The 56,767-nt window shown below is 57.9% G+C and carries 53 protein-coding genes and 1 riboswitch (2 of these 54 cut by a window edge); of the genes, 23 read left to right on the top strand and 30 right to left on the bottom strand.

Translation table 11 applies throughout. The features are described 5' to 3' along the window. On the bottom strand, positions 1–354 hold the 5' portion of the coding sequence (locus ACR0AM_RS10315; protein ID WP_480622830.1) for a DUF1045 domain-containing protein. The gene continues 330 nt to the left of window position 1, outside the view; only the first 354 of its 684 coding nucleotides appear in the window; the start codon lies at positions 352–354; its stop codon lies beyond the left edge, outside the window. Positions 355–406: 52 nt separating this feature from the next. Here ACR0AM_RS10315 and ACR0AM_RS10310 point away from each other — a divergent pair, with 52 nt between their 5' ends. Next, positions 407–1,549: an alpha-D-ribose 1-methylphosphonate 5-triphosphate diphosphatase gene (locus ACR0AM_RS10310; RefSeq protein WP_480622829.1), complete on the top strand. Its 1,143-nt coding sequence runs from the start codon at positions 407–409 to the stop codon at positions 1,547–1,549. Here ACR0AM_RS10310 and ACR0AM_RS10305 read toward each other — a convergent pair whose 3' ends face one another. From ACR0AM_RS10305 to ACR0AM_RS10275, 7 genes are read right to left on the bottom strand one after another with little or no spacing between them, the layout of a single operon-like run. Next, entirely contained in the window at positions 1,550–2,026 is a 477-nt protein-coding gene (locus ACR0AM_RS10305) for a class I SAM-dependent methyltransferase (protein ID WP_480473829.1), read from the bottom strand. A 10-nt stretch (positions 2,027–2,036) separates the two neighbouring features. After that, positions 2,037–2,792 carry a polysaccharide deacetylase family protein gene (locus ACR0AM_RS10300; RefSeq protein WP_480622828.1) on the bottom strand — a complete coding sequence of 252 codons (756 nt, stop codon included), beginning with the start codon at positions 2,790–2,792 and terminating at the stop codon, positions 2,037–2,039. Then, positions 2,789–3,931: a glycosyltransferase family protein gene (locus tag ACR0AM_RS10295; protein ID WP_480622827.1), complete on the bottom strand. Its 1,143-nt coding sequence runs from the start codon at positions 3,929–3,931 to the stop codon at positions 2,789–2,791. Before ACR0AM_RS10295 ends, ACR0AM_RS10300 begins: the two co-directional genes overlap by 4 nt. Beyond that, on the bottom strand, positions 3,928–4,512 hold the full coding sequence (locus ACR0AM_RS10290) for a histidine phosphatase family protein (protein WP_480622826.1): 585 nt from the start codon (positions 4,510–4,512) through the stop codon (positions 3,928–3,930). Before ACR0AM_RS10290 ends, ACR0AM_RS10295 begins: the two co-directional genes overlap by 4 nt. Then, positions 4,509–5,585: a glycosyltransferase family 4 protein gene (locus ACR0AM_RS10285; RefSeq protein ID WP_480622825.1), complete on the bottom strand. Its 1,077-nt coding sequence runs from the start codon at positions 5,583–5,585 to the stop codon at positions 4,509–4,511. Before ACR0AM_RS10285 ends, ACR0AM_RS10290 begins: the two co-directional genes overlap by 4 nt. Continuing rightward, positions 5,585–6,832 (bottom strand): glycosyltransferase family 4 protein, encoded by a 1,248-nt coding sequence (locus ACR0AM_RS10280; RefSeq protein WP_480622824.1) that lies wholly within the window; start codon positions 6,830–6,832, stop codon positions 5,585–5,587. The genes ACR0AM_RS10285 and ACR0AM_RS10280 overlap by 1 nt, the downstream gene beginning before the upstream one ends. Beyond that, entirely contained in the window at positions 6,829–8,043 is a 1,215-nt protein-coding gene (locus tag ACR0AM_RS10275; RefSeq protein WP_480473823.1) for a glycosyltransferase family protein, read from the bottom strand. The genes ACR0AM_RS10280 and ACR0AM_RS10275 overlap by 4 nt, the downstream gene beginning before the upstream one ends. 391 nt (positions 8,044–8,434) lie before the next feature. On the opposite strand from ACR0AM_RS10275, the gene ACR0AM_RS10270 reads away from it, so the two are divergent. Beyond that, positions 8,435–10,816 (top strand): mechanosensitive ion channel domain-containing protein, encoded by a 2,382-nt coding sequence (locus tag ACR0AM_RS10270; RefSeq protein ID WP_480622823.1) that lies wholly within the window; start codon positions 8,435–8,437, stop codon positions 10,814–10,816. A gap of 57 nt (positions 10,817–10,873) precedes the next feature. On the opposite strand, the gene ACR0AM_RS10265 is transcribed toward ACR0AM_RS10270, so the two are convergent. Genes ACR0AM_RS10265 through ACR0AM_RS10245 form a run of 5 tightly spaced genes read right to left on the bottom strand, consistent with a single transcriptional unit; the run spans position 10,874 to position 18,098 of the window. Beyond that, positions 10,874–12,229 (bottom strand): CoA transferase, encoded by a 1,356-nt coding sequence (locus tag ACR0AM_RS10265; RefSeq protein WP_480622822.1) that lies wholly within the window; start codon positions 12,227–12,229, stop codon positions 10,874–10,876. After that, positions 12,226–13,380, bottom strand: a complete 1,155-nt coding sequence (locus ACR0AM_RS10260) for an ABC transporter permease (protein ID WP_480622821.1) — start codon at positions 13,378–13,380, stop codon at positions 12,226–12,228. Before ACR0AM_RS10260 ends, ACR0AM_RS10265 begins: the two co-directional genes overlap by 4 nt. Beyond that, positions 13,377–14,405, bottom strand: coding sequence for an ABC transporter permease (locus ACR0AM_RS10255; RefSeq protein WP_209505333.1), 1,029 nt, complete (start codon positions 14,403–14,405; stop codon positions 13,377–13,379). The genes ACR0AM_RS10260 and ACR0AM_RS10255 overlap by 4 nt, the downstream gene beginning before the upstream one ends. Before the next feature lie 14 nt (positions 14,406–14,419). After that, positions 14,420–16,333: an ABC transporter substrate-binding protein gene (locus ACR0AM_RS10250; protein WP_480622820.1), complete on the bottom strand. Its 1,914-nt coding sequence runs from the start codon at positions 16,331–16,333 to the stop codon at positions 14,420–14,422. Beyond that, a complete protein-coding gene (locus tag ACR0AM_RS10245; protein ID WP_480622819.1) occupies positions 16,326–18,098 on the bottom strand; it encodes an ABC transporter ATP-binding protein in 1,773 nt (590 codons plus the stop codon). Before ACR0AM_RS10245 ends, ACR0AM_RS10250 begins: the two co-directional genes overlap by 8 nt. A gap of 233 nt (positions 18,099–18,331) precedes the next feature. Between ACR0AM_RS10245 and ACR0AM_RS10240 the strand changes: the two genes are divergently transcribed. The 6 genes from ACR0AM_RS10240 to ACR0AM_RS10215 all read left to right on the top strand — a co-directional run bounded on the left by ACR0AM_RS10240 (position 18,332) and on the right by ACR0AM_RS10215 (position 25,508). Then, positions 18,332–18,829 carry a class I SAM-dependent methyltransferase gene (locus ACR0AM_RS10240; protein ID WP_480622818.1) on the top strand — a complete coding sequence of 166 codons (498 nt, stop codon included), beginning with the start codon at positions 18,332–18,334 and terminating at the stop codon, positions 18,827–18,829. A 19-nt stretch (positions 18,830–18,848) separates the two neighbouring features. Next, positions 18,849–19,478: a glutathione S-transferase family protein gene (locus ACR0AM_RS10235; RefSeq protein WP_480605103.1), complete on the top strand. Its 630-nt coding sequence runs from the start codon at positions 18,849–18,851 to the stop codon at positions 19,476–19,478. A gap of 110 nt (positions 19,479–19,588) precedes the next feature. Further along, positions 19,589–21,991, top strand: coding sequence for a GcvT family protein (locus tag ACR0AM_RS10230; protein ID WP_480622817.1), 2,403 nt, complete (start codon positions 19,589–19,591; stop codon positions 21,989–21,991). Positions 21,992–21,993: 2 nt separating this feature from the next. Next, positions 21,994–23,532: a trimethylamine methyltransferase family protein gene (locus ACR0AM_RS10225; RefSeq protein WP_480622816.1), complete on the top strand. Its 1,539-nt coding sequence runs from the start codon at positions 21,994–21,996 to the stop codon at positions 23,530–23,532. Then, positions 23,533–24,207, top strand: a complete 675-nt coding sequence (locus ACR0AM_RS10220; RefSeq protein ID WP_480473812.1) for a TetR/AcrR family transcriptional regulator — start codon at positions 23,533–23,535, stop codon at positions 24,205–24,207. After that, positions 24,204–25,508, top strand: a complete 1,305-nt coding sequence (locus ACR0AM_RS10215; RefSeq protein WP_480622815.1) for an NAD(P)/FAD-dependent oxidoreductase — start codon at positions 24,204–24,206, stop codon at positions 25,506–25,508. Before ACR0AM_RS10220 ends, ACR0AM_RS10215 begins: the two co-directional genes overlap by 4 nt. Positions 25,509–25,629: 121 nt before the next feature. On the opposite strand, the gene ACR0AM_RS10210 is transcribed toward ACR0AM_RS10215, so the two are convergent. Next, complete coding sequence (locus ACR0AM_RS10210; protein ID WP_480622848.1) at positions 25,630–25,992, bottom strand: DUF3307 domain-containing protein; 363 nt, start codon at positions 25,990–25,992, stop codon at positions 25,630–25,632. 244 nt (positions 25,993–26,236) lie between these two features. Here ACR0AM_RS10210 and ACR0AM_RS10205 point away from each other — a divergent pair, with 244 nt between their 5' ends. Further along, positions 26,237–29,233 (top strand): cyclic nucleotide-binding domain-containing protein, encoded by a 2,997-nt coding sequence (locus tag ACR0AM_RS10205; protein WP_480622847.1) that lies wholly within the window; start codon positions 26,237–26,239, stop codon positions 29,231–29,233. Between the two features lie 6 nt (positions 29,234–29,239). On the opposite strand, the gene ACR0AM_RS10200 is transcribed toward ACR0AM_RS10205, so the two are convergent. The 9 genes from ACR0AM_RS10200 to ACR0AM_RS10160 all read right to left on the bottom strand — a co-directional run bounded on the left by ACR0AM_RS10200 (position 29,240) and on the right by ACR0AM_RS10160 (position 37,421). Further along, entirely contained in the window at positions 29,240–29,527 is a 288-nt protein-coding gene (locus tag ACR0AM_RS10200) for an ArsR/SmtB family transcription factor (protein WP_480473809.1), read from the bottom strand. A gap of 111 nt (positions 29,528–29,638) precedes the next feature. Further along, a complete protein-coding gene (locus tag ACR0AM_RS10195; RefSeq protein WP_480622814.1) occupies positions 29,639–30,871 on the bottom strand; it encodes a mandelate racemase/muconate lactonizing enzyme family protein in 1,233 nt (410 codons plus the stop codon). Positions 30,872–30,892: 21 nt separating this feature from the next. Continuing rightward, positions 30,893–31,987: a Zn-dependent alcohol dehydrogenase gene (locus ACR0AM_RS10190; protein ID WP_480622813.1), complete on the bottom strand. Its 1,095-nt coding sequence runs from the start codon at positions 31,985–31,987 to the stop codon at positions 30,893–30,895. Positions 31,988–32,069: 82 nt separating this feature from the next. After that, entirely contained in the window at positions 32,070–33,269 is a 1,200-nt protein-coding gene (locus ACR0AM_RS10185; protein WP_480518707.1) for a TCR/Tet family MFS transporter, read from the bottom strand. A gap of 86 nt (positions 33,270–33,355) precedes the next feature. Further along, positions 33,356–34,072: an alpha/beta fold hydrolase gene (locus ACR0AM_RS10180; RefSeq protein ID WP_480473805.1), complete on the bottom strand. Its 717-nt coding sequence runs from the start codon at positions 34,070–34,072 to the stop codon at positions 33,356–33,358. Between the two features lie 12 nt (positions 34,073–34,084). Next, positions 34,085–34,873 (bottom strand): 3-oxoadipate enol-lactonase, encoded by a 789-nt coding sequence (gene pcaD, locus ACR0AM_RS10175; protein WP_480622812.1) that lies wholly within the window; start codon positions 34,871–34,873, stop codon positions 34,085–34,087. 60 nt (positions 34,874–34,933) lie between these two features. After that, positions 34,934–35,908, bottom strand: coding sequence for a threonine ammonia-lyase (locus ACR0AM_RS10170; protein WP_480622811.1), 975 nt, complete (start codon positions 35,906–35,908; stop codon positions 34,934–34,936). After that, positions 35,905–36,735, bottom strand: coding sequence for an alpha/beta fold hydrolase (locus ACR0AM_RS10165; protein ID WP_480622810.1), 831 nt, complete (start codon positions 36,733–36,735; stop codon positions 35,905–35,907). Before ACR0AM_RS10165 ends, ACR0AM_RS10170 begins: the two co-directional genes overlap by 4 nt. Next, positions 36,735–37,421, bottom strand: a complete 687-nt coding sequence (locus tag ACR0AM_RS10160; protein WP_480518718.1) for a haloacid dehalogenase type II — start codon at positions 37,419–37,421, stop codon at positions 36,735–36,737. The genes ACR0AM_RS10165 and ACR0AM_RS10160 overlap by 1 nt, the downstream gene beginning before the upstream one ends. A 125-nt stretch (positions 37,422–37,546) precedes the next feature. On the opposite strand from ACR0AM_RS10160, the gene ACR0AM_RS10155 reads away from it, so the two are divergent. After that, positions 37,547–37,975 (top strand): FKBP-type peptidyl-prolyl cis-trans isomerase, encoded by a 429-nt coding sequence (locus ACR0AM_RS10155; protein ID WP_209505363.1) that lies wholly within the window; start codon positions 37,547–37,549, stop codon positions 37,973–37,975. A 33-nt stretch (positions 37,976–38,008) separates the two neighbouring features. On the opposite strand, the gene ACR0AM_RS10150 is transcribed toward ACR0AM_RS10155, so the two are convergent. Genes ACR0AM_RS10150 through fabA form a run of 4 tightly spaced genes read right to left on the bottom strand, consistent with a single transcriptional unit; the run spans position 38,009 to position 40,814 of the window. Beyond that, entirely contained in the window at positions 38,009–38,188 is a 180-nt protein-coding gene (locus tag ACR0AM_RS10150) for a hypothetical protein (RefSeq protein ID WP_480473800.1), read from the bottom strand. A gap of 58 nt (positions 38,189–38,246) precedes the next feature. Further along, positions 38,247–39,038, bottom strand: coding sequence for an enoyl-ACP reductase FabI (locus ACR0AM_RS10145; RefSeq protein WP_480473799.1), 792 nt, complete (start codon positions 39,036–39,038; stop codon positions 38,247–38,249). A 5-nt stretch (positions 39,039–39,043) separates the two neighbouring features. After that, a complete protein-coding gene (gene fabB / locus ACR0AM_RS10140; RefSeq protein WP_480473798.1) occupies positions 39,044–40,273 on the bottom strand; it encodes a beta-ketoacyl-ACP synthase I in 1,230 nt (409 codons plus the stop codon). Positions 40,274–40,304: 31 nt separating this feature from the next. Continuing rightward, positions 40,305–40,814 (bottom strand): bifunctional 3-hydroxydecanoyl-ACP dehydratase/trans-2-decenoyl-ACP isomerase, encoded by a 510-nt coding sequence (gene fabA / locus ACR0AM_RS10135; RefSeq protein WP_209598228.1) that lies wholly within the window; start codon positions 40,812–40,814, stop codon positions 40,305–40,307. A 188-nt stretch (positions 40,815–41,002) separates the two neighbouring features. Between fabA and irrA the strand changes: the two genes are divergently transcribed. Next, complete coding sequence (irrA, locus tag ACR0AM_RS10130; RefSeq protein ID WP_267366106.1) at positions 41,003–41,419, top strand: iron response transcriptional regulator IrrA; 417 nt, start codon at positions 41,003–41,005, stop codon at positions 41,417–41,419. Here irrA and ACR0AM_RS10125 read toward each other — a convergent pair. Beyond that, positions 41,397–42,320, bottom strand: a complete 924-nt coding sequence (locus tag ACR0AM_RS10125; protein WP_480622809.1) for a LysR family transcriptional regulator — start codon at positions 42,318–42,320, stop codon at positions 41,397–41,399. The genes irrA and ACR0AM_RS10125 overlap by 23 nt on opposite strands. A gap of 83 nt (positions 42,321–42,403) precedes the next feature. On the opposite strand from ACR0AM_RS10125, the gene ACR0AM_RS10120 reads away from it, so the two are divergent. Then, positions 42,404–43,201, top strand: coding sequence for a phytanoyl-CoA dioxygenase family protein (locus tag ACR0AM_RS10120; RefSeq protein WP_480484027.1), 798 nt, complete (start codon positions 42,404–42,406; stop codon positions 43,199–43,201). Between the two features lie 6 nt (positions 43,202–43,207). Here ACR0AM_RS10120 and ACR0AM_RS10115 read toward each other — a convergent pair whose 3' ends face one another. Next, on the bottom strand, positions 43,208–44,071 hold the full coding sequence (locus ACR0AM_RS10115; protein ID WP_480473795.1) for a hypothetical protein: 864 nt from the start codon (positions 44,069–44,071) through the stop codon (positions 43,208–43,210). Between the two features lie 122 nt (positions 44,072–44,193). Here ACR0AM_RS10115 and miaB point away from each other — a divergent pair, with 122 nt between their 5' ends. From miaB to cmk, 10 genes are all read left to right on the top strand, one after another. Then, positions 44,194–45,513: a tRNA (N6-isopentenyl adenosine(37)-C2)-methylthiotransferase MiaB gene (gene miaB / locus ACR0AM_RS10110; protein ID WP_480518731.1), complete on the top strand. Its 1,320-nt coding sequence runs from the start codon at positions 44,194–44,196 to the stop codon at positions 45,511–45,513. Positions 45,514–45,628: 115 nt separating this feature from the next. After that, complete coding sequence (locus tag ACR0AM_RS10105) at positions 45,629–46,450, top strand: outer membrane protein (RefSeq protein ID WP_480622808.1); 822 nt, start codon at positions 45,629–45,631, stop codon at positions 46,448–46,450. Positions 46,451–46,586: 136 nt separating this feature from the next. Beyond that, a complete protein-coding gene (locus tag ACR0AM_RS10100) occupies positions 46,587–47,609 on the top strand; it encodes a PhoH family protein (RefSeq protein WP_480494855.1) in 1,023 nt (340 codons plus the stop codon). A 36-nt stretch (positions 47,610–47,645) separates the two neighbouring features. Next, positions 47,646–48,140, top strand: a complete 495-nt coding sequence (gene ybeY / locus ACR0AM_RS10095) for an rRNA maturation RNase YbeY (RefSeq protein WP_480473791.1) — start codon at positions 47,646–47,648, stop codon at positions 48,138–48,140. Positions 48,141–48,175: 35 nt separating this feature from the next. Next, entirely contained in the window at positions 48,176–49,063 is an 888-nt protein-coding gene (locus ACR0AM_RS10090) for a hemolysin family protein (RefSeq protein ID WP_480476819.1), read from the top strand. Continuing rightward, on the top strand, positions 49,060–50,574 hold the full coding sequence (lnt, locus tag ACR0AM_RS10085; RefSeq protein ID WP_480622807.1) for an apolipoprotein N-acyltransferase: 1,515 nt from the start codon (positions 49,060–49,062) through the stop codon (positions 50,572–50,574). The genes ACR0AM_RS10090 and lnt overlap by 4 nt, the downstream gene beginning before the upstream one ends. A 30-nt stretch (positions 50,575–50,604) precedes the next feature. Next, positions 50,605–50,653: riboswitch (SAM-SAH riboswitch) on the top strand. A gap of 5 nt (positions 50,654–50,658) precedes the next feature. Continuing rightward, complete coding sequence (gene metK / locus ACR0AM_RS10080) at positions 50,659–51,840, top strand: methionine adenosyltransferase (RefSeq protein WP_480622806.1); 1,182 nt, start codon at positions 50,659–50,661, stop codon at positions 51,838–51,840. 95 nt (positions 51,841–51,935) lie between these two features. Next, positions 51,936–52,646, top strand: coding sequence for a tRNA (guanosine(46)-N7)-methyltransferase TrmB (gene trmB, locus ACR0AM_RS10075; protein WP_480622805.1), 711 nt, complete (start codon positions 51,936–51,938; stop codon positions 52,644–52,646). A 68-nt stretch (positions 52,647–52,714) separates the two neighbouring features. Next, complete coding sequence (gene aroA, locus ACR0AM_RS10070) at positions 52,715–54,061, top strand: 3-phosphoshikimate 1-carboxyvinyltransferase (RefSeq protein ID WP_480622804.1); 1,347 nt, start codon at positions 52,715–52,717, stop codon at positions 54,059–54,061. Beyond that, positions 54,058–54,675, top strand: coding sequence for a (d)CMP kinase (gene cmk, locus ACR0AM_RS10065; RefSeq protein ID WP_480622803.1), 618 nt, complete (start codon positions 54,058–54,060; stop codon positions 54,673–54,675). Before aroA ends, cmk begins: the two co-directional genes overlap by 4 nt. 24 nt (positions 54,676–54,699) lie before the next feature. Here cmk and ACR0AM_RS10060 read toward each other — a convergent pair whose 3' ends face one another. Continuing rightward, positions 54,700–55,176, bottom strand: coding sequence for a YHS domain-containing (seleno)protein (locus ACR0AM_RS10060; protein WP_480622802.1), 477 nt, complete (start codon positions 55,174–55,176; stop codon positions 54,700–54,702). 629 nt (positions 55,177–55,805) lie between these two features. On the opposite strand from ACR0AM_RS10060, the gene rpsA reads away from it, so the two are divergent. Beyond that, positions 55,806–56,767, top strand: the 5' portion of a protein-coding gene (rpsA, locus tag ACR0AM_RS10055; RefSeq protein ID WP_480473784.1) for a 30S ribosomal protein S1. The gene runs 715 nt beyond the window's last position; 962 of the gene's 1,677 nt are visible here — the first part of the coding sequence; it begins with the start codon at positions 55,806–55,808; its stop codon lies beyond the right edge, outside the window.

Genomic DNA, 56,767 nt, shown 5'->3' with positions numbered 1-56,767 from the left:
CGCATTCAGCGCCTGCGTTTCACCCAGCGGGCACAGGGCCAGGAACCGTCCAAGGTGGACAATTTCCAGACCGTCAAGTGTGACAGGCTGCCGAGTTGCAGCCAGCGCAATGCACGCCTGGTGCAATGCGTCAAAGGTCAGGCCATCGCGCAACCGGAACGGCGGTTTCAATGTCGCGTGCAGCCCGTATTTGCGTGGCACATCTGTGACGGAGGCAATGTCGATGCCACCTATGATCGGATGCGCGACCTGCATTCCCTTTTCCATGTCCCAGCCCAGCCAGCTGGTCGCAAAATCCGTCCAGGCCGCCCCGGCGGGCGGCGCAAAATAGATCGCGTATCGCGTGAATGTCACATTGGCCTCCTATTAAGTGGCCTTCCAATACCTCAGATTGTGTGAAGTTCAGATGACAGAAGACTTGATCCTTGCCAATGCCACGCTTGTGTTGCCGAATGAAACTGTCACCGGCTGTGTTCGAATTGTGGATGACACTATCATCGAAATTGACACCGGGAGTGCAGTTCCCGCAGGTGCGATAGACTGCGAAGGCGACTATGTCAGCCCCGGTCTTGTCGAGTTGCACACGGATAATCTTGAACGCCATATTCAGCCGCGCCCCAATGTACATTGGCCCCATGCCGCCGCCATTCTGGCCCATGACGCGGAACTGGCCAGCGTGGGGATAACAAGTGTGTTCGATGCGATGCGGGTTGGTTCAATCCCGTCCGGCGCCGGACGGTACGGAAAATATGCCCGCGGCCTGTCGCGGGAGTTGTGGGAACTGCGCGAGCAGGATGCGCTTAAGATCAGCCATTTCCTGCATTTGCGGGCAGAGGTGTGTTCCGAGACACTGATCGAAGAACTGGACGAGTTTGGACCCGAGGATAGGGTCGGCCTTGTGTCCATCATGGATCACACCCCCGGCCAGCGTCAGTTTCGCAACATGGGCAAGCTGGAATCCTTTCTGAAGGGCAAATATGCAATGGACGATGATACGTTCTTTCAGCATGTGGCTCAGCTGAAAAGCCTACGTGATCGCAACGGCGATGTGCACGAGGTCGAAACCGTCAAGGCCGCGCGCCGATTTGGGGCCGTTCTTGCCAGTCATGACGATACGACCGAAGATCAGGTGAAGGTCTCGGCAGGTCACGGCATTCGGCTGGCTGAGTTTCCCACAACGGTGGAGGCCGCACGGGCGTGTCATGAACATGGTATCAAGGTTATGATGGGTGCGCCAAACGTTGTACGCGGTGGTTCTCATTCCGGCAATGTTGCGGCCCGCGAATTGGCCGAGCTTGGGCATCTGGACGTAATGTCCTCGGATTACGTGCCGTCGGCCTTGTTATTGTCTGCGGTCATGCTGGGTCAAATGTGGGGCGATATGGCGCGTGGAATGAAGACCGTCACATTGGCCCCGGCGCAGGCCGCCAGGCTGGAGGATCGTGGCGAGTTGCGCGCCCATGCCCGCGCCGATGTTATCCGTTTCCGGATGCGCGCGGGTGTGCCAGCCCTCAACTCAGTTTGGGCGCGCGGTCGCCGTGTGGCGTGATCAGGCCGTATAGAACAGGTAACGGTCCGGCGCGATCGTCTCGGGCCCTTTGATCTGGTTGAAGCCGACAAGGGGCTGTCCGGATATCAACAACCCACCGGGCTGCATCACTTGCGCGATCAACGGGCTGAGGCGTGCGGCCTCGGCCACATCTTCGTGTTTGATGCCACGTCCGAAATCGTAATGCGCCAACGCGATCTTGTGCCCTTCGGCCATCAGTTTCCGCAGCATGGGTTCAGCTTCGCCTTGCAGGAAATCTTCGGCCGGTGGGGTGCTTTCGGGATGGCATTGCAGCACACGATCCATCACCCAGATCCGGCGGTGCGGCAGAATTTCTCGCAGGTGGTCATAGGTGCGACCATTGCCCAAACCCATATCCAGCACATCGCCGGGCTGGCCACTGATCTGTTCAGCTGCCCAGTTCAGCCCGTCACGTTGGGCCGTCAGTCGGCGCAGCATGGAATCCAGTCGGCTCATGACGATGTCCTCACTCGTTCTTTGGTGCGACCCAGGGTGTGGCAGGACCGTCCAGCAGATGTTTCAGCAACGCCTCGGTAAAGGCCCAGATGTCCTGATCATGGACCAGGTGATGGGTCAATACTCCAAAAGGCTCGGCGTTGTCTGCGCGGCCTTCGCGCCTGTCCCGCAGGAGGTTAACTGTCTGTGCGATCAGGCGGTCCGGAGAGATCAGACCGCGTGAACCCCGCCAGTCAATCGGGTCAAGATGTGTGTTGACCTGCTCAAGCCCCGCTGCCGCCATTTTTGTTCTGCGGGGCGTTGCCGTTGAAAGAACGCGATACCCCAGCGATGGAAGATGTTCGATGACTTCTGGTGCAATGCGGTTCCACGGAGGGATAAACATCGGCCGCAGGGTGTTGCCGAACAAGGCGCCAAGGCGTGACAATCCTGCCGCGGCATCCGCGACAACCTGGTCCAACGGACGGTTGAGACGAAACTCGGCTTTCTTCTCACCGGCGGGCGCATGGTTCGTGTGGGACCAACCGTGGACCACAGGGATGAGAGTTTCGCCGTGCGCAACATAGTCGGCCAGCGCAGCGGTTGCCCCGTGCGGAATGACAGCCAGATGTACCGGCAGGCCTAACTGCATGGCCAGATCGGACAGCCGGTCCAACTGTGGTGTCGGGTCGATCGCGTCATCGTCTCGCCACCACAGCGGCAGCGACAGGCCCTCTGCACGCCAATGGGTCAGCTCGACCTCAAGTGGGTGCCAGTCCGGGTTCATTTACGCCGCTCCAGCAGGTGCTTGGCGATTTCCACGGTTTGGGCTGCACCATCAAACCCGAATTCCTGCTGCGCGCGGGGCCCATCTGAAATGACGCGCTCTACGGCCTGCGCCAACGCCTGCCCGCTCAAGGTTCGGCTGAGAAGCACCTCGATGGCTGGCAAACTCGACAGGCTTTGCCCACGCAGCCCCTGTTCAACCTCTTTGCCATCATCGAATGGGACAAAAACAGCGGGTGTTCCGCTTTGCAGAATATCCATGGCGGTGTTGTAGCCGCACATGCTGACCGATGCCGCCGCATGGGGCAGCATCTGGCGAAAATCGGGGCGCACAGGTTCCAGAATTGCCGAGGTTCCTTCAGCCAGTTGGGACAGCTCTGCGATCCTTGCCTTGGCATCCGTCCCGCCGATCAACAGGCGCCAGCGCCTGTTGGGCATCTGGCGGGCGGCCTCGATGGCCGCGCGAAAGATCGGTTGCCCCACGGAACCGCCGCCGGCGCTGACAAGGATTTCGCCCTGCCCAACGGACTGCGGATGCGGTTGAGGCAGTTCCGGCGCAACAAAACCGGTATAATGCAGCCGTTCCGCCAATCGGTCCGACACCGGCCAACTGACCGAAAGCGGTGTGACACTTTCGGTCGAGTGAACAAGAATGCCGTCATAAAAGCGGGTGACGATATCTTCGGTACGCTGGGCCTTGGCAGGTTTGGATGGCGGGGCCAGAATATCGCGGATCGATCCCAGGATGACCGGAGGCTGAGGCAGGGCCCGTGCCGCATTCAGGGCCGCGTCGAATTCCGCTGCCAGCGACCGGCGGCCAAAGGGGAAAAGCTCGGTTATCAGGATTTGCGGCTGAAAGCTGTTTACCGCCTGCACCATGGCTGTCACGCGCGCGCGATGATAATCAGCATCGGCCTCGGCACCGCTTTCAGTCAGAAGCCGCGTGAAATTGGCTCCATCTGATCTGAGCGGTGGCAAACCAAACAGGGTTAGCCCGCTGCTGTCTAGTTGAGGCGCAGGCATCCCGCCCGAGACGACCATGACCTCGTGACCGTCATCCCGGAAGGTCCGGCCCAATGTCAGAGCCCGGCTCAGATGCCCTGTTCCCAAAAGGTGCGTGACAACGATCATCACCTTCATGGCAGCGGCCCATGTTTGATCAAGCGAACAGGGTCCGGATCTGCGGTCATCGTATTCATATCGACGATATACAGCCGATTGCGCTTGATCTTGAAGGGGGCGGGGCCATCAAAATCCCAACCCCACGCCTGGGCGAGAATGACCCGCATGATGCCAATGTGGCAGACCGCGACCGTGTCCTGCCGCAACCCGGACATCCAGGGGCGCAACCTCGTCCAGACCTCGGCAGGGCTTTCACCGTCAGGCGGGCAAAAATCCCAACTCCAGTCTTCGATATGGCGATACCCGCTGGTTTCATCGGCGATCAGGTCGACGCCTCGAAGTCCTTCCCAGTCGCCCCAATTCATTTCTATCAGCGCGTCCGAGGTTTTCGGGGCGCGCCCAGACACGATGCGTGCCGTCTCGCTGGCGCGCAGCAAGGGGCTGGACCAGATATCGGCGGCGGCCCATGGATCAGGCAAGCGATACCCGGCCAGCTCAGACCGCGCGTCGTCATCCAGCGGAATATCGCTGCGCCCCTGAATGCGCCCTGCGCGGTTCCAGTGGGTATGTCCGTGGCGAAGTAGTGCAAGACGGGTCATGATACATCCTTCAACAAGGGCCGTAGATGCGCCCACAACCGTTCGGTCGCCTGAGGCATAAGATGACGCCGGGCCACATAGCTGCGCGCATTCTCCCCAAGCGCGTGGCGCTGCGCGGTATCCTCGAGCAGGTTTTGCATGTGATCGGCAAGCCCTCTGGCCCCAGCTTCAACCGGTGGGTAAACCGCAGGTGCCAGCACGTCCCGAACGCCGGGACGATCCTGTGCGACCACGGGCAGGCCTGTCGCCTGCGCCTCAAGATAGACCATACCATAGGCTTCGTTCACACCGGGCCAGACAAGCAGGGACGCCTGTCGGTATATTTTCTGCAAGGCCACCCGGTCTAGCTGGCCCAGAAAGTGCACCCGGCTTCCGAACGGCGCCATCAGGGTTTCGACTTCAGGCCGCGCCGGACCATCCCCTGCGATGTTCAGGTTCCAGTCACATGTCAGGTGCGAAAGGGCCTCGGCCAAAATCCGGTAGGACGCCAGCTTGTCCCCATGCCGCATCATTCCGACAGTCAGCATGGGGCCGTCCCCGGTCGTAGCCACAGGCAACCCGGTTTCAGGCAGAAATGGTGGCAATTCAACCAGTGCCTGCTTGCCAAAACGGTCCCGTTCCAACGTAATCAGGTCATTGGCTGTGTGGTAGAAAATAATATCCGCTGCATCACACGCCTGATGCGCCGCTTGGGCGAAATCGGCCCACGGCCCGTTCAGCCTGCTTGATGCGCGCGTGCTTTCCAGTTGCACATATGGGATGCCGCGCGCCTGGCAGACCTTGGGGCCCAGCAGGTCGGGTGCTTTGTAGTAATTGTGATAAGTCACCCACAGATCTGTATCAAAGGGCAATTCGGCGCTCAGCCTCTGCGCTTCAATCTCAGCCGCGCGAACAAGGGTTCGCTGTAGGTCCCGGTCTCCGATCTTGTCGTAGATGCGCAGGTCCGAGGCCAGTTCGATCTTATCCCCTTGCACCGCCAAGCCGAGCATAAGGTTTCGCGCCATTTCGCGGTCACCCGAGGGTATCTGGCTGCCGGGGGATTTCATTGGCGCATAAAACGCGACCCGCGCCATTACGCGTCTTCCATGCTCAGGGTTTTCAGCCGTGCCGACAGCCGTAAAATACCGGGTTCCATTCGAAAATCTGCAATCAGGCGGTCATAGGCTGCACGCGCCATAGATGCTGCCGTTTCCGGATCAGCGGCCAAAGCTGAAATGGCCGAAGCCAATGCAGCCGGGTCGTCATCAGACAGCACGCCATGCGTTCCGGATTGGATGAATTCCGGGATGGCCGAAACCGGTGTCGACAGAATTGGCAACTGCTGCGATGCGGCCTCCATCAACACGTTCGGCAATCCATCCCGGTCCCCGTCCGCAGCAACACGGCTGGGCAAAACAAACAGGTCGGCCTTGCGCATGGCTTCGATCACCTCGGGCTGATCGCAGGCCCCCCTCCAGGTGATGCGGTCCACGATACCAGCAGCGCGCACCTGTTTGTGTAGTGAGTCCCCAAGACCCCCGCCGCCAATGTGGGTCCAATGCCAGTCCAGGTTTTCCGGCAGCAGCGTGAAGGCCGCAATAAGGCGGTCAAAGCCCTTCTTTTCAACCAGCCGCCCAACGGAAATCATGTGAAACGGATCGCCAGCGGCGCGTATCCTGCGCTTTGGCGGTTCGGGGAAGCGCGACAGGTCCAGGCCATGATAGAAAAGGTCCACGCGGTTGGGGTCATCAGCGAGGCTGCGCAGGTGTTCCGCGCCGATTGCCGTGCAGGTGGCTCCGAAAGCGGCCCCATATGTTGCAGCCTGCAGCTTTTCACGCTTTTCCCAGTCCGGTGAGGTCCAGATATCCTTGGCATGGGCGGAAAAGCTCCATGGCAGACCGCGCATGATGGCCGCATATCGGGCGACGGACGAGGGGGTGTGCATGAAATGGGCATAGAGCCCCTGCGTCTGGGCGGGTAACTCGGCGGCCAGAACACATGCTTGCCCAAACCGGCGGATGCGGTTCGGCGTGGGATCGCGGCGCAGGTCGTGCCGCCAGATCTTGTAGGCCTCGGCATAGCCGGGCAGGTCTTGGGCGGCAGTGCGGGCCGCCCACACCCGCTGTGGCTCCTCATGCAGGTATTCCGGCAGATAGCGAACCTGCCCCAAGAATCGATCGTGCAAAGGGTGACGTTTGGTGTCGGTCGGATGGCGCAGAGACCAGATGTCAAATCGGTGCCCGGCTTCCTGCAAGGCAACAAGTTCCTGAGCGATAAATGTTTCGGACAGTCGCGGCCAGCCTTTGACCACAACCGCCAGATTGGGAGAGGCCGAGTTCATCCAGTGGCTCGTTTCTGTTCCCGTGTCAGCAGGCTGTCAATGCGGTCGGTGACATAGTCCAAACCGTCCAGCAATCCACTTTGGATGGCATGCGACGGCACAGATTGGTGCGGCAGATTGCGGATGGCACGGATCATTGCGTCGGGTGTCAGGCTGTCGCGTCGTTCGTCCAGCATCTTGACCAGCCCCAGCTCTTCCGCGCGTGAGGCCCTTATCCACTGTTCCAGACGAGGTGTGGTGCGTGGAACAATGACGGCCCGTTTGTCGAAGGACAAAACCTCGCAAAACGTGTTGTATCCACCCATGCAGACCACGCCTTCGGCCCCTGCAAACAGCGTTTCGATCTGCGATTCAAATCCAACCGCAGTTACGCGACCATTCAATGCGGCAACCCGTGCTTCGAAATCGTTGCGCAATTCACCCGACAGGAATGGGCCATAGACCAACACGGCACGCGGCGACAGGTCTGGGTCTTTCTCGTAGGCGGACAGCACAAGGTTGACCAGCGCCTTACCATCGCCACCGCCGCCGGGTGTGATCAGGATATAAGGTTGCTGAGGCGGTTCCCCGACCGGGCCGAGATCGCGGCGCAGATATCCCGTCCAGTGAATACGCGATCGCGCTGACGCGCTCAGCCGCAAGCCTTGCGTCGGATCGTAGATCGACTGTGATCCGTAAACCCAGATCTCATGATAGAACCGCTCGGTCGCTTCGATGGCTTCTTTGCGTGCCCATTCGGCGGCCAGCACTTCGGGTTCGTCCAGCACATCACGCAGGCCCAGAACCAGTTTCGTACCGCAATGGCGTTCGAGATATTTCAGTGTTGGCAACAGCTCACCCCGGAACCCTGTCGGTTCCTTGTCGACCACCAACACGTCTGGGTCGAACTGCTGAACCGCGGTCTGGATCAATCCCGCACGCAATTCGGTTACTTCGTCGATCCCCATTCCGATTGTGCGCGCGGCATACGAGCCGTCCGCACGCTTGGTCACACCGGGCAGGCGCACATGGTCAACCCGGCGCGGAAAAGTGAAACGGCCTGCCACGGGTGAACCCGTCAGGATCAGCGCCGAGGCGCTTGGGTCCGCCTGCGTGATTGCCGCAGCCAAGGCGCGGGACCGGCGCAAATGCCCCAGACCGAACGTGTCATGGCTGTAAAACAGGATACGCGGCGCGCGGTCCGGTTTAGAATTGGTTGTGCCAAGGCTCATAGTGTTGCCCGTCTTCTTGATCCCAGAGCGAAATCCGCGCGTTCGCTAGCGTTACCGTATATTTCAATGCCACGCTTGCCAAAGGCGGATTTGCGCATTTGCAAATGTTTCAAGCATTGCGATTTGGCAACAGCGTTTTGACAACTTCGCGGCATATCGCACCACAGCTAGAGAAGATCGCATAAGGATCCCGATGAAGGCAATCGGGTCGGACCTGAAACTTTTGCCCGGTCATATTCAATTATGGCAAGATTGAAAACACCTGCGAGCATCAGAGTGCGCCAAGAACACGTCCAAACACGATATTGAGACGGAGTGATGCGAGTGTTTGAACTGCCTGAAACGCTTCTGTAATCTGGCCAATATCGGCAAAAACTGGATGCAAGACCCAATGCGAAATAACTTTCTGGGCGTATTTTTTTTGGCGTTGTGGGCCATTTTCCTGAGCGTTCCCACTGGTGCATTGGCGCAGACGTCCTTGATTCCCGGATATTCTTCCGGGTCGGGCAGTTCGTCCGGGACCGACAAGGAAAGTGATTTGGCCGCTGCAATCCGTGCTGCCAGCGATGCAGGCGCGAGTGTTATTGTCATCGACAGTGCCGGTCAGGTTGTGACAACGGCAGGTGGAAAGGATGCAGGTTCGGGGGGCGCGGACAGCGATTCGAGCAACCCGATGGGTGACGGTTCGCAGCTGATGAAGGCGCAAGAGCGGTTCTCGAAATTCCGCGAGTCGATGAATTCCCGTCTCGAGGCGCTGCCCTATTCTATTTTTGAAGTACAGTACATCCTGCGCCAGACCAGCCCAGATGGCCGTATCCAGACCTATGTCGAGGTGTTGGGCTGGAATATCCTGTTCCTGTTACTTGGGCGGTGGCTGTCGATCGAGATTTACGGGAAACGGTTCGCGCGCCGCTGGGTGGTGGCGCGGATCAAGGACGAACCACAGGGTTATCGGGAAAAGATGCCGTTCCTGCTGTTCCGGTTCCTGATGGGGATCGGTGCTACGGTCTTTGCAATGATCATGGCTTTGATCGTCGGGTATCTGATCTTTGGCGAGGCCGAGGATATCTCGGTCCAGTTCACGATCACCGCCATCTTTACGGCTTTTTTCCTGTCGCGCACGGTGTCGGACCTGTGGCGCATGGTCCTGTCGCCTTATCTGAGCCAATATCGATTACCGCCCTTTTCGGACAAGAATGCGCGCAGGCTGTACATCTGGGCGTCCGTGCTGGCGACCTATGATATTTCGGTCGTCCTGTTTTCCACCTGGGTCGCTGATTTTGGACTGAACTACAACGTCTACGCCATGGTGTATGGTGGTCTGACGATGCTGGGCGCGCTGGGCAATATTCTGATGATCCTGTTCAACGCCCGTGCCATCTCGAACGCGATCCGGGGTGGGCGGGCATCCGAACAGGTGTCTTGGCTGCTGCGGTTTGTGTCATTTGGCTGGGCGCCGGCATTGATCATCTATGTCGTGTTCAGCTGGTTCCGTCTGGCTGTTGATCTGGCGCTGGAGCATCCGACACCGCTGCCGTTGATTGCAAGCAGCTATCTGATCTTCATGTCCGTGGTCGTGGCCTATGGTGCAATGAACTACCTGCTGGAGCGGTATTTTGACCGCTCGCGCATGATTAGCGAAATAAACGGGGAAGCCGAGGCAGCGGATGAAGGCGTCATGGCGGCGGATATACCCGAGGCTGAACAGCCGAAGCAGCATCTTCTGACTTATGAAGACCTGGCCCGCCGGGTAGCCGGAATTCTGGCTTTCGTGCTCGGGGCTTATGCGCTTGTCGTGATATGGTACCCGAACGCGGACTGGAGCGAGGATCTGCCGGTAGAACGTGCGCTGGATGTGATGGTCGTCCTGTTTATCGGGTACATCCTGTTTCATTTCTTTCGGATCTGGATCGACAGCAAGATCGCTGAAGAATCCGACGATGGCACCGAGGTTGAACTGGGCGACGAAGGCGGGGAAGGCGGGCAAAGCCGTCTGGCAACGTTGTTGCCACTTTTCCGGGGCGCAATTCTGGCTGTTGTCGTGGTCACGATCGTACTGATTGTCCTGATGGAACTGGGTATCAATGTCAGCCCGTTGTTTGCGGGTGCCGGTGTGGTTGGTCTGGCCGTGGGTTTCGGGTCGCAAACGCTGGTGCGCGACATTTTTTCCGGCGCATTCTTCCTGCTGGATGATGCGTTCCGGAAAGGGGAATATATCGACATTGGGGATGTGAAAGGGACGGTCGAGAAAATCTCGGTCAGGTCCATGCAACTGCGTCACCATCTGGGTGCGCTGAACACCATTCCCTTTGGCGAGATCAAAGTGCTGACCAACTATTCGCGCGATTGGGTGATCATGAAGCTGCCGCTGCGCGTGACCTATGACACCGATGTCGAGAAGGTTCGCAAGTTGATCAAGAAATTGGGTCAGGAACTGTTGGCCGATCCCGTAATCGGAGACAATTTCATCCAACCGCTGAAGTCACAGGGCGTGATCGAGATGCAGGATTCAGCGATGATCATCCGGGTCAAGTTCATGACGAAACCCGGCGACCAGTGGCTGGTTCGCAAAAAGGTCTATCAGGACATTCGCGAGCTGTTCGCGCGAGAGGGGATCAAGTTTGCGCATCGCGAGGTCACTGTAAGATTGGCAGATGGCAAAGAGGCGGAAGACCTGACACCAAAACAGCGTGAGGCCGTGACAGGGGCTGTTCAGGCCGCAATTGACGAGGACTATCTGGACGATATCGGGCCGGATGGCGACGACCGGTAGAGAGTCCCGCCGCCGCTTTGTGTTGAGTCTCGGATGAGGTGCCCCGAAAGCGTGAGGTCAGTTGGAAACGAAGGGCCAGACCGGGTCAGATGTGCCCAGTTTCGACGCCGGTAAATCCCATTGCAGCACAGTTTCACCGAGGCTTAGCGCTGGTTTGAGGCGGTGCCCCGGTCCCCAGCCCGAGGCTTCTGTTGAAGGGGAGTAATCCGTGGGCATCGGGCGAATGGGCTCAGCCTCGACGTCGTCTTTGCCGAGAATCGCCAAAAGCTCGGCGGTGCGGGCAAGGGACAGATGCGCATGCATGATGGAATTGCCCGACGCGGCCTCGGCCAATGCGGAAAGGACGGCGGCGGCCATCAGGTAGCCGGTTGCGTGGTCCAAAGCCTGAACCGGCAATGGCGTTGGTTTGTCTGCGTCAGCCCAACCCATGCCCGTATGCGCAATTCCCGCGCTCATCTGCACAAGGCTGTCAAAGCCGCGCCGGTTCGACCACGGGCCTTGCCAGCCATAGGCATTCAGCGTCACCTCGACCCTGTTCGGTGCCAGTTCATCGCGCTTAGCACGGGTCAGGCCCAGCGCGTCCAAAGCGCCGGGCCGGTACCCGTGCACGAATACATCGGCCTGGGACAAAAGCTCTTGCAGCCGTTCCATTCCAACGGTCGATTTCAGATCGAGATAAGCGCAGTGTTTTCCAAGTGAAATGTCAGGTATCACACCGGGCTCGTCCCAAGCGGGCGGATCGATCCGCAAAACCTCGGCCCCGAAACCGGCCAATGTGCGTGTCGATACCGGACCCGCCAGAACGCGTGTCAGGTCAAGAACGCGCAACCCGGCCAGAGGTCTTGCAGAAGTTGCCTGCGGCCTCTCGCGCAGCTTGACGTACCGGGGGCCTTGCCAACCAATCAGCGGGTCGCGCGATACAGCGCGGCCCTGCGGATGTTCAAGCCATTCGGTCCGGCTGCGCATGGCAGCGGCCACGCCGCCTTCGGCCACAATATCGGTTTCCAAATCGGATATGGCCCGGGTTCTGACGGCTTTTGCCACAGCGTCACGCTCTGGCAGCGTTCCAAGAACCTTCATCGCTGCCGCGCGATGGCGTGGCAGGTTGGTGTGCAACCTGATCCACCCATCAGAAGCCCTGTAATCCCCCGCGACCGAATCCCAAAGGTTCGGCATTTCCCAGCCATCAGGCTTGAAGGAATAGCCGAACCACAAGGATGCCAGCCGATGGTCGACGACGATCTCGGGTGCTTTCTGGGTCAGGTTCAGCGCCTGCATAAAGCGGGACATCTCTTGCCCAACGGCTGCAAAGCTGGCCGTCGCCAGTTCGGAAACGGCAAAAGCACTTGGCAGAGCGCCTGTGCCGACCCTGCGATATCGGTCGGCAGCCGGAAGGGTGGCAAGAAGGCTCATTGCTGATAAGGATCCAGGCTGTCGCGCAACCCGTCACCCAGGAAGTTGAAGGCCAGTACGATCACGATGATCGGCAGCATCGGGATTGCCGTCCAGGGATAGATCTCGATCGACGCGAGGTTTTGCGCGTCATTCAGCATCACTCCCCAGCTTACCGCTGGTGCACGAAGGCCCAGGCCAAGAAAGCTGAGCGCGGTTTCCCCAAGGATCATTGCCGGGATCGACAGGGTGGCAGATGCAATCAAATGAGACATGAAATTCGGCAACAAGTGCTTGCGGATCACCCGGCCCGAGCTTGCGCCCATCATTTCTGCGGCCCGTACATATTCTTCCTCGCGCAGTGACAGGAACTTGGCACGGACCGAACGCGCCAGCCCGGGCCAGTCGAGGATGCCGAGGATGATCGAAATGATGAAGAATACGGCAACCGGGCTCCAGTTCGATGGCACGGCAGCAGACAGTGCCAGCCACAACGGCAGTTCCGGCAGTGAACGCAGGATTTCGATGACCCGGTTGATGACCCAGTCGATGCGCCCGCCGAAATAACCCGCCATCGAACCGAACAGGATACCCAGAAAGAACGATACCGAAATACCTATCAGGCCCACGGTCAGCGATAGCTGCGCCCCATAGAGGATGCGGCTGAAGATATCGCGACCCAGCCTGTCGGACCCCCACAAGAACAAGGTGGCACCATCCGGCGCGCAGAAAAGATGCCTGTCTGTCTTGATAAGACCTGCAAGTCGATATTCGGACCCTTCACAAAAGAACCGGATCGGGCGCGGGTCGTCAGTGTCTGGGACGAACTTCCACTGGAAGGTTTCCAGATCCGCCTCGGCGACGATTGGAAAAACATGGGGGCCGATAAAAGCGCCGTCGTAAAACCAGTTCACGGATTGTGGTGGCGCGTACAGATGCTCTCCGTTCCGGTCATTAGGGCCATACGGCGCGATGAAACCGGCAAACGGCAGCATTAGGTAGCACAGCAGCAGGAAGATACCCGAGATCAGGCCCAGCTTATGTGTGCGGAACTTGCGCCAGACCAACACCCAGTTTGGGGCATCCAGATCGGCGCGTTCCAGTTGCTGTATCGATGCCTGCGGATCAAAAGGCGCGTCATCGACGTAGCGATTGTCAGGACGTTCGGTCATGCTTCGCGCCCCTCGTACCGTATGCGGGGATCCAGCATGACCAGCAGAATATCCGAGATCATCGTGCCGATAAGCGTCAGTAGCGCGACAAACATCAGGATAAACGCGGACAGGAATTGGTCTTGCGTTTTCAGTGCTGTCAGCAAAGTCGGCCCGATGGTTTGCAAGCCCAGAACAACTGACACCAGAACCGATCCTGATACCATTGACGGCAGAAGGTTACCGATATCCGCAACGAACGGGTTGAACGCCACGCGCAACGGATATTTCGTCAGCATCCGCGATGGGGCCATACCTTTGGCAATGGCCGTTTCCACATAGGGCTTCCCCAGTTCATCGAGCATATTTGCCCGCAGGCGCTGCATCATCGCCGATGCGCCCGAGGTTCCGATAACAAAAGTCGGAACGATCAGGTGGATGAGAATGGATTTTATCTTGTCCCAACTCAGCGGCTGACCTTCGAATTGCGGGTCCATCAGGCCGCCGATAGGCAGGTTGAAATACCGATGCCCGTAGTAGAACAGGATCAGGGCCAGCAAAAAGTTGGGGGTCGCCAGCCCCAGATAACCCACAAAGGCCGAGGTATAATCAATCCATGTCCGTGATCGCGCCGCTGCAATAACACCCAGGGGAAGGGCAACGGCATATACAAACAGGATTGCGGCAAGGTTGACGACGACCGTCAACCAAAGCGTGTCGCCTACGATCTCCGATACAGGCCGGTCGAACTCAAAGGACCAGCCGTAATTGCCTTGGATCAGACCTGAAAATCCGTGTGGTCCCGGCCAGAAGCCTATCCAGATCAGGTACTGTTCCCACATAGGGCGATCCAGAGCGTACTCGGCGCGCAGAAACTCGGCCTTGGCGACACCCGCTGACTGGCCCGAGGCCTGAAGCTCGGCAATCTGGTTGCTAAGGTAATCACCGGGCGGCAGGTTGATGATTATGAAGATCAGGACCGAGACCACCAACAATGTCAGCAGCATCGTGAAAAAGCGATACACCGCATAGCGCAGCATGACCATTTAGCTGCTCCTGCTTAGTCGGCGAAAAAGAACTCGTCCGGGCGGTGAACGCCGAAATGCGCACCGGGCTCCCATGCCCACATGGCCTGTTCCGGCACATTGCGCAGACGGTTCGACACGACAATGGGTTGGGGTGCTCCGTTCAGGATACCAATGGCATAAAGCTGATCGGCGTGGATTTTAAGCATTTCCGTCCAGATTTCCTTGCGTTCGTCATCCGTTGTGGCGACCTCCCAGTTATGGGCCAGTTGCATCAGACGTTCTGCCTCGGGCATGTCGGGGGCTTCCCCGGCTTCACCACCTGTCTGGTAGAACTGGCCCCATTTTGGCCAGGCCAGGAATACCTGATCGGTGGGCGCCAGATAGGTTGGAGACGTGTGTGCCTGCGGGATGCCGTCATCCCATCCATACCAGACCGATGCCATCGAGTTGCCGGCAAACACCCGGTTGCGCAGGATATCGCGATCCAATGGGCGCATGACCAGCTTGACCCCGATCTCACGCCAGGTGTCGGTGACGATTTGCAAGGCGTTTTCAACCTCTTGCCGCTCACCAGCAGTTTCGATCACCAGTTCCATAGGACGGCCATCCGGTAACAGGCGGACACCGTTCTTGTCGCGCTGGGTCAGGCCGACCTCATCCAGCAACGCATTGGCCTGGCTGACATCGTAACTGGCCCAGGCGGTGGCATTTCTTTCATCGTAAAAGGGCGAGGCAGGCAGAACCGACATTGCACCGGGGTGCGCAAGCTTGAAATACAAAGCCTGGTTGATTGTCTCGCGGTCGATGGCAAGGGACAGGGCGCGCCGCACACGGACGTCACGCAACACTTCGCGCCAGGCGTCATCCTCGAAATTGAGGTTCGGATAGATCGCGATTTGCGATGCAACGCCGGTTTTCCACAGTAATGTCTTGTAGCCGCCTTGCGCCTCGCCTTTTTTCAGGATGGAAGCGTCGCGGAAATCCAAGCCCCGACCTTGCAGGTCGCTTTCCCCTGCATTGGTTTTGGCGGCAACCAGACCGGGGGCAACGATCTCCATCTCGACCACATCGATATAGGGCAGCTGAACCCCTTTGCTGTCGATACGGTGGTAATAGGGGTTACGTACGAAATTGTGGCGGATTTTCTTGCCGGAACTTGCGTTCAGCCACGGTTGCAACGTGGGCAATTCGTGATTGTCGAACTTGTACAGGTTGTCGAGCTTGTTGTGCAGCGCGGCCCAGCTTTTGACGCGGGCATCATCGACCAGAAAGGCAAGTTCCTCGGGGTCGGCATATTTCTCGTGATATCGTTTCAGGAACGCTGCGGGACGATAGATAAAGGGCGGTCTTGCCTGAGCCAGCGATTGTAGAAAACCCGGGTTAGGGTTCTCCCATTCGAAAATCACAGTGGTTTCATCCGGGAAGGTAACGGTGGGTGATTTGCCTTCGACTATCAGAGAATCCGGCGGGCCTGACGGGCTGAGCAATTTGTTGTTGGCAACGTCTTCCCACCAATAGCGGAAATCTTCCGACGTAAACGGAGAGCCGTCGGACCATTTGTGCCCTTCGCGCAGTTTCAGGGTGAACTTGCGGCCGTCTTCGTTTTCAAACGACGCCAGCAAATCGGGTATAATCTCGTAGTTCTGGTCGAAACCGACCAGCCGGGCATAGCCATAGACAACCATCTGGCGGATATCTTTGGAGCGCGTGATCATGGTGCGCAGGGTGCCGCCCTGTTTGCCAAACTCGCGACCCTTTGCTGCCAGATCGACAATCAGCGGGTCCTTGGGCAGGCGCTCTTGAACGGGAGGAAGATTGCCCGCTTCTACTTCCGCGTTCCAGAACGCGCTTTCCTGCGGCGTCGGGATCGTCTCGGCCGTGGCGGGCAGCATCCCGATGAACGCCAGCGAAGCGGCCAGGATCAGGGGGCGAGTGGTCTTAAACATGGCAACGTACCTTATGGCCCGGTTCCAATTCCACCAATGAGGGTATCACGGTGTCCGAGAAACGAAAGGCTTCATCCCAACTGTCCGGCGCGCCGGCGCCCAAGGAAACCACTTGCAGGTCGATCGGGCGATTGATGTCGGGTTCGGGTTGAGCGGCAATCAGCGCTTTGGTGTAGGGGTGGCGCGGATTGTAGAAAAGAGTTTCGGGTGGTGCTTGCTCGACGATCAGGCCTCGACGCATCACGGCAACTTCGTCGGCGATCCGTGCAACAACGGCCAGATCGTGCGAGATGAACAGATAGGACAGATTCAGGCTGTCCTGTAGATTTTCCAACAGGGTCAGAATCTGCCCCTGTACCGATACATCCAGCGCCGAGGTGGGTTCGTCACACACGATGAGCTGCGGGTCGAGCATCATGGCGCGGGCTATCGACAGACGTTGCCGCTGGCCCCCCGAAAAGGCGTGTGGATAGCGTTTCAGCATGTCGGCTGTCAGGCCGACGCGCTGCAACATCTCGGCGGCCTTGTCGCGCTGCTCGGCGGTTGTTCCGATGCGGTGAATTTCCAGCGGCTCAGTCATCGCGTCCTGAATGCGCATCCGCGGGCTGAGCGAGCTGTAGGGATCCTGAAACACCATCTGCGCATTGCGCTGAAACGCCGTGCGCTGGGCGCGGGTCATGTTGTGCACCGTGACGGGATCGGCATTCGGCGCGGTGCGAAACAGGACTTCTCCGCCGGGATCGGGCAGTTCCGCACCCAACGCGATCCGCGCGGCTGTCGTTTTACCTGATCCGCTTTCACCGACAATGGCCAGCGTCTTGCCACGTGCAAGATTCAGATCGACCCCTTTGCACGCATAGATTTCCTTGTCGGCCTGCCACCCTTTGCTGGACCGCATCGTGTAGGTCTTTGAGACGCCCTTCATCTGAAGGATCAGATCGTCGCCCGGCATCGGTATGCCCACAGCAGCCTGATCTGGAATTTCCGGCGCAGCATCAAACAGTTGTTTGGTATATGGATGCGCCGGGGAGGTCAGGATTGGTGCGGCCGGGCCAGCCTCCATGATGCGGCCCTTGTGCATGACCACAACCTGTTCGGCCATGTTGGCAACCACGCCCAGATCATGGGTCACCAGAATAAGCGCCATGCCAGTCTCGCGCTGCAATTCCTTGATCAGCCCCAGAACCTGAGCCTGAGTGGTCACATCCAGCGCGGTGGTTGGCTCGTCTGCGATCAGCAACTCGGGTTTGGATACCATGGCCATCGCAATCATGGCGCGTTGGCGCATTCCGCCCGACAGCTCGAACGGGTAGGAGTCATAGGCGCGCTGCGGATCTGGAAAGCCCACGCGCTCGAACTGCGTCAGGACCTTTTTTCGCGCTTCAGACTCGGAAAGCCCACGATGCAGCCACAGGACTTCACTGACCTGATTACCAATCTTGTGCAGAGGTGACAGTGATCGCATTGGTTCCTGAAAGATCATCGAAACGCGATTGCCACGAATGCCGCGCATTTCCCGTTCGGTGACCGCTGTCAGGTTACATGTGCCCTTGGAATCATTCAAAGTTATCGTGCCGCTGCGTATCTGGGCCGCTCGCGGCAGAATCCGCAAGACGGCCCGGCACGTGATGGTTTTTCCCGATCCCGATTCACCGACCAGCGCCAAGGTTTCCCCTGGTTTGACATCAAAGTTCACATCCGCGACCACGGAACTTCCCGCACCAAAGCCGATGCTGAGGTCTCTGACGCACAACAACGCGCTCATGCAGGCTTTCCAACCGTTTGGCCGCTTGGTGACATCGGTCGTTTCAACTCCCCGTGATTTTTTCGCCAGTGTCGCGCGGTTCCGCCTGTCTAGTCAAACCCGTTCTTGGGCTGAAATGTCGCGAAAATGTGAAACTTTGGGCTTCGTCGCTACACAAAGTCTTGAGAATTTGTCATCTAAGGCGGCGTCGGGGGCATCTATGCTTTCGATTGGTATCAAGGAGATATTTACCGGTGTCCAAGAATCAAAGCCGTCTGGACTTGTTTATCGATCGAATGGTGTCACAGCGCGCCTGTCTGGATCACGCGATTGCGCAAACGGCAGGCATGGCAGGTCCGGTGTTTGAACTGGGTCTGGGCAATGGGCGCACCTATCATCATCTTGTGCAGCACATCGATGGACGCCCTGTCTTTGTGTTCGAACGCGCGGTGGCTTCGCACCCCGATTCAACCCCGCCCGAGGATCGGGTGATCTTGGGAGATGTGCGCGAGACGCTGCCAGCGGCGGTCGACAGGTTTGGACCGACGGCAAGCCTGATCCATGCAGACCTTGGAGGGCATAATCGCGAAAAGAACGACATCTTTGCGCGGCTTGTTTCCCCGTTGATCGAGCCCTTGCTGGCATCGGGTGGATTAATGGTATCAAGCGACCGGATGTATTTCGAGCGGCTGGAGGAAATGCCGTTGCCCGATTGTGCCGTCGAAGGGCGCTGTTTCATCTATCGGCGCTGATCAGAGAGAAGGGCCCCGCATGATATTCTACGATTGCTCTACGGCCCCAAACCCGCGCCGTGCTCGCATGTTCATCGCGGAAAAAGGGTTGGACATCGAAACGCACGAAATCTCGATTGCTAAGGGCGCGCAGTTGAGCGCTGAGTTTCGTACAGTGAACCCCCGGGCCACAATCCCGGTTCTGGTAACGGATGAAGGCGCAGTCCTGACCGAAAATCTTGGCATCGCCGCGTATCTTGAAGCGCGTTTCCCCGAGCCGTCCTTAATGGGCCGTACCGCTGATGAAAAAGGGTTGGTCTTGATGTGGAACGCAATTGCCGAGCAGCAGGGCGGTGCGCCCATCGCTGAGGCTTTGCGCAACAGCCACCCGGCGTTCAAAGACCGTGCTATTCCCGGCCCTGTTAACCATGCGCAGATCCCTGAGCTGGCGCTACGTGGGCGCGAGCGGGTTGCGTCGTTTTTCGAGCTGCTGGAGGCGCGGCTGATGCAAAGCGCGTATGTCGCTAGCGATGTATTCACTCTGGCGGATATATCCACTTTTGTTTTTGTCGATTTCGCGCGCGTCATAAAGATGCGGATACCGGACGGCAATACGAACACGCAGGTCTGGTTTGAAAGCGTGAAAGCCCGCCCAAGCGCGCAGCTTTAGGTTTGCAAAGCAATAGGTAGAGTTCTCTCATTCCGCACTGTACAGAAATGTCTAGACAGAACTGAACAGTGCTACTAGCGTCTTCCAAGATTCTGTTCAGGGAGGTCGGGATGAAATCCCAATATCGCGTAGTGGTCATTGGTGGGGGCGTCGTTGGTGCCTCGGTTCTGTATCATCTGGCCAAATTCGGCTGGTCGGATGTGGTCATGCTGGAAAGGCGGCGGCTGGCTTCGGGATCGTCATGGCACGCGGCGGGCGGCATCCATGCCCTGAACGCGGATCCAAACATGGCCTCGTTGCAGGCCTACACAATCGACCTGCTGAGTGAGATCGAAAAAGAATCGGGCCAGAATATCGGTTTGCATATGACCGGTGGCCTGACTTTGGCCGGTACGCCTGAACGCTGGGAGTGGTTGCAGGCCAATTACCGCATCTTCCAGTCCATCGGTATTGACGACTGCGAGTTGCTGACCCCGCAAGAGGCACAGAGACGCTGCCCGATCATGTCAACCGACGGTGTTTTGGGCGCGATGTGGGCGGATCGCGAGGGGTATATCGATACAACAGGTACTGTTCAGGCTTATGCTACTGCGGCCAGGAAACGTGGTGCCGAATATTATGAAGAAACCAAGGTCGAGGAATTGATCCAGACGGCGGATGGCTGGCAGGTGGTGACCGATAAGGGCACGATCACCTGTGAACATGTGGTCAACGCGGCCGGGCTCTGGGCCAAGCAGGTTGGGCGTATGGCCGGGATAGAGCTGCCAGTTTCACCGTTGAAGCACCACTATCTGATCACAGACACGGTGCCCGAAGTCGCGCAGGCAGACTTCGAGATGCCGATGACCGTGGACCTCGAAGGATTCACCTATATGCGGCAGGACCAGAAGGGCGTTCTGGTGGGGATCTACGAGGTCGATCACGAACACTGGGCGATGGATGGCGCGCCGTGGAACTATGGCGAGGAACTGTTTCAGGAACAGCTTGACCGGATCGAGAACGAGCTGACATTGGGCTTTGAGCGGTATCCGTCGATCCAGAACGTGGGCATCAAGACATGGGTCAATGGTGCGTTCACGTTCTCGCCGGATGGTAACCCGCTGGTTGGTCCGGTTCCGGGTAAACGAGGGTATTGGACGGCCTGTGCGGTCATGGCAGGGTTCCTGCAAGGTGGTGGCGTTGGGAAAACACTGGCCGAATGGATGATCCATGGCGAGCCCGAAGCCGATGCCTGGCCGATGGATGTGGCGCGCTATGGGGAATTCGCACAGAACAAGCGGTATATCCGTGAAACCACTGGCCAGTTCTATTCGCGCCGCTTCGTGATGACCTACCCGAACGAACAATTGCCTGCGGGTCGCCCGTTAAAGATGGCTCCGGCGCATGACGCGATGACTGAGGCCGGATGCAAATGGGGCGTCAGCTGGGATCTGGAGGTGCCGCTGTATTTTGCACCCAAAGGGTTCGAGGAAACGCCGACGCTCAAACGTTCGAACGCGCACGACATCGTGGCGGCTGAATGCAGAACCATCCGTGAGGGCGTGGGCCTGATGGATATCACGGGCTTTTCCCGCTTTGAGGTTTCCGGTCCCAATGCCAAAGCGTGGCTGGATAACGTTATGGCTTCGAAACTGCCCGCGCCGGGTCGTGCCAAACTGGCGCCGATGCTGGGCGAAGACGGGCGGCTCAAAGGCGATCTGACCGTGTTGAACTGGGGCGATGGCACCTGGTGGATCATGGGCAGCTATTACCTGCGCGCCTGGCATATGCGATGGTTCAACGATCATATGATGGATGGGGTCACCGTCCGCGACCTGGGAGAGGAGTATTGCGGGTTCGCCGTGGTCGGACCGAAATCGCAGGCGGTGGTCGAGAAACTGGCCGAACAGGATATCTCAAACCTGAAATTCATGGGCTGCGGTGATTTCGACATCGGCCTGGTCCGTGCCCGCGTGGCCCGCATGTCGGTGACCGGCGAAAAAGGGTATGAGATCAACTGTCGCTATGGCGATCACATCAAGCTGCGCCGCATTTTGCTGGAAGCCGGTTCAGAAGAGGGAATCCGCGAGTGCGGTTTCAATGCGATGCTGTCAACGCGGCTTGAGAAAAGCTTTGGCATCTGGTCGGCAGAGTTCACGCAGGCTTACACACCCGGCATGACCGGCATGGATCGCTGGATCGACTGGGACAAGGAGTTCATCGGCAAGAAGGCCGCTTTGGCCGAACGGGATGGCAATGGCCCGGCGCAGGTACAGGTAACACTGGAAATCGATGCGTTGGACGCCGATGCCAGCGGGTATGAGCCGGTCTGGGCCAATGGCGAACGCGTGGGTTTTGTGACTTCAGGCGGTTATGGGCACCACATCGGCAAGTCGTTGGCGATGGCCTTGATTGACCGTGACAAGGTGGACCCGGGTACGGAACTGTCTGTCCATGTGGTGGGTGTGGAATGTCCGGCGCGAGTAATTGCGCCGTCGCCCTACGACCCTCAGGGCAAAGCGATGCGGGGCTGATCATGGCCGCTCCGGACCGACGACGCCGAAGGCGAGGGGGCGAGGCTGCCCCGCAGCCCAGCCGCGACGTGAGCTATCGCCAGCTTAGGAACCCTTTCCCATTGATGGAGGTGTTCCCGGCTGACCAGGTTGCGGACATGCACGAGGCAGCGTTGCGTACGCTCGAGGAGTTGGGTGTAAAGACCCTGCTTCCCGAGGCGCGCAAGCTGTTCAAGCAGGGTGGCGCGCGCGTGGATGAAGACAGTGAGATGGTCTTTATCGGGCGCGAGATGGTTGAGGCTGCCGTTGCCTCGGCCCCCAAATCTGTCGCTTGTAGCGCCGGTTCGCGGCATCGTGATTTCACTCTGGAACTGGGTTCGCTGGTGTTTCAACCGGGGGCAGGCGCGCCGAACGCAACCGATCTGGAACGTGGTCGCCGCCCGGCGACAGGTCAGGATTATCTGGAGTTTCTGAAGCTCACCCATCATTTCGATGTGTTCCAGATGATCTCGCCTCAGGTTGAACCTCAGGATGTACCGACGCATCTGCGCCACTACTTCACGACACAGGCACAGATGGAACTGACCGACAAGTTCCCGTTCTTCTTCTCGCGCGGTACGCCGCAGGTCATGGATTGCTTTGAGATGCTGTCCACGGCGCGAGGTCTGTCGGATGATGAGTTCCGGGGCAACGCGCATTGTTACACGATCATCAACACAAACAGCCCGCGCACGTTGGACATTCCCATGGCGCAAGGCCTGATCGACTTCGCGCGCCACGGTCAGATGTCGATCATCACACCGTTCACCCTGATGGGGGCGATGGCGCCGATCACCGTGGCCGGGGCAATCACCCTGTCCCATGCCGAGACGCTGGCCGCGCTGACCTTGGCGCAGCTGGCCAGACCGGGCGCTCCGGTGTGTTACGGCACGTTCACCAGCAATGTGGACATGAAATCCGGTGCACCTGCATTCGGGACGCCCTCGCATTTTCAGGCATCACTGGCCGCAGGCCAACTGGCGCGTCACCTTGGCCTGCCCTGGCGGTCGGCGGCAGGGTCAGCGTCAAACAGCAACGACGTGCAAGCGGCGAATGAGAACCAGTTTGGCCTTTGGGGTTGCCTGATGGCCGGGGCGACTGTGATCATTCATTCCGCGGGCTGGCTGGAAGGGGGATTGACCGTATCCTTCGAAAAGCTGGTCTGCGATGCCGAGGTGCTGAACATGGTGGCCGAGCTTTGCGCGGGCGCGCAGGCGGGGTCCGCCGAGATTGGCTTTGATACCGCTTTAAGTGAGGTCGCGCCTGGCGGTCATTTCTTTGCCTGCCCCCAGACGATGGAGCGCTACACCACCGAGTTCTATCAACCGCATGTCCATGACTACGCCAATTTCGGCACATGGACCGAACGCGGTTCAACAGATGCCAACCAACGTGCAACGGGGGTTTGGCAGGGTATCCTGAACGATTTCAAGGCCCCTGCCTTAGACAATGATCGTTTTGGTGCCTTGCAGGACTTTATCGCACGTCGCACCGCAGAGGGCGGAGCGCCACCGGAGAGTTGAATGAACAACAAACCTATCCTTCACCGCGATGATCCCGAGGCCGAGCCCCTGATCGGCAATGTCAAGGTCACCCGCGACGACTGGCTGAACGTGGCGATGGACGTGCTGATTTCGGACGGGGTGGACCAGATCAAGGTTCTTAACTTGGCCGAGCGGATGGCCGTGTCACGTTCATCCTTCTACTGGTACTTCAAGTCCAGACAGGAACTTTTGGATGCACTGCTGGCGCGGTGGCAGGCGACCAATACGGTTGCGCTTGTAAAACAGGCAGAAGCGCCGGCCGAAACGATAACGGGCGCGGTCTGCAATGTGCATCGTTGTGTCGTCAACACGGACTTGTTTGACACCGCATTGGATTTTGCCGTGCGCGACTGGGCGCGTAAATCGGGCAAAGTACGCCGTGCGCTGGACCAGTCAGACACACGGCGGCTTGAAGCTTTGCACGCGATGTTCGCCAGATACGGTTATTCCGAGATCGAGTCCGAAACACGTGCGCGCGTGCTGTATTACATGCAGATCGGATATGATCTGGCACAATTGAACGAACCCTTCGAGACGCGGATCTCGATGGTGCCGCATTACCTATACGCCTTTACGGGCGTTGAACCGAAACCCGAAGAAGTTGAAGAATTCAGCGCATATTCCCGGCGCTACTGGAAAGGAGACCCGACATGAGTCAACCAGACGCAATCATCATTGGCACAGGTGTGATCGGCGCGGCCATCGCGTTCGAAATGTCCAAGGCGGGCTGGAAAACCCTGTCTCTGGATCGCAACGCACAGGTTGGGCACGGTTCAACCGCCGGGTCCTGCGCGATCATCCGGATGCATTATTCCACCTTCGACGGAACGGCGTTTGCCTGGGAAGGGTATCATTACTGGCGCGACTGGGCTGACTATCTTGGCCTGCCAGAGGGGGCCAATCTGGCTCAGTTCCGGGAAACCGGCTGCCTGGTCATGAAGACCGACGCGAACGGGATGCTGGAAAAGCACATGCGCAACTCATCAGAACTGGATTGCCCGTTCGAAGATTGGTCGGGGGAAAAAGTGGTTGAACGCCTGTCGGTTTATTCGTTGGACAGCTTTGCCCCGGCGCGCCGCATGGATGACCCGGAATTCGGCCAACCCAACGGGCGAAAGATGACGGGTGGAGTGTACTGGCCGCAGGCGGGATATGTCACCGACCCGGCCTTGTCGGCGCAAAACCTGATGGATGCTGCCAAACAGCACGGGGCCGAGGTCCGCACCAGTGCCGAAGTTACCGAGATCCTGACCGAAGATGGTCGCGTTTCCGGAGTCAAGCTAGCCTCGGGCGAAGAAATCCGCGCAAGGGTTGTCGTGAACGTGGCCGGGCCGGGCTCGGCTATCATCAATGGGATGGCAGGCGTTCTGGACGACATGACCATCAAAACCCGCCCCCTGCGGCAAGAGGTCGTGCATGTCCCTGCCCCGGAGGGGTTCGATTTTGAAAACGACGGAACCATCGTCTCGGACAGCGACATCGCCTGCTATTGCCGCCCGGAACACGGCAATCACATCCTTGTGGGATCTGAGGACCCGGAATGCGATCCGCATCAATGGTGCGAGGATGATGTCACCTATAACCGAGAGTTCACGGACCAATGGACCACACAGGCCATGCGATACGCGCAGCGTGTACCCAGCCTTGGTATTCCATCAAAAACGCGGGGCGTGGTTGACCTTTACGATGCCTCTACTGACTGGATTCCGATCTATGACAAATCCAGCTTGCCGGGGTTTTACATGGCCTGCGGGTCCAGCGGGAACCAGTACAAGAATGCACCGATAGCGGGTAAGATGATGGCGGCCCTGATCGCGTATTGCGAAGGCGGAGCGGATCACGACGCGGAACCGTTGCAATTCGAACTGCCTTATATCAAACGGATCATCGACGTGGGCTTTTACTCACGCAAGCGCCCGATCAATGAGGAAAGCAGCTTTTCGGTTCTGGGCTAGTCGGGTTTTTGCAACAATCAAAGTCGAGCGGGGCAGGTTTACAGCTTACCTCGCTATGACCGATCGAAGGGTCGGCGCATAGCTTCCAGGCTGCGAAACGGACAGTATACCCTGATGTTAGTTACGTTGCCGCGAAGGTGACCCAGGCCCAGACCATCGCCACATAGGTCAGGTTGTGCAGGCACTGATCCAGCCCAGCCGCACGCCAGAATGCGGCCTGCGTGGGCTCAAGTTGTTTCTTGTCTGAATAGCTGGCTTTCACGAAATCGATATTGAAGTGAATAACCCATTCAAGCAATTCGACAATCAGGATAAACAAAAGCGGAGCGCCGAAAGCGGCAAACACGATGAAAGAGCCCGCAACATGAACTGCTGCGTGCTGCGCGCGTCCCACGTGAAAATACTCGCCTCTGCCAGAGAGCATCTTCGGTGTCTGGAGGTAGTAGTCAGCGAACATATGCTTAATCTGTAAAAGGCAAAGCATAAGTAGCACTGCGCCAATACTGGCAGTCAAAAGAACCCTCCCGATATCATTCAAAACTGACTTTAGGCAATAACACGGCCATGCGTAAATGAACTAGTTCACATAAGATAAAGAAAATTCTCAGGAGGGAAAAAATTTGCATAACGTGTCAGTATGGCAGTAAATTCAAACTGTTGAATTTGGGCGCACGGCGTCCGGGCCGTGTTATCGGCCAGCAGTAGGGGCAGGTTCCATAGAACGCACGATTTTCCGCTTTATCTGGAAATACTCCAAACGTGATCAGCTGATCCTGCTGGCTGTGACGGCGACGTTATTTCCGTTGCTCTATCTTACGCTGGAGTTGCCCAAGCGTATCATCAACGACGCAATCGGTTCGACAACGGCCGAAGTGGATGTCTGGGGTTATACGCTTTCACAGACGAATTTCCTGGTTATTTTGTGTTTTGCTTTCTTGGCTGCAGTGCTGGCGCACGGGCTGATGAAAATGCGCATCAACACCATGAAGGGTGTGCTGAGCGAACGCATGCTGCGACGGTTTCGGTATCAGCTGGTCAGCCGCGCGCTTCTTTTTCCGCAACCTTATTTCGAACGGGTCAGCCAGGGCGAAATGGTCTCGATGATCACGGCTGAAAGCGAACCAATGGGGGGGCTGATGGGCGATGCGATCAGCCAGCCGGTTCTGCAAGCCGGTCAAATGATCACCATACTTTCTTTCCTGTTCTTGCAAAGCTTTTGGTTCGGGCTGGCCGCTGTCGCCCTGATCCCGGTACAGGCCTGGTTAATCCCCAAATTACAACGTCAGATCAACCTGTTGAACAAGAAACGCATTCAGGAAGTACGGGCGTTGGCTGCCCAGATCGGCGAAAACGCGGCAGGGGCGTCAACCCTACGCAGCAATGGCGGTTGGCGCTATCGCCGGGCTATGGTTTCCGATCAATTGGGGCGGCTTTTCACGATCCGCTTTGAGATTTACCAGAAGAAGTTTTTTATGAAGTTCATAAACAACTTCATCTCGCAGCTGACACCATTCATGTTCTACCTGATTGGTGGCCTTCTGGTGTTGCAGGGTTCGGTTTCGCTGGGGGCATTGGTTGCGGCGCTGGCGGCGTACAAGGATCTGAGCTCACCCTGGAAAGAGCTGTTGACCTATTACAACCAAACCCAGGACATGTCGTTGCGCTGGGAAATCGTCGTTGACCGTTTCGATCCGGCCGGATTGAAGGATGAAGTGCTGTTCGAGGGCGAACCAGCAGAGCGCCCCCACCTGAGCGGCGATATCGTGTTGAATCACGTTTCAGTTCGCGACATGGACGGAAATCAGGTGCTGGATGATCTGAATCTTACTTTTCCCGGTGGCAAGACGATTGGTATCGCCGCACCCAGCGAAGAGGATCGGCGCGCCATGGGTGAGCTGCTGACCCGCGAGATTTTGCCCGCTGCCGGCACGGTTCAGGTTGGGGATCTGAACCTGGCAGATCTGCATCAGGGCGTTGTGGCCGCGCGTATCGGGTACGCAACGTCCCGCCCGGTCATGTTTCAGGGAACGTTGGGTGACAACGTGATGATGCCGATGCGATTCAAACCCTTGGCTGAATCCTCAGACGACCCTGATTTTGCCGAGACTTTGCGGGCTGGAAACAGCATGGATCCGTTCAGGGTGGAATGGCTTGACCCGGCGCTGGCCGGGTTTGAAGACGCGACGGCGTTGCGCGACTGGTGGTTGCAGCTGATTGATGGAATGGGGTCCGGTGCAGCCTTGTTTCGGCGCGGTGCCGAACAAAGCTTTGTTGCGACCGAACACTGCGAACTGGCAAGGAAACTGGTCGAGCTGCGCCCGCTTGTTCGGCGGGCGGTCCATGACGCGGGTCTTGAGCAGCAGGCGCTGATATTCGACCGGAATGCTTACAACCCGGCGCTGCCTGTTGCCGAGAACCTGCTTTTTGCGACGCCCCGCGTGCCGGTGACGCAGGCGTTGCTTGCCCGGCAGAAGGTTTTCCTCATGCAGTTGCGAGAGCTGGGGCTGGATGAGACGCTGATCGCCCTGACCCGTGACGTGATCGAGATGCTGCGACAGATCTTCGGGTTCGACGGAACCGACCATCCGTTGTTCCGCAAGCTGGGTCTTGATGCAAAGACTTATGAGGCAGCTGTGGAGCTGGTTGAACAGACCCGCAAAGAGGGAACATCAGGGCTGGATGACGAACAGCTGGCCAGTATGTTGGCCGTGCCTTTCGTCGTCTCGGCTGAGCAGATTGGCCCGGCTTTCACGGATGAGCTGAAAGACCGCATTCTGGAACTGAGGCAGAGTCATTCGGATAAGCTGTTGGAAAGCCTCAAGGACGCATTTGTTCCGCTGGATCCGGAAGATTTCGCGCCTGGATTGACGGTCATGGAAAACGCGTTGTTCGGCAAGGTCAGCCAGATAGGCGGCGCGCGATCGGATGAGGCTCGCAAGGTCATAGTCGACGTGTTGGAGGAGAACGGCGCGCGTCCTTTGGTGGTCGAGCTGATTTATGACATTCCGGTTGCTTTGGGTGGGCAGAGCCTTCCGGCGGTTTTTGCCGAACCGCTGGCGTTTACCCGCGCGACAATCAAGAAGCCAGATATCCTGATCCTGGAGCAGGCATTGGCCAGTTACGACATGAAAACGCAGGTATCGGTTTACAAGAAGCTGCGCGAGTTGCTGCCGGATGCCACGGTGTTCTACCTCAATGACCAGTTCGAAAACCCGGACGTATTCGACATGTTCGTGGAAATCCGGCAAGGTCGTGTCGTCTCGGATGGAGGACCGGTAGACGTGGGAAAAGACAGCGCATCTTCAGCAGACCTGGCGCGGAAACTGCGCGCGCTGGAGCAGACCCCCTTGTTTTCGGGTCTGGACCGGAGGCAATTGCGCCTTCTGGCTTTTGGGGCGCAATGGTTCGATGCCAAGCCTGGGCAGGTGGTGTTCCTGAAAGATGATCAGCCCACCGATGGCGCTTATGTAGTGCTGGAGGGAGAGGCAGGCCTGTACCTGCCACAGGAAGATGGACCCGATCAGTTGATCACCACCGTGGGGCCGGGCGCATTGGTGGGTGAACTTGGTCTGATCCGCAAAGAACCACGCGCGCTGAGCATGGTGGCCGAAACACAACTATCCTGCCTTAGGATCGGTGAGGAAGAATTCCTGGCCGTTGTGGAAAACGATGCGGCAACCGCGTTCAAGCTGATGCAGGTGATCGCCGGTTACGTGTCCAATTAGGCGTGATCAGCTGGCAGGCTCGCAAAACAGCTCGTACAGCAGACCGATCATCTGCGCTGCATTTCCATCGCTTAGCGAATAATAGATCGTTTTGCCATCTCTTCGGGTGGTGACAAATCCTTCCTCCCGCAGACGGGCCAACATTTGGCTGACGGCGGCTTGTCGTAATTGCAGCAAATCCTCAAGCTGGCCTACCGATTTCTCGCCATTCCCAAGGTGGCACAGGATCATCAGGCGCCCTTCATGCGCCAGTGTCTTGAGAAATGCAGCCGCGCGGGCTGCATTTTCTTTCATTTCTGATGGTGTGTCCGAGGTGTGTGCCTGAGGTTCGGTTTCTAGGAGTGTCACGTTTTGACCGTTGTGCCGTTAATCTTGGGTCAATATGCCTCAAACCCGTCTGCGTTGTCACCCCTCGGTTGCAGGGGCACCGCCCTGAAAAGCATTGCCATTAACGTAATCGCAGGGCTCTTCCTGCATCTGCAAGTGCAAGCCGCGACCTTCATACGGGTGCGCGCGGGCCAGGTCTTCGTCGACATCGATCCCAAGTCCCGGCGCTGTCGGAGCGATCACGAAGCCGTCCTCTATCTGAATGGAACCTTTGATCAGCTGGTTGTGGAACGGTGTTTCAATGGTTTCCAGCAACAGCAGGTTCGGGATCGACGCGGCCAGGTGGATATTGGCGGCCCATTCGACCGGTCCTGCATAAAGATGTGGCGCCATCTGAGCATTGAATATCTCTGCTATAGCGGCGACTTTCTTCATCTCCCAGATTCCTCCGGCTCGCCCCAGCGCCGGTTGTAGGATTTCCGCAGCCCCGGCGCGCAGAACGGCTCCAAACTCGGCCTTGGTTGTCATGCGCTCTCCGGTGGCGATGGGGATACGGACGTTGTGGGCGACACGGGCCATGTCTTCGATCATATCAGGTGGCGTGGGTTCTTCGAACCATAGGGGCTGATATGGTTCCAGCGCCTGCCCCAGCCTAATGGCACCGGCCGTGTTGAACTGCCCGTGTGTGCCAAACAGCAGGTCGGCCTTGTCCCCTACGGCTTCGCGAATTGCCTTACAAAAGGCGACGGACATGGAAATGTCACTCATCGCGGGCATGTGGCCGCCACGGATTGTATAAGGGCCCGCCGGGTCGAATTTTACAGCGGTATAGCCGCGTCGCACCATTTCAGCGGCTGTTTCACCCGCTTGTTCGGGAGAGGTCCAGAAGTCGGTCAGATTGTGATGCGGCAAAGGGTAGAGGTAAGTGTAGGAGCGAATTCGCTCGTTCACCTTGCCGCCCAACAGGGCGTAAACCGGGCGGTCGCGATCCTTGCCCAGAATATCCCAACAGGCGATCTCCAACCCCGAGAATGCGCCCATCACCGTCAGGTCGGGGCGCTGCGTGAAGCCGCTGGAATAGGCACGGCGGAACATAAGCTCGATGTTTTCGGGGTTCTCGCCCAGCATGTGCCGTTCGAACACATCCCGGATGACGTGGCGCATCGCCTCAGGTCCGACGGACGAGGCATAGCATTCGCCCCAACCGGTTATGCCGGTGTCTGTCGTCAGTTTGACCAATATCCAGTATCGCCCCCCCCAACCCGGAGCGGGTGGGGCGGTGACGATGATGTCTAGATCCTGCAGTTTCATCTCAGTTCCTCCGAGCGGGGATCAGGTTCTGTCGAACAGGATCACGTTGCGCTTGGCAGATCCGGTTTTGGTATCGGCAATGGCCTCGTTGATCTGATCCAGCGACCAGCGGCCCGAGATCAGCTCGTCCAGCTTCAACCGACCCTGCTCGTAGAGGTCGATCATCCAGGGGATGTCCCGCTGAATAACCACATCACCCATTTTCGAGCCGACAACACCCTGGCCGAGGGCTGCCAGAACAACCGGTTCATAGCTGGCCATGCCGCCCGAATGCGGCATTCCGATCATGATGGCCTTACCGCCGCGGCCAAGATAACGCGGGGCCTGATCATAGGCGGCGATTGCGCCGACCGTAATCAGAACCGCATCGGCACCGCGTCCGCCAAGGGCTTTGAACGCTGCCTTCCAGGGTTCTTTCAGGCTGGCCAGCACGCCATGGGTCGCGCCGAACTCCTTCGCGATTTCCAGCTTTTCTTCAGTCATGTCCACGGCCACGATCCGCCGTGCACCCGCGATCCGTGCGCCCTGAATGGCGTTCAGGCCAACACCACCCGCACCGATAACAACGACATCCTGACCCGGGCGCAAATTGGCGGCGTTGACGGCAGCGCCGACCCCGGTGATCACCCCGCAAGACAGAAGGCTGGCCAGGTCTTTGGGCAGGCTTTCGGGTATCCTGACGATCTGCCGATGGCTCACCACAACTTTTTCGGCAAACGCGCCGCAGGCCATGGCCTGTTCCAGCGGATCGCCGTCAGCCGTTTTTAGCGGGCCTTTGACGGTGTCGTACGGTGTTTCGCAATTTGTCGGGTGCCCTCCGGCACAGGTGGGGCAGGACCCGCACGCGCGGATCAGCGTCACAACTACAGGTTCGCCAATCCTGAAGTCCCCGGCGGCCTCTCCAACTGCGGAGATCACACCTGCGGCTTCGTGTCCGTAAACGGCGGGCAGGAACCCTCCCCAGGCACCTTCGGCATAGGATATATCTGAATGGCAGATGGCCACTGCATCCAGCGTCACTTCGACTTCGCCCGTGCCGGGGGGCGTCAGCTGAACCTCTTCGATAACCAGGGGTTCGCCGAATGCCCGGCAGACTGCGGCTTTGATTGTTTGCATGTTTTCCCTCATTCCCGTTGGCCCCACGGTGGCGTGGGAAAGCGTTGATCGCAAGGCGGAAACCGCCATGTGAGTGTCGTTGTTAAGCCACGACAGGCGGGGACCGGCGAAACAAAACGAACCCGGCCAGCATCAGCGCCAGTGCCAGCAGGAAAGGAGCACCCGGCAGGTACAGCGGTGTGTCGGGGCGAATGAATTGCGCAAATACGCTGGTCATGACCAGGGGCGAGATTACCATCGAAAGCGCGTGGAGCGCGGCGAGGACGCCCTGCAACTCCCCTTGCTGCGAATCTGGTGTCGCTTTGGACATCATTGCCTGAAGTGCTGGTGTGGTGATTGCCCCGATTGCGGTGATTGGGATGAACAAAAGCGCAATGAACCCGTTGGTCAGAAAGGCCAGAATTGCGAAACTAAGAATTTCAAAACCCATCCCGTAGATGATGGCACCCCTTTCGCCGCACAATCGGATTGCGGGGCGGATCAGACCGCCCTGCACAACGGCCATGCCGATCCCATAGACGCCCAGTGACAGGCCGATCATCTGAGGGGACCATCCGAACCGCTCGGTGGTGAAAAAGGACCAGATAGCGGGGTAGACGTAGATTGAGACCGAATACAGAAAGTAGACCCACAGCATAGGTCGGATACCGGGCAGTGCAGCAATGGCGCGCAGCGAATTCACCGGGTTGGCGCGGCGCAGGTTGAAGGCGCGCCGGGTCTTGTCGGTCACGGTTTCAGGCATCACGAAGCAGCCGATGGCAAAGATCAGTGCCACCAGACCTGCCGCAGCCCAAAACGGGGCACGGGTTCCATATTCGCTGAGCAACCCGCCGATCACTGGTCCGAGCACAAATCCGACGCCAAAGGCCGCCCCTAACAGGCCAAAGTTTGCGGCCTTGTCCTTGGGATCGGAAATATCCGCCATGAACGCGGCGGCGGTGGAATGCGTGGCTGCAGTAATACCGCCGACAATACGACCGGCCAGCAACAGCCAGATACTGCCCGCCACTGCCATAACCATATAATCAAGCGCCATGACGAACAGCGACAGCAGCAGCACAGTTCTGCGGCCATAGGCGTCGGACAGGTTTCCAAGGATTGGGCCAAAGATAAATTGCATCGCCGCAAAAGCGGTACTCAGCACTCCGCCCCAGATCGCTGCATTGGCAAGCGAACTGCCCTGCACATCAACAATCAGTTGCGGCATGATCGGCATAACCAGACCAATGCCCATTGCGTCGATCATGACGATGCTGAGGATGAAGAGTGATGGCAGGCGCATGGAACTCGGGCGGGTGATCTGTTCGTGGCACCCTAGGCACAGTCACCGAATGTGGGAAGACAGAGTTTTGCGTGCAGTCCGCCGCATCACTCAAATTTGCTTGCCAATTCGCTCAGCAATCCGGCCAGTTCCTGTGGATGCGAGAAAAACGGAGAATGCGAACTGTCGATGGTTAGCCGCAGGTCCTTCGGGATAAACGCGCACATGTCCGCCTGATATTCCGCGGGGATCGTTCGGTCATCTGTGGTGCGGATATAGGCCTTGGGCACTTCGTTGAAATTCGTGCCGACCGGCAGTGGTGTTTCCTGGGGGCGAATGGCCTGTGGGCACAGGCGCGCATAGGCGTAAGGCAGGATATCGTCCGGGCAATCGTGGTAGAACAGCTTTGGGATGGCATCTACCGACACGGTGTAAGACAGCCCGTCAGACGATTTGTCAATCGCGTGGGCAATTGTCTGCTGCGGGCCGCGTCTGCGCATTTCTGCCAGCGAAAGGCCATCGTGAGGCACGTAGGCGCACAGAAAGATCAGGGCGCGCATGGCGTCCGGTCGAGCTTCGGCGGCGGCGCTGATCGGATACCCGCCCCACGAGTGACCCACGACAATCGTATCGGGCGTGCAGGCGTTCAGAACGGCATCGCGGCAATTTTCCAGCGTCACCTCGGACACCGGCGTTGGATCTGCACCATGGCTGGGCAAGTCGATGGCCCGGGCCGAATGTCCCAAAGCTTCCAGCGCGGGGATCAGGTCGCGCCAGCACCAGGCTCCGTGGCAGGAGCCGTGGACCAACAGGAAAGACGCCATCGCTGTTCTCCTTCAGATATGCCCGATATCGGTCAGAAACCGGGTCAGGATTGCTGCGTATTCTGCGGGTTTCTCGACGCAGGGCAAATGGCCAGCTCTGCGGATCAGTTCGAACCGCGATCCGGGGATCAGGTCGACAGTTTCGCGCACCAGATCGGGCGGGGTCGAGCCGTCCTCGCTTCCGGCGATGCCAAGTGTGGGAAGGCGCAGGCCGCTTGTGGGTGTATAGAAGTCGGTCCCGGCGACGGCAGCGCAACAGCCCAGATATCCGTCAAGCGGTTGGCTGATCATCATGTCGCGCCATGGCAGGTGGTTTTGCGCTGCGCGGAAATCACGGGAAAACCAGCGTTCCATCGTGGCGTCTGCCACCGCTTCAATCCCGCCGCGACGCACAGCGTCTATCCGATCCTGCCAGACTGCGGGTGTGGCGATTTTGGTAGCGGTGTTCGACAGAACCTGCGCACGTATCTGATCCATACGTTTGACGGCCAGCCCCTGTGCGATCATCCCGCCAATGGACAGGCCGACAAAAACGCAGTCGCGAACCTTCAGGTGATCCAGCAGCGACTCGGCATCGCGGATCAGGGCGCCCATAGAATAAGGTGCCGGTGGAACCGAGGATTGCCCATGCCCGCGTTTGTCATACCGGATGATACGCAACCCTTTGGGCAGGTGCAGTAACACGGCGTCCCATATGTGCAGGTTTGTTCCCAATGAGTTGGCAAAAACCAGTGGCGCGCCGTCCGCCGCACCATCGACACGGTAGTTCAGTTTCACGTCGCCCAGATCAGCGATCATCATGACTCAGGTCCTTGCAGCCCCGGCGTTCCAGGTGCAACTTGCACAGGTTTGGGATGCCTGTCAGGTCAGGAATTCCAACGCCCTGGAAAAAACATCCGGATCGACGTTACCACCCGATGTGACCACGATCACGTCGTCGCCCTCAATCTCGTCGCCCCGGAACAGGGCCGAGGCCAATGCGACTGCGCCGCCGGGCTCCAGCACGATCTTGAGGCGCAGGAAAGCAAGTGCCATGGCCCGCAAGGCCTCTTCTTCGGTCACCGAAATACCGGGCCCGCAAAGACGGTTTAGGATGGGAAAGGTGATGTCGCCGGGTTGCGGTGTCAGGATGGCATCGCAAATATTGCCTGATGCCGCGTTGTTGTTCTGAATCCGTCCCGTCGCCAGTGATCGTTTGACGTCATCGAACCCTTCCGGTTCGCACGGGCGTGCCCTTAGGTCGGGGGCGTGTTTTTCCAATGCCAGTGCAATGCCAGAGGTGAGGCCGCCACCGCCGCAACAGACCAGAACATCCGCCTGAGATAACCCAAGTTCCGCGGCCTGTCTGGCGATTTCCAAGCCGGTGGTACCTTGCCCGGCAATCACCTGAGGTTCGTCATATGGCCGGATCAGAGTCAGCCCGCGTTCGGCTGCGATGGTCTCCCCGATCTCTTCACGGCTTTCGTTTGCACGGTCGAAAAGAACGACCTCACCTCCAAGCGCGCGGGTGTTTTCGATTTTCAGGTGTGGCGCGTCCGACGGCATGACAATGACCGAAGCAATACCGTGTTTCGCCGCCGCCATCGCAACGCCTTGTGCGTGATTGCCCGAAGAATATGCAATCACGCCGCGCTGGCGTGTGTCTTCATCCAGCGCGGATATGGCAGACCAAGCTCCCCGAAACTTGAAACTGCCCGTATGTTGCAGGCATTCCGGCTTGACCCAAATCCGGCGCCCGGCGATCGCGTCAAGAAATGGCGACGAAAGAATTGGTGTCTCGCGAACATGTCCTTTAAGCCGTTTGGCCGCGGCTTCGATCATTTCAATTGTGCTCATGCAGCGTTCTTCAATACCTTTTTGATGACATCCAGAGATTGAGGCTCATTCAAGAACGGAACATGCCCACGATCCGGTACTTCGGCCGAGATCAGACCGGGATGCCGCCGGTGCATCTCAGCCAGTGTTTCTGCGCTCAAAACGTCCGAGTTTGCGCCCCTGATCGCGCCGCATGGAATATTGCGCAGCGCTTCAAAAAACAACCAATAGTCGGGTATAGCACCGCTCGCGGCCTGTTCCAGAAGCGCCTTGCGCAGGGCCGGATCATAGCGCAGCGCCAGCCCGTCCCTTTGTTGTTCGTATTGAATTTCGGCCTGTTTGCGCCAGATCTCCAACGGAACCCTGGGGAACTGCGGCTCCATCACATGTTTCAGGGCGGCAGCAGCTTCGTCATGGGTTTTCGCGGTGGGTTGTGCGCCCACATAGGCCATGATCTTGGCGATGCCTGACGTCTCTATGACGGGCCCCACATCGTTCAGAATCAAACCGGCCAAGCGTTCGGGGTGGCTTGCTGCCAGTGCCATGGCAATCAGCCCGCCCCGCGAGGTGCCCAGAATGACCGCTTTTTCGATGCCCAGAAAATCCAGCAGTTCAATCGCGTCATGGGATTCACGAAAGATGTTGTAGTTCATGAAATCGGGGTCGTAGTCTGAGCGGCCGCGCCCCCTGTAATCCATCGCAATCATGCGCAGCTCAGTGGCATGTGGTGCGAAATACGAAAAATCCCGGCTGTTTCTGGTCAATCCGGCCAGACACAAAAGCGGCGTGCCCGATCCATGGTCTTCGAAATAGATGCGCTTGCCGTCCGAAGTCGTAAAGTCTGACATCAAAGACCAGCCAGCTTGGGAATGGTGGTCAAATCAGACAGAACATGCGCTGGCGTCCACGGCAGCCGGTCCATTGGTTCCCCGATCCGATTGACCCAGGCGGTGACAAAACCATAACCGCTGGCCCCTGCGGCATCCCAACCGTTTGAACTGACGAACAAGACTTCGTCGCGGGCGCAGTCAAACCTGTTCTGAACCAGATCATAGACACGGGAATGGGGCTTGAAGACCCCAACGCTTTCGACCGACAGCACGTCATCCAGCACATCGCCGATCCCGGCGGACTGAACAGCACCGTCCAGCATGGGCGGTGATCCGTTGGACAGGATGGCAGTCTGCATCCCGCCATCCTTGAGGGTTTTCAACATGGCAGGAACTTCGGGATAGGCCTGCAACTCCCAATAAAGATCCAGCAGGCGTTGGCGCAGTTCAGGGTTGCCCTGCAGGCCTGCAGCTTCCAGCGCCCAGTCCAGCCCGTCCTGCGTGACATCCCAGAAGTCCGCATGCGCATCAGCCACTGCACGCAGCCATGTGTATTGCAATTGCTTCAGGCGCCAATGTCCCGCGACCTCGGGCCATTTGTCTTTCAGTGCTTCGAATCCAGGTTCGCTTGCCGCCTGCCGGGCGGCGGCCGCAACATCAAACAGTGTTCCGTAGGCGTCGAACACGCAGGTCGTGACTGCCATATAACCCTCCTTTGATTGCGCGCAGGTTGGCACAACACGGAATGGGGGGGAAGGGCCAAGGGTTTACAACTTTGTGTCAATCTCTAGGGTTGGCCGCTTAACCCCTAAAACGGCCGGAGGCCACTATGACCGAAATCAAGCAAGGCGACACGGTTCGCATCCATTACACAGGGACATTGCTGGATGGCAAAGTCTTTGACAGCTCGGATGGGCGCGATCCGTTGGAGTTCGTGGTTGGATCGGGTCAGATTATTCCCGGTCTGGACAGTGCCATGCCCGGTTTGTCCGCAGGTGACAAGAAACGGGTCGAGATTGCCTGTACCGACGCCTACGGCCCGATCAATCCTGCGATGCGTCAGGAAATCCCCCGTGAGGGTATTCCCGAGGATATTCCGCTGGATCCGGGCACTCAACTGCAGATGCAGACACCGGACGGTCAGGCCGTACCAGTGACAGTTGTGGACGCCAACGAAGCGACTGTAACCCTGGATGGGAATCATCCGTTGGCCGGACAGGATCTGGTGTTTGAGATTGAAGTCGTCTCGATCAATTGAGACTTAGTTCGGGTTGGAACTCCTGCACGGACTTCAGCCGATCAAAGATTCAACAGCTGCACGTACCTGTGGCTGGGTGAAAAAGACAAACACCAGCAGCAATGAAGTCAGCGCGAGCAGCAGCACTCTGGCCCGCTGGCTGAGGAAACCGGATTTCTTCCGGCTTTGCACTGACCGTGCGTTGTTTGCAATGATTTGATCTAGCTTGCTCATATCGAAGTCCTGCCGCCCAAAGATGGTGAAATCTTGGCGGCGGCAGGGAAAGATATGGTCACATGAAATCGGGTTGTGGCATGCCCAGAACGTGGAAACCACCGTCAACGCGGATGATTTCACCAGACGTGCAGGCACCCGCATCAGATGTCAGGTAAACTGCGGTCCCGCCAACAGCTTCCAGTGTGGCATTCGAACGCATCGGCGCATTCTGATCACAGAACTTGTATGTCCTGCGCGCTCCGCCAATGGCCGCACCGGCAAGGGTTTTCATCGGCCCAGGTGAGATTGCGTTCACGCGGATACCATCCGGGCCAAGGTCATTGGCCAGATAACGGGTCGCCGATTCCAGCGCAGCCTTGGCAACACCCATGACGTTGTAGTTCGGTACAACCCGGTTTGATCCCTGATAGGTCAGCGTCAGCAGCGAACCCCCTTTGTCCTTCATCATCGGATAGGCGCGGCGCGCCACCTCGATGAAAGAATAGGCCGACACGTCCATCGAGTGTTTGAAGTTCGCCCGCGTGGTATTCAGAAACCGGCCTGTCAGCTCGGACTTATCCGAATACGCAATGGCATGAACAACAAAGTCGATGGTGGGCCAACGCTGAGCCAGCTCACCAAAGGCGCGATCCAGTGACTCGTCGTCGGTCACATCGGCATCCACCATGAAATCACTGCCCAAGCTTTGAGCGAGAGGTTCCAACCGCTTGCCGAACGCTTCGCCCTGATAGGTGAAGGCCAGTTCTGCGCCTGCCTCGTGCATGGCCTTGGCAATGCCCCACGCGATTGAGCGGTCATTGGCCACGCCCATGATCAGGCCGCGTTTACCTTTGAGAAGATCCGACATCACTTTCACCCGTTATACTTAGACAGAATCATGGACCCGTTAGTGCCGCCAAAGCCGAAGCTGTTGGTCATGACACTGTCCAGTCCTGCGTTTTCAACCACTTCAGTTGCAATTTCACCGGGCAAGATGCCTTGGGCGAGTGTGTCGACATTGATCGACGGCGTAATGAAATCATTGTCCAGCATGAGTAGGCAGAAGATCGCCTCAAGCGCTCCTGCCGCGCCTTGCGCGTGGCCAGTCATTGATTTGGTCGAGGAGATCGGTGGCACATTGCTTTCACCGAAGATGCGGCGCACAGCCTCTACTTCGCCAACGTCACCGACGGGGGTCGAGGTCCCATGTGCATTAATATAGCCGACCTTGCGACCTTCGGGCAGTGTTTCCAGCGCCAGCCGCATCGCGCGCTCGCCGCCTTCACCTGAAGGGGCCACCATATCGTGGCCATCCGAGGTGGCAGCATAGCCGGTGACTTCGGCATATATCTTTGCACCGCGGGCCAGAGCGTGCTCCAACTCTTCCAGAACGAGGATGCCGCCGCCACCGGAAATCACAAACCCATCACGGTTTTCGTCAAACGCGCGCGAGGCTTTCTCGGGCGTGTCATTGTATTTCGACGACATCGCGCCCATCGCATCGAACAGACACGAAAGCGTCCAGTCCAGTTCTTCGCCGCCGCCAGCAAACATGACGTCCTGTTTGCCCAGCATGATCTGTTCGGCCGCGTTGCCGATGCAATGCAGCGAGGTCGAGCAGGCCGAGGTGATCGAATAGTTGATACCCTTGATCTTGAACGCGGTCGCCAGGTTTGCCGAGATTGTCGAGCACATACATTTTGGCACGGCGAACGGCCCTATCCGCTTGGTTGCACCGGTGCTCAGAACCGTCTGATGAGCGGTCAGCATCGCGCTTGTCGACGGGCCGCCGGACCCGGCCACCAAACCTGTGCGCGGGTTGACTACCTGGTCCTCGGTCAGACCGGAATCTGCAATGGCTTGAGACATGGCGATATGAGCGTAAGCCGCGCCCGGACCCATGAAGCGCAGGGTGCGTTTGTCCACGTGTTCAGCCACGTCAATCTTGAGCGTTCCCGCGATCTGACTGCGAAACCCATGTTCCGCCATCTGTTCGCTGGCTTCGATCCCGGATTTACCTGCTTTGAGCGAGGCCAGAACCTCTTGGGCATTATTCCCGATCGAAGACACTACCCCCAGACCGGTAACGACTACTCGACGCATGTGCGCACTCCTTGTTTCGGGTCGGTCAGGCTCAGGCCTCGGACAGAACGACCTTCATATCTTTGACATCATAGATCATCTCGCCATCGGCTTCGACGATTCCATCTGCCACACCCATGGTCAGGCGACGTGTCTGAATCGCTTTTTTGAAATCGATTTTATACGTTAGCATCTTGCGGTCCGGACGAACCATACCGGTCAGTTTCACTTCGCCCACGCCAACGGCCATGCCGCGCCCTTGCCATCCACGCCAACCCAGGTTGAAACCGGTCAGCTGCCATAGACCATCAAGGCCCAGGCAACCCGGCATAATTGGGTTGCCTGGAAAATGGCAGTCAAAGAACCAAAGGTCAGGGGTGATATCGAACTCGGCCAGCACATGGCCTTTGCCGTGCAGGCCACCATCATCCGAGATGTCGGTGATCCGGTCCATCATCAGCATTGGCGGGGCGGGCAATTGTGCATTGCCGGGGCCAAATAATTCGCCGCGGGCGCATTTCAGCAGATCGTCTTTGTCAAAACTGCTCGGGAACTGGGCCATTCTTGCCGCCTCTCCTGCCGTGGGTCCGTTCGTAATATCTGGCCTCGTCTAGCACCCGTTTGCAAGGTCCTGCAAGAGCAGCGGCCACATCATGTTGTGTATACCGCGTTCTTTGCGAATGAATTTCATTTGAAATTGCCAACCATGCGCTCCTATATATAATGGAAGTCACTATGGGTATTGGATCAATGACACCGCAGAGCGGCGATATAGCTACGGGTTGGCTGGTGAACGCTGGCCTGCGTCCGACGCGTCAGCGTGTGGCGTTGGCCGAGCTTTTAGTGGGCGATGGCCGCCATCGTCACGTTACCGCCGAGAGCCTGTTTGAATCGGCCAAGGCGAATGGTGACGCTGTATCACTGGCGACGGTTTACAATACCCTGCGCGCGTTTTGCGACGCCGGCGTTCTGCAGGAAATCACTGTGGACGGGTCAAAAAGCTATTTCGACACGAACACGCATGATCACCCTCATTTTTATTGGGAAGACGAGGCACGCCTGAGTGATGCGCCATCGGACCAATTGGTGATCCAGCGCCTGCCCGAAGCGCCCGAAGGGGTCGAGATTGCCTCGGTTGACGTTGTCATTCGCCTGCGCAAAAAGTAGCGCCAACACCGCCGTTCAAACTCGCCAATAACAAACGTTCAACCTGATCAATGGTCGCGTCAGCGGGCCCTGTTCCGTGGCGCGCAAGAACAACGGATTCAGTTGCGTCCTGATTGCTGATCGGAACACTGACAAGACGTCTGTTGTCATAACTGACCGCGTTGAGCGGGCTGGTATAGCTGATCCCGATCCCTTCGCCATGGGCGGCAAGACTGCGCTGAATCTCGATCGATGCTGCCCTATGTGCGACAGTCGGGTGCAGACCGTTGCGCCGAAAGAGACTGAGGATGTGTTGTGCCGACCAGCCTTCTGTTGACAGGATCAACGGGTGAGCAGCCAAGTCAGCCAGTGAGACCGTGCCCGCTGTCGCCAATAGATGATCCGGGGGCATAAGGGCCTTTGGCCGACTGTCGAACAGTTTTGCTCGTGTGAACCCCGCATCCATTGTCAGCTCGTAAGTGATGGCAATATCGATCTGGCCATCAATCAATCTGTTCAGCAGCCCTTCAAAGGACGCAGCAAAGTAAGTGATAGCGATGTTTGGAAAAGCATCGCGCAAATGGTGCAGGGCGGGTGCCAGCAGGAAGGGGGCGAGGTCCGTAAAACACCCCAGTCTTAGACGTGTCGTGCCCGGCGACGGTGTTTCTGATGACTCGATTTGGGCTGCGTCTTTCAGAAGGGTCTCGGCCTGATCGATGAATTTTCTCCCCTGAGGCGTCAGCGCCATGGCCGAGCCTCGGCGGCGGATAAACAGCGGGTGTCCCAAATGTGCTTCGACACGCGTCAGGGCTGTGGACAGGGCCGGTTGCGATACATTCAGGTATTGTGCGGCTGCGGACAGGCTGCCGTGGCGCCCGACCGCGCAAACATATTCGTACTGACGCAGTGAAATGTATAACATAAAGTTAATTATAACTTCGAAAGATATGATTTGAACAGAACACTCCTTCAACGCAAAAGATTGGAAAACGAATGGAGACCCGGATGCCTCACCCGCTTGTAACTCAAGAGATGATCACAACGTATCAGGATGATGGCGTCGTTCTGATCAAAGGGCTGTTTGCAGATTATGTGGATCAACTGCGCGACGGCATTGCCGCGAATATGGCAGAGCCTGGCCCGTATGCATCAGAAAACAAGAAAGAGGGTCAAACGGGTCTGTTCTTTGACGATTATTGCAACTGGACCCGCATCCTGCAGTTCCGCGAGGTGATCGAAAACTCGCCCGCGGCCGAGGTCGCAGCGGACCTGATGCAGTCGAAAAGTGTTCAGGTGTTTCACGACCACGTATTGGTAAAAGAGCCCGGGACATCCATGGCCACGCCCTGGCATCAGGATGGCCCATATTACTTCGTTGAGGGTCAGCAAACCATCAGCTTCTGGTCTCCGCTGGATCCGGTCAGGCAGGCGACGTTGCGCTGTGTCGCGGGCTCTCACCGGTGGGAGAAAGAGGTGCTGCCAACCCGCTGGGTTTCTGAGGAAGGTTTTTTCCCGGATGAAGGCCAGTACATCCCCGTGCCGGACCCGGATGCCGAGGGCATGAAGGTCGTCGAATTCGAAATGGACCCCGGTGACGCCGTTGCCTTCAATTATCGCACCCTTCACGGTGCGCGAGGAAACCACTCGGACAGCCGTCGCCGCGCCTTTTCTCTGCGGCTGGTCGGCGATGACGCAAGGTATGTAGAGCGTCCAGGCAGAACCTCTCCACCGTTTCCCGGCCATGACATGACGCCGGGGCAGCGTCTGCGAGAAGACTGGTTTCCGGTCCTGTTTCAGCGCTGAGGCGCTTCAGAACCATTGGCCTGATTCGATCAGGCCCAGATCCAGCAGCTGCCGCGAGTGCCATTCAAAAGGCACGGAGTTGCGCCAGCTAAAACTTGGAATGTCAAAAGTCGACCCGGCATTTGTTTTGAGCGCCTTCGCGGCGCGGAAGGAACAGATAGCCGCGGTCACGTTGTGATGCCATGGGCAGGAATAGGTATTGTATTCCGGCTCATTGAACGTGTGGTCGGATTTCAGGATCAGGCCCTTTTGCGCCTTGAACAGGGCGATGCGGTCGATGCGACGGCGTTCATAGGGAATGTGATCCTCGAACCGCCAGCGCAAGCCACCTGACAGGTCCACCTGACGGTCCAGTGGTTGGCCATCAGGGTCGTGGCGTGATTGGGCATAGTAACCCGTTTTGTCGAACAAAGCCTGTTCGGGGGCGACACCGTTGGGAAAAGCGGTCAGGTCCTCGGCATAAAGGTCGATGACGTAGCTCAGCATCGCATTGCGGCGTTCTTCGCTGTGAAAGGCCAGCATTTCGCCAATGCTGCGCGTTTCGCAAAACGGAAAGAACAGGTATTCGGCGTTATAGCAGTAATACATCCAGATGCCGGGTGCGGCCTGAATTATTCTGTTCAGGGTATCGAAAACCACCGTTCGGGGAACGCATTTCAAGGTGACCCGATGCACTCGGTCGGTCAACGCGGGCTCTAGTCGGAACTCCTGAGGCATGAAGGCGATAACGGATTTGAACCCTAGCTTCAGATGGTGATGCAGAGTGCTTTCCAACTCGACCTCGTCCTCGGCAAAGACCATCGCAACGGGGCCTTGCGCCATTGCGGGCTGCCCGGCTTTCAGGAAATGGTCGAGGGAATCGTATTGCATCGGCTGTTTTCGGTTTTGTCTTGCTGGAAAGTTCCGCCAAATTCGGGTAATTGCGCCCGCATTGCAAGCGGCGTTCGAAGCAGATAGACGACGCCGGTCCAGCGAATGCAAAGGCCCGTCTCATGTCCGAACCGAAGAAGCTGTTTATCAAGACCTATGGCTGTCAGATGAATGTCTATGACAGCGAACGCATGTCCGAGGCGCTGGGCGGGCAGGGTTATGTTGAAACCCAGACCCCCGAAGATGCGGATATGATCCTTCTGAACACCTGCCACATCCGCGAGAAAGCGGCAGAGAAAGTGTATTCCGAACTGGGGCGCTTCAAGGGTCTGAAGGCCGAGAAGCCTGATTTGAAAATCGGCGTGGCGGGCTGTGTCGCTCAGGCTGAAGGCGAAGAGATCATGCGCCGCCAGCCGCTGGTTGATCTGGTGGTCGGTCCGCAAAGCTATCACCGCCTGCCCGAGATGGAGGCAAAGACCCGAGCGGGCGAAAAGGCGCTGGACACGGATTTCCCCGAAGAGGACAAGTTCGAAAAACTGAAAAACCGCCCCAAGGCCAAGCGCGGCCCGACGGCGTTTCTGACTGTTCAGGAGGGCTGTGATAAATTCTGCGCCTTCTGCGTGGTTCCTTATACGCGCGGTGCTGAAGTCAGCCGTCCAGCGGATCGCATCATCCGCGAAGCCAATGATCTGGTCGAGCGCGGGGTGCGCGAGATCACGTTGCTGGGCCAAAACGTCAACGCCTATCACGGTGCCGGGGCAAATGGTGACATGACACTTGCCGGCTTGATCTGGGAATTGAACAAGGTCGACGGGCTGGAACGCATCCGCTTTACGACCTCGCACCCGAACGACATGGCCGACGACCTGATCGAGGCGCATGGCACCTGTGACAAGCTGATGCCCTATCTACACTTGCCGGTTCAGTCGGGTTCGGACCGTATCCTCAAGCGGATGAACCGCAGCCATACGGCGGAAAGCTATCTGCGGCTGGTCGAACGCATTCGCGCGGCGCGGCCTGATATCGTGATGTCGGGAGACTTCATCGTTGGTTTCCCCGAAGAAACCGAAGATGATTTTCAGGCCACGATGGATTTGGTCGAAGAGGTCAAATACGGCTACGCCTATTCCTTCAAATACTCCACACGTCCGGGAACCCCAGCGGCTGAACGAGCCCAGGTTGATCCGGCAGTGTCAGATGAACGGTTGCAGCGGCTTCAGGCCTTGATCACGCGTCATCAGCGGGAAATTCAGGACGGTATGGTTGGACGCACAGTCCGCGTTCTTTTCGAGAAACCGGGTCGCCTGCCCGAACAGATGGTTGGAAAGTCCGAATACCTGCATTCGGTGCACGTAAAAGGACCAGAGATCGCCACGGGTGACTTGAGAGAGGTCCGGATCACTGCGTCGGGGGCGAATTCTCTGGCCGGTGAGTTGCTGTAGATCGGTGTTTACACCTCCCGGACACCATAGTTGGTGTTTGTTTCCAAAATTTACCCTTGATTTATTGCTTGGAACTATGCTCCGAGAGGAGCCATGGTTTTCGGGGCGCAAGGATTTGCGCCTGCAAATCGGCAATATGCCGGTCCCGGAAAACGGGATGAGGGAGGTACGAGTGACGACTTTCAATAGCTTTACGAGCCTGAGCAGGTTGAAAACGCTGACACTAACTGCCGCTGTTACACTGATTGCCAGCGCATCCATTGCCGGTGATTTGAAAGGTGAGATAAGCGATCCGGAAGTGGTCAGCCCGAAAAGATTCAGCAGCGATGTCAGTGCTTTTTATCTGGGGCTTACTGGTGGTTATGGCGCTGGTGGGGACGATCGATTTGGCCTGACAACACCCGGCGGACAGTTTGATATCGGTGATCAGGATTTGTCGGGAGCATACGGGGGGGTCCGGGGCGGCTGGCGTGGCGTTTTACCTACAAGGGAAGGGCGCGACTATGTCTACGGCTTCGAAATCGGGTATGAATTCGGATCTCTTGACGACACTGTCAGCAGGCGGATCGGCAGCGTCAATGTGCAGGGCGGAACAAAGATATCGGATGTTCTTGCAGTCCGATTTCGCAATGGTCTGACGAACCGCAGCGGACGAATTCTGTATTTTTTTAGCGTCGGATATCTGTGGGGCGATGTGGAAACAACCAACAGTATTGCATCGGCCACCTCGGTTCAGAATTTCCCGGTGTCAGATCGGCGGAACGGCTATTCGGCAAGCATAGGGGCCGAGCATAGGTTGTCCGACAATTGGTCGATTACGGGCGAATATGAATATGTCCAGTTCCAATCAAAAGACATCCAGTTCAGTTCTGGCTTCTCCACAAAGTCCACACCAAAATACAGCGGATTAAGATTCGGGCTGAATTACACCTTCTGATGTTCATCCAATCGGCAACCAATCACCGTTAAATCGGCTGTTATGACATCTCAGCATTTATTTTTTAAACTGTGGCTTGCGCCTACCAAGATTTGTTGTCTACGCTCGGGGTGAACAGCCAAGACAGGAGAGCGGATTGGCCATCGGTGCCCTGACCCCACCGCAAGATGAAATGCCCCAACACGAGGCGTTCGTAGAATTTCCCGACAACCGATTGCTGATTGACCTGTGCGGTGAATATGACCGCAATCTGGCTGAGATCGAAACCAAGCTTTCGGTCCAGATTGTACGCCGCGGCAATCAGCTTGTTGTGATGGGCGATGAAGATGCTCAGAAACAGGCGGTTGAGGTGCTTCAATCGCTTTACACTCGGCTTGAAGGTGGGCGCGAGGTTGAGGCCGCAGACGTCGATCGCGAGTTGCGGATGGGTGTTTCGGAACAGGGAACCGGTAGCCGCGATGGCGATCAGCTTGAGATGTTCAAGGGCGGTTCGGTTGAGATCAAGACCCGCAAGAAGCTGGTTGAACCGCGCACCGACGCCCAGAAAGCCTATGTCCAGTCACTGTTCAAGAATGAGCTGGCCTTTGGAATTGGTCCGGCGGGGACGGGTAAGACCTATCTGGCGGTGGCGGTCGGGGTTTCGATGTTCATCGGCGGGCATGTGGACCGAATCATCCTGAGCCGTCCGGCGGTCGAGGCGGGCGAAAAACTGGGCTATCTGCCGGGTGACATGAAGGACAAGGTCGACCCTTACATGCAGCCGCTTTATGACGCGCTGAACGATTTTCTGCCCGGAAAACAGTTGGCCAAGCTGATCGAAGAAAAACGAATCGAAATCGCTCCGCTGGCCTTTATGCGCGGTCGTACGCTGGCCAACGCATTTGTAGTTCTGGATGAAGCGCAAAACGCCACCACGATGCAGATGAAGATGTTCCTGACCCGTCTGGGCGAAGGAAGCCGCATGGTCATAACTGGCGACCGGTCACAGGTCGATTTGCCGCGTGGCGTTCAATCGGGCTTGGCGGATGCTGAGAGGTTGTTGAAAACAATCCCGAATATCAGCTTCAACTACTTCACCTCGAAAGACGTGGTGCGTCACCCGCTTGTCGCTGCGATCATCGAGGCGTATGAGGCCGATGCGGGCCGTGAAACCACGTGAACACATAGCCCGCTAACGAGGCTGTTACGCGGTAAGATGACCCTGGAACTCATTTTCGAAGACGAAAGGTGGCAAGATCTTGAGGTCTTGTCACAAAAGGCGATTAACGCCGTTCTGACCCATTGCGGATTGGCCCCGGAGCAGTGCGAAGTCAGTATATTGGGATGCAACGATGCGCGGATTTCAGAACTGAACGCAGAATTTCGCGGTAAACCGACGCCCACCAATGTGCTGAGCTGGCCTGCGGAAGACCTGGCTCCGGATGAGCCAGGGCAATCACCACGCCTGCCAGAGCCGGATTTTACTGGCGAGATTGTTCTGGGCGATATTGCGATTTCCTATGACACTTGTGCCCGCGAGGCGGCCGAGGCCAACAAGGCAATGAGTGACCATGTGACCCATTTGCTTGTTCACGGAACGTTGCATTTGCTGGGTTATGATCACATTCGTGACCCCGATGCCACCTTGATGGAAGGGATTGAGGTCAAGATACTTGGCAAATTGGGTATTGATGACCCATATAAGGTATAATGTGGGTTCAAGACCCGATCAGTTGGAACAAGGTAATGGGCGATATAGAAGGCAGTTCTAGGGCGGCGCAAAGCGCGCAACCTCAGGACAGCAGTACTGAAACGGAAGAGAAAACCGGTCTGTTTTCTCGAATCCTCGAAGTGTTTTCGAGCGATGATACTCAACCGGACCAGACGGTGAACGGACAAAACGCGGCTGTGGCGCAGCCACGCGGGATGATTAACCTGCGCCGGATGCGCGTTGAGGATGTTGCCATCCCTACCGCTGAAATCGTTTCGGTACCTTCAACGATCACAAAAGATGAACTGGCGGATGTTTTCCGGAGCAGTGGTATGTCAAGGATTCCTGTCTATGAGGGAACCTTGGATACACCGCTTGGTTTTGTTCATCTCAAGGATTTTGCCCTGACCCACGGTTTCAACGGTGGCGGCAAAGAGTTTGATCTGACCTCGATGCTGCGGACGCTATTGTTCGTGCCGCCATCCATGCCAATCGGCGTCTTGTTGACCAAGATGCAAACCGAGCGGCGTCACATGGCATTGGTGATTGATGAATATGGCGGCGTTGATGGACTGCTCACGATCGAAGACCTGATCGAGCAGGTCGTCGGCGAAATCGCTGACGAGCACGATGCGGATGAAGACCAGCTTTGGGTGCAGGAAAAGCCCGGATGTTATGTGGTGCAGGCGCGTGTGCCGCTCGAAGATTTCGAGGCCGAGATTGGCCGGTCTCTGACCAGTCATGAAGACGTCGACGAAGAGGAAATCGATACTCTGGGCGGGCTTGTGTTTATGCTCTCCGGCCGCGTTCCGGCGCGGGGTGAAGTTGTCATTCATCCAGAGGGTCCGGAATTCGAAGTGATCGAAGCCGATCCACGCCGTATCAAACGGCTGCGCGTCATGCTGCCGGACGTTGCTGCATGACCCCAGTACGGGGCTGGCCATTATCATTGAGATTGTTGGTCGCTGCCGCCCTTGGCGGTGTAGGCGCGTTTGGTCAGGCACCTCATCTGTATTGGGGCGCAACCGTTTTGGCTCTGGTCCTGATTGTGCCGATCTTCCTTGCCAGCGAAACCCGAGGCCGGGCGGCATGGGTCGGCTGGGCCTTCGCGACCGGCTATTTTGCCCATGCCCTTGGCTGGATCATTGAGCCGTTTCAGGTAGATGCTGAACGCCATGCCTGGATGGCCCCGTTTGCGTTGGTGTTCTTAGCGGGCGGACTGGCCTTGTTCTGGGCTGCCGCCTTTGGCCTGTCGCGCAGAATTGGTGCCACGCCCGTTCGTCAGGGCATATTACTGGTTGCAGTTTTGTCCCTGGCCGAAGTGGTGCGGGGATATGTGTTGACCGGCTTTCCATGGGCTGGGGTCGCGCAAATCTGGGTGGACACGCCAGTGGCGCAGATGCTGTCTCTGGTCGGGCCGTATGGGTTGAATGCGCTGACCTTTGCCGCAACATTCCCAATTGGCGCGGCATTGGTGCAGGATAAACCCTTGAACGGTTTGGTGCGGACCCTGGGTTGTACCGGCGTGATGGCAGCGATGGCGATTGCCTACGGGTTGACGCGACCCGTCGTTCAGGACGGTTCGCATCTGGTTCGCGTGGTCCAGCCGAATGCCCCTCAGCACCAAAAATGGGATCCGGCATATGCGCCTTTGTTTTTCGCGCGTCAGGTTGAATATACCGCAGCCTTTCCCAGACCCGACCTGATTGTCTGGCCCGAGACCGCAGTTCCAGCTTGGTTAGGTAGCGCACAACCGTTTCTGTCAACTGTTGCGGATGCCGCGCAGGGTGTGCCGGTGATATTGGGGATTCAGCGCGCAGAAGGCCCGAGAATCTTCAACTCGCTGGTCTATCTGGATGAAACCGGGCGTCAGGCAGGGTTGTACGACAAACACCACTTGGCGCCTTTCGGTGAATACGTCCCCTTGGGTGACCTGATGGGGCGTTTCGGGGTCAGTGGTCTGGCTGCCACAACCGGGCACGGGTTCAGCGCGGGGCCGGGCCCCGCCCTGTTGGACCTCGGCAAGCTGGGAAAGGCGTTGCCACTGATTTGCTACGAAGCCGTCTTCCCGCAAGATGTGAACGGTGCGCCGGGTCGGGCTGATTTCTTGCTGCAAATCACAAATGACGCCTGGTTTGGAACACGGTCGGGACCGTTTCAACACCTGGTGCAAGCCCGGATGAGGGCAATTGAGCAGGGCATACCGATGATCCGTTCGGCCAATACCGGTATATCGGCCATGATTGACCCATTGGGTCGTTTGACTGCGTCGTTGGCTCTGGGTGAGGCTGGATATGTGGACGCCGTGCTGCCGCAACCACACCGTCGCACGGCTTATGCACGTATCGGGGACAGTCCGATCGTTGTTGTCTTACTGTTTATTCTGGCGATGGCGCTGTTTGGTACCCGCGGCAACCGGGCAATTAGAGATTGACCCCAACTTTGGGCAAGCGTATGCGTCTGTGGTCTGTCACAACGGCTTCCTGGCGTGGCGGAGAAACCTTAATGGAGCACATTTATGTCCCGACAGAACTATACTTTTACTTCGGAATCCGTTTCTGAAGGGCATCCGGATAAGGTCTGTGACCGTATCTCAGATGCTGTCCTTGATGCATTTCTGAATGAAGAGCCTGAGGCGCGCGTGGCCTGCGAAACCTTTGCCACGACCAACCGCATCGTTATCGGTGGCGAAGTTGGTCTGTCGGACAAGGACAAACTGCACGACTACATGGGCCGCATCGAAGAGATCGCGCGCAAGTGCGTGAAAGATATCGGATATGAGCAGGACAAATTCCACCACGAAACCGTCGAGGTGACAAACCTTCTGCACGAACAATCCGCCCATATCGCGCAGGGCGTGGATGCCGCGGACAACAAGGACGAAGGCGCTGGCGACCAGGGTATAATGTTCGGCTTTGCGACAACCGAGACGCCAGCACTTATGCCTGCACCGATCCAGTATTCGCATGCAATCCTGCGGCGTCTGGCCGAAGTGCGCAAGAACGGCACCGAGCCTGCACTGGGGCCGGATGCGAAATCTCAATTGTCGGTCGTTTATCAAGACGGCAAACCGGTCGGCGTCAGCTCGATCGTTCTGTCGACGCAGCATCTGGACGAGGCGCTGACGTCAGATGATATCCGCGCCATCGTTGAACCTTATATCCGTGAAACTCTGCCCGAAGGCTGGTTGTCAGCTGATACCGAATGGCACGTCAACCCGACCGGAAAATTCGTTATTGGCGGGCCGGATGGCGACGCTGGTCTGACCGGTCGTAAGATCATCGTGGATACCTATGGTGGCGCAGCCCCGCATGGTGGCGGCGCATTCTCGGGCAAAGACCCGACCAAGGTTGACCGTTCGGCGGCCTATGCCGCGCGCTATCTGGCGAAAAACGTTGTAGCCGCCGGTATGGCCGAGCGCTGCACCATTCAGTTGAGCTATGCCATTGGCGTATCGAAGCCGCTTTCGATCTATGCAGACACGCATGGCACGGGCCAGGTTGCAGATGCGGCGATCGAAAAAGCAGTTGGTGAGGTCATGGATCTGACACCCCGCGGCATTCGTCAGCACCTTCAGCTGAACAAGCCGATCTACCAGCGTACAGCGGCTTACGGTCACTTTGGCCGCGAACCGGATGCGGATGGCGGTTTTAGCTGGGAACGCACTGATCTGGTCGACGCGCTGAAATCCGCAGTTTGATCTGAAAAATCCAAAGTGCGCCTTCAGGGGCGCGCTTTTCTTTGGGGCGGTGCACGCCCTTGCAACGTACTCCACTGCGCAGTATGGCCACCGCCATGAGCACCGAGATCCCACAACGCCCGCGCAGAAACTTTTATGGCCGCTTCAAGGGCAAGACCCTGAAGCCCAGTCAAAAGACCTATCTGAACGAAGATCTGGCCGCCTTGTCGCCTGGCGTCGTGGACTGGGCCTCGAATCCCGAACGCAAGCCGCTGGACCTGAACGATCTTTTCGGCGGCAAGCCGGTCTGGTTGGAAATTGGCTTCGGCGGTGGTGAGCATCTGGTGCACCAGGCGCAAAACAATCCTGACATTGGCATCATCGGGGCCGAGCCATACATCAACGGTGTTGCCATGCTGCTGGGCAGAATCCGTCAGGCAGGTGTTGAAAACCTTGCCGTGCACCCCGGCGATGTGCGCGATCTGTTCGACGTGCTGCCAGAGGCCAGAATTTCGCGCGCGTTCCTTCTCTATCCCGACCCATGGCCCAAAACGCGGCATCATCGCCGTCGATTTGTAACCCAGGAACATCTTGAACCGCTGGCGAAAGTGCTGAAACCCGGGGCGATCTTCCGGGTTGCAACTGACATTCCCGATTATGTGCGTCAGACCTTGGAAGAGGTTCCGCGCGCCGGGTTTGAATGGCTGGCCGAACGCCCTTCTGACTGGCGCGAGCCGTGGGGCGACTGGATCTCCACGCGATACGAACAGAAGGCGCTGCGCGAGGGTCGGACACCTCACTACCTGACCTTCCGACGCAAAGGCTGATTGCCGCTGGACCAACGGGCGTCAATTCGCTAATCGGCTTGAGCACTGATAGCGCAAAAGGAGCCCTCATGTCCGGACACGGCACGCCCATCCCGATGACCTCGCATCCCTGCGGCCCGCTGACCGGCACGGCCGAGGTGCCCGGCGACAAGTCGATTTCGCACCGGTCGCTGATCCTTGGTGCGATGGCCGTGGGTGAAACCAGGATTTCGGGTTTGCTGGAAGGCGAAGACGTACTGGATACCGCAAAGGCGATGCGTGCCTTCGGCGCTGAGGTCACAGAGCACGGAAACGGGGAATGGACAGTGCACGGCGTGGGTGTCGGTGGCTTCGCCGAACCGGGTCAGGTGATCGACTGTGGCAACTCGGGAACCGGTGTGCGGCTGATCATGGGGGCGATGGCGACCTCTCCGATCACGGCGACCTTTACCGGTGATGCCAGTCTGAACAAACGCCCCATGGCGCGGGTGACTGACCCTCTGGCCCTGTTTGGGGCACAATCGGTTGGGCGATCCGGCGGGCGCTTGCCGATGACCATCGTCGGCGCTGCGGACCCGACCCCTGTGCGATACGAAGTTCCTGTGCCGTCGGCGCAGGTGAAATCCGCCGTACTTTTGGCGGGTCTGAATGCCCCCGGAAAGACCGTTGTGATCGAGAAAGAGGCTACGCGTGACCATTCCGAACGGATGCTGGCTGGATTTGGTGCCGAAATCACGGTCGAGGATACCGACGAGGGCCGTGTTATCACTCTGACCGGTCGCCCGGAGCTGAAGCCACAGGTCATCGCTGTACCGCGCGATCCGTCCAGCGCGGCTTTTCCGGTTTGCGCGGCATTGATCACACCTGGATCGGATGTTTTGGTGCCGGGGATCGGTTTGAACCCCACACGCGCGGGCCTTTTTACAACCTTGCGCGAGATGGGCGCTGATCTGACCTATGAAAACGAACGCGAAGAAGGGGGCGAGCCGGTTGCCGATTTGCGCGCCAAGTACTCGCCCAACATGAAAGGCATCAACGTTCCTTCCGAGCGTGCCGCCTCGATGATTGATGAATACCCGGTTCTGTCTGTGGTGGCTGCAAATGCCACAGGCACAACGATGATGGGCGGCGTGAAAGAGCTGCGCGTGAAGGAAAGCGACCGGATTGACGCCATGGCCCGTGGCCTGCGCGCCAACGGGGTGACAGTCGCTGAAGGTGACGACTGGTGGTCGGTCGAAGGGCTGGGCATCGGCAACGTTCCGGGCGGCGGCACCTGCGAAAGCTTTCTGGATCACCGCATTGCCATGTCGTTCATGGTGATGGGTATGGGGGCGCAGAATCCCGTAAGCGTGGATGATGGTGGCCCGATTGCAACGTCGTTCCCGATCTTTGAACCACTGATGGCGTCGCTGGGCGCAAAGGTACAGCGCACGTGAGTTTCACGGTTGCCATTGACGGACCAGCGGCTGCGGGCAAGGGCACGATATCCAAGGCTGTGGCGGCGCATTTCGGCTTTGCCCATCTGGACACGGGCTTGCTGTATCGCGCTGTCGGAAGGCGGACCCTGGAAGGGGTTGACGCGCTTGAGGCCGCACAGGCCCTGACAGCGGAAGAACTTGAACAAGGCGACCTGCGCACCGCCGAGATTGCGCAGGCAGCTTCCAAAGTGGCGGTTCGTCCGGAAGTTCGTGCAGCCTTGGTCAATTTTCAGCGCGCTTTTTCCCGCAGGGCAGGTGGGGCCGTTCTGGACGGTCGTGATATCGGCACGGTGATTTGTCCGAATGCCGAAGTGAAGCTGTTTGTAACAGCCAGTGCTGAAGTGCGCGCGGAGCGACGCTTCCTGGAGCTAAGTGCAAAAGGCGCTGACGTAACCCGTGAACAGGTTTTGGCAGATGTCAGAGAACGGGACGCGCGAGATGCTGAGCGCAGCACCGCTCCGATGAAACCGGCTGAGGATGCCGTGCGGTTGGACACCACTGATTTGAGTATCGAGGCGGCGTTGGCCAAAGCCCTTGAGGTGATCAACGCAAAACTGCCCGCGACGCGTTAACGCAGCGGGCAAACGGGGCGGGTCTTACAGCTCGCCCACGGCGACGCTTTTGATATTCGCCCATTGGTCATCCGCCGTCTTTGCGGTGGCGACAACGTCTTTCAAAAAGGCTGCCCGGGTTTCCGCGTTGAGGAACAGAAACAGTTTTCCGTCTGCGACAAGGTACTGATCCGGGTCACCGTCAAACTTCTTGCCGACCGATACGCCGAATGAACAGAAGCCACCATGCTGCGGCAGGTATGCAGCAGGGTTTGCCTCGAACGCTTCACGGTTCGCGGCGGACGTGAAATAATAGGAGGCTCCGTCATAAGTTGACGAGTGAGTGGCGAAGCCTTCGACCGGGTTGCCATCATTGACCAATGCAACCAGATCAACCCCATGTGCGGCCAGCGGCGCACCAGCGGCTGAAATGCCGTTGGACACGTTGATTTCGTCAGCAGCAAAGGCCGGGGTGGACAGGGCAATTGCAGTCGCCATGGCGGCAAAGATGAGAGATTTCATGATATTTTCCTTTTGGTTCTGGTTTCGGGTCGACCTCTTTGTCGACCGATAAAGCTAAATTAGGGAAAGGACACGGAACGTTTAATCTCAGATACGTCACCAAATCTTGCAGATCGTACAAACAGACGAATGGTTGGCGTTCACTCTCCAATTCTCCACCATCCATCCTGTGACGCAGAAAGCCGGGCGCCGCGTGACGCGCGAAAAGTTGAGACATATCACCTTTGCGTTGCATGCTGAGGCTTAGCCGCGTGGTTCGGTTCCCGTTACCAAGATTCCTTCGGGCAAGAACCTACCGCGGACCATGCAGACTTTTTCAGTCAGAACCTGCTATCATTCAGGTTGCCATCTTGCATTGGGGATCAGCGCTAGGCAGGAGTTCCTGCGCGCGCTGCCGCGCACCATAGGCTTTGCACTTGCACCGGTTCAAGATTCAGCCTATACGCGCGCTGTCGATACAAGGGCGGTCAACGTCCGGATGACGTTTCTGAGCAGGGCCGGGTTACCTCGGCCCTTTGTGTTTGTTTGCTCGGGGCGCACCGGATCACGCCTGAAGACGTCATGAAACAAGACCGGCGGAGACAACCGCTCGGCCAGCAAAAACGTACTGTAAAGGAAATGAACGCCACATGGCTAACACATCCATGGAGGAATTCGAAGCCCTCCTGAACGAAAGCTTCGAAATGGACACGCCCGAAGAGGGTTCTGTTGTCAAAGGCAAGATCCTGGCGATTGAAGCCGGTCAAGCCATCATCGACGTCGGCTATAAAATGGAAGGCCGCGTTGATCTGAAAGAATTCGCAAATCCCGGCGAAGCCCCTGAAATCGCTGTCGGCGACGAGGTCGAAGTTTACCTGCGTGCCGCAGAAAACGCCCGTGGCGAAGCCGTCATCTCGCGCGAGATGGCCCGCCGCGAAGAGGCATGGGATCGTCTGGAAAAAGCATATGCCGACGACCAGCGTGTCGATGGTGCAATCTTTGGCCGCGTCAAAGGTGGCTTCACCGTCGATCTGGGTGGCGCAGTTGCGTTCCTGCCCGGTTCGCAGGTTGACGTACGCCCCGTACGCGACGCAGGCCCGCTGATGGGTCTGAAGCAGCCGTTCCAGATTCTGAAAATGGACCGCCGCCGTGGCAACATCGTTGTGTCGCGCCGCGCAATCCTGGAAGAATCGCGTGCCGAACAGCGCGCCGAAGTCATCGGCAACCTGACCGAAGGTCAGAACGTCGAGGGCGTCGTCAAGAACATCACCGAATACGGTGCATTTGTTGACCTGGGCGGCGTTGATGGCCTGCTGCACGTCACTGACATGGCATGGCGCCGTGTAAACCATCCGTCCGAGATCCTGACGATCGGCGAAACCATCAAGGTTCAGGTCATCAAGATCAACAAAGACACCCACCGCATCAGCCTGGGCATGAAGCAGCTTCAGGAAGATCCGTGGGATCTGGTTGCCGCCAAGTACCCGCTGGGCTCGGTCCATCAGGGTCGCGTCACCAACATCACCGACTACGGCGCATTCGTCGAACTGGAAGCCGGTGTCGAAGGTCTGGTGCACGTGTCCGAGATGTCCTGGACCAAGAAAAACGTCCA

This window comes from Ruegeria sp. AD9 (assembly GCF_056542305.1).
This window is presented reverse-complemented; position numbering and strand designations above follow the sequence as displayed.

Coding starts and splice junctions, on each gene's coding strand:
- ACR0AM_RS10310 (WP_480622829.1), top strand. CDS start 407: ATGACAGAAGACTTGATCCTTGCCAATGCCACGCTTGTGTTGCCGAAT.
- ACR0AM_RS10305 (WP_480473829.1), bottom strand. CDS start 2,026: ATGAGCCGACTGGATTCCATGCTGCGCCGACTGACGGCCCAACGTGAC.
- ACR0AM_RS10300 (WP_480622828.1), bottom strand. CDS start 2,792: ATGAACCCGGACTGGCACCCACTTGAGGTCGAGCTGACCCATTGGCGT.
- ACR0AM_RS10295 (WP_480622827.1), bottom strand. CDS start 3,931: ATGAAGGTGATGATCGTTGTCACGCACCTTTTGGGAACAGGGCATCTG.
- ACR0AM_RS10290 (WP_480622826.1), bottom strand. CDS start 4,512: ATGACCCGTCTTGCACTACTTCGCCACGGACATACCCACTGGAACCGC.
- ACR0AM_RS10285 (WP_480622825.1), bottom strand. CDS start 5,585: ATGGCGCGGGTCGCGTTTTATGCGCCAATGAAATCCCCCGGCAGCCAG.
- ACR0AM_RS10280 (WP_480622824.1), bottom strand. CDS start 6,832: ATGAACTCGGCCTCTCCCAATCTGGCGGTTGTGGTCAAAGGCTGGCCG.
- ACR0AM_RS10275 (WP_480473823.1), bottom strand. CDS start 8,043: ATGAGCCTTGGCACAACCAATTCTAAACCGGACCGCGCGCCGCGTATC.
- ACR0AM_RS10270 (WP_480622823.1), top strand. CDS start 8,435: ATGCGAAATAACTTTCTGGGCGTATTTTTTTTGGCGTTGTGGGCCATT.
- ACR0AM_RS10265 (WP_480622822.1), bottom strand. CDS start 12,229: ATGAGCCTTCTTGCCACCCTTCCGGCTGCCGACCGATATCGCAGGGTC.
- ACR0AM_RS10260 (WP_480622821.1), bottom strand. CDS start 13,380: ATGACCGAACGTCCTGACAATCGCTACGTCGATGACGCGCCTTTTGAT.
- ACR0AM_RS10255 (WP_209505333.1), bottom strand. CDS start 14,405: ATGGTCATGCTGCGCTATGCGGTGTATCGCTTTTTCACGATGCTGCTG.
- ACR0AM_RS10250 (WP_480622820.1), bottom strand. CDS start 16,333: ATGTTTAAGACCACTCGCCCCCTGATCCTGGCCGCTTCGCTGGCGTTC.
- ACR0AM_RS10245 (WP_480622819.1), bottom strand. CDS start 18,098: ATGAGCGCGTTGTTGTGCGTCAGAGACCTCAGCATCGGCTTTGGTGCG.
- ACR0AM_RS10235 (WP_480605103.1), top strand. CDS start 18,849: ATGATATTCTACGATTGCTCTACGGCCCCAAACCCGCGCCGTGCTCGC.
- ACR0AM_RS10230 (WP_480622817.1), top strand. CDS start 19,589: ATGAAATCCCAATATCGCGTAGTGGTCATTGGTGGGGGCGTCGTTGGT.
- ACR0AM_RS10225 (WP_480622816.1), top strand. CDS start 21,994: ATGGCCGCTCCGGACCGACGACGCCGAAGGCGAGGGGGCGAGGCTGCC.
- ACR0AM_RS10220 (WP_480473812.1), top strand. CDS start 23,533: ATGAACAACAAACCTATCCTTCACCGCGATGATCCCGAGGCCGAGCCC.
- ACR0AM_RS10215 (WP_480622815.1), top strand. CDS start 24,204: ATGAGTCAACCAGACGCAATCATCATTGGCACAGGTGTGATCGGCGCG.
- ACR0AM_RS10210 (WP_480622848.1), bottom strand. CDS start 25,992: ATGCTTTGCCTTTTACAGATTAAGCATATGTTCGCTGACTACTACCTC.
- ACR0AM_RS10200 (WP_480473809.1), bottom strand. CDS start 29,527: ATGAAAGAAAATGCAGCCCGCGCGGCTGCATTTCTCAAGACACTGGCG.
- ACR0AM_RS10195 (WP_480622814.1), bottom strand. CDS start 30,871: ATGAAACTGCAGGATCTAGACATCATCGTCACCGCCCCACCCGCTCCG.
- ACR0AM_RS10190 (WP_480622813.1), bottom strand. CDS start 31,987: ATGCAAACAATCAAAGCCGCAGTCTGCCGGGCATTCGGCGAACCCCTG.
- ACR0AM_RS10185 (WP_480518707.1), bottom strand. CDS start 33,269: ATGCGCCTGCCATCACTCTTCATCCTCAGCATCGTCATGATCGACGCA.
- ACR0AM_RS10180 (WP_480473805.1), bottom strand. CDS start 34,072: ATGGCGTCTTTCCTGTTGGTCCACGGCTCCTGCCACGGAGCCTGGTGC.
- pcaD (WP_480622812.1), bottom strand. CDS start 34,873: ATGATGATCGCTGATCTGGGCGACGTGAAACTGAACTACCGTGTCGAT.
- ACR0AM_RS10170 (WP_480622811.1), bottom strand. CDS start 35,908: ATGAGCACAATTGAAATGATCGAAGCCGCGGCCAAACGGCTTAAAGGA.
- ACR0AM_RS10165 (WP_480622810.1), bottom strand. CDS start 36,735: ATGTCAGACTTTACGACTTCGGACGGCAAGCGCATCTATTTCGAAGAC.
- ACR0AM_RS10160 (WP_480518718.1), bottom strand. CDS start 37,421: ATGGCAGTCACGACCTGCGTGTTCGACGCCTACGGAACACTGTTTGAT.
- ACR0AM_RS10155 (WP_209505363.1), top strand. CDS start 37,547: ATGACCGAAATCAAGCAAGGCGACACGGTTCGCATCCATTACACAGGG.
- ACR0AM_RS10150 (WP_480473800.1), bottom strand. CDS start 38,188: ATGAGCAAGCTAGATCAAATCATTGCAAACAACGCACGGTCAGTGCAA.
- ACR0AM_RS10145 (WP_480473799.1), bottom strand. CDS start 39,038: ATGTCGGATCTTCTCAAAGGTAAACGCGGCCTGATCATGGGCGTGGCC.
- fabB (WP_480473798.1), bottom strand. CDS start 40,273: ATGCGTCGAGTAGTCGTTACCGGTCTGGGGGTAGTGTCTTCGATCGGG.
- fabA (WP_209598228.1), bottom strand. CDS start 40,814: ATGGCCCAGTTCCCGAGCAGTTTTGACAAAGACGATCTGCTGAAATGC.
- irrA (WP_267366106.1), top strand. CDS start 41,003: ATGACACCGCAGAGCGGCGATATAGCTACGGGTTGGCTGGTGAACGCT.
- ACR0AM_RS10125 (WP_480622809.1), bottom strand. CDS start 42,320: ATGTTATACATTTCACTGCGTCAGTACGAATATGTTTGCGCGGTCGGG.
- ACR0AM_RS10120 (WP_480484027.1), top strand. CDS start 42,404: ATGCCTCACCCGCTTGTAACTCAAGAGATGATCACAACGTATCAGGAT.
- ACR0AM_RS10115 (WP_480473795.1), bottom strand. CDS start 44,071: ATGCAATACGATTCCCTCGACCATTTCCTGAAAGCCGGGCAGCCCGCA.
- miaB (WP_480518731.1), top strand. CDS start 44,194: ATGTCCGAACCGAAGAAGCTGTTTATCAAGACCTATGGCTGTCAGATG.
- ybeY (WP_480473791.1), top strand. CDS start 47,646: ATGACCCTGGAACTCATTTTCGAAGACGAAAGGTGGCAAGATCTTGAG.
- ACR0AM_RS10090 (WP_480476819.1), top strand. CDS start 48,176: ATGGGCGATATAGAAGGCAGTTCTAGGGCGGCGCAAAGCGCGCAACCT.
- lnt (WP_480622807.1), top strand. CDS start 49,060: ATGACCCCAGTACGGGGCTGGCCATTATCATTGAGATTGTTGGTCGCT.
- metK (WP_480622806.1), top strand. CDS start 50,659: ATGTCCCGACAGAACTATACTTTTACTTCGGAATCCGTTTCTGAAGGG.
- trmB (WP_480622805.1), top strand. CDS start 51,936: ATGAGCACCGAGATCCCACAACGCCCGCGCAGAAACTTTTATGGCCGC.
- aroA (WP_480622804.1), top strand. CDS start 52,715: ATGTCCGGACACGGCACGCCCATCCCGATGACCTCGCATCCCTGCGGC.
- ACR0AM_RS10060 (WP_480622802.1), bottom strand. CDS start 55,176: ATGAAATCTCTCATCTTTGCCGCCATGGCGACTGCAATTGCCCTGTCC.